Below are 57,671 nucleotides of genomic sequence, written 5' to 3'. Positions count from 1 at the left end.
TGTTCATAACAAGGATTAACAGTTTCAAAAGCAGTTCTGGTTGGTTTAAAAACCAACGGAAAAGTTACAATTGTTGCGGCAATCACAGCCCCTTGCCAGGTAAAGATTAAATTAATATCGAAATATTTCTGTAAAACCTGTCCAACCCAACCATGTCGGCCTAATAGAACCAACAAATAATATCCCAAAACAGTTGGAGGCATCACCATAGGCAACGTCAAAATCGTATCTAGGAATTCTCTACCAATAAATTTTTTACGTGCAAGCAAAAAGCCAATCGGGACAGCAATGAATAGATTAAGAAAAACCGAACACCCTGCAACTTTTAAAGATAAAAATAAAGCATCCCAAGAAAAATTCATCATCTGCGTTTCTAATGCTTAATGAGAAACACTAATAAAGCCATATTTTTCTAAAATATTTTGCCCTGTAGGAGATAAAACAAAATCAATAAACTCTTGGGCATTTTTATTGTCTATTTTTTGTTTAACCAATGCTATGGGATAACAAATCGAATGATTCAAAGAGAAATCTTGTAAAATTTTCACTTTATCAGACAAAATAGCAGCGTCACTATGATAAACAAATCCAACATTTACTTCATCACGAGCAACATAGTCCAGCACTTGCCGAACATTTTGTCCAATAATTAACTTGGCTTGAAGTTTATTCCAAAGTTGATTTTGCTCTAAAAGCTTTTGCGTATACCGACCAGCTGGAACAATTTTAGGCTGTCCTACCGCAATCTTTTGAATATCAGACTGTAATAAATCATTTAAATTTTGTACGTGTAAAACGCTCTGAACAGGTGCGATTAACACGAGACTATTATACGTAAAATCTTTTCTAGATTGCTCTACAATCAAACCTTTTTTAACAGCCTGATCCATTGTCTCTTCGTCAGCAGAAGCAAAAATATCAGCAGGTGCACCTTGATCTATTTGTTGTAATAAACTGCCAGATGCACCAAAATTGAATAAAATTTTATCCGTAGGATGTTTCGCTTCATAAATTTTGGCCATTTCTTTAAAAGCATTGCTTAAGCTCACTGCTGCCGAAACAACAATGTCATTCGCTTTTGCATATTGTAATCCACTAAAGAGAATTACGACTGCAACTAAGAAACGTAAAACATTTTTACGAATAAAATAATATTCTTTCATCACTTCAATCTTTGTCTTATGAACGAGGTCTAACCAACTGCCATTTACGCGTTACATAAGTTACCATTCCAAAACCGCTGAAAATATGTACTAAACGCGTAAATGGGAAGATAGCAAATAAACTCATGCCCATAAACAAATGAATTTTGAAAATAATCGAAGCATTCTCGACATAGCTTGCAGCATCGCCACGAACGGTTACCACATGTTGTGCCCATGTCATTAAACGAACCATTTCATGACCATCTAAGTGCTGTGCGGAAACCCCAATAGTAGACAATCCAAGACATAATGTAACAAACAACCACAAAAGTAATAATTTATCACGCCATGTGCTGTTCTTCGTTAAACGATCTACTGAAAAGCGTCTGTGAATTAAGATAACAAGTCCAATAAAACACATGCTCCCCATAACACCACCAGCACTCATAGCCACCATTTGTTTTAAAGAATGGCTGACCCCTAATGTATCCCATACGATCACAGGTGTTAACAGTCCAACAAGGTGACCAAAGAATAGTCCCAATATACCAACATGGAACAAAATGCTACCAACGCGTAATTGGCCACGATATAAAAGCTGACTAGAATCGCTTTTCCAAGAATATTGTTCACGTTCAAATCGGATTAGACATCCTACAATAAAAATGACCAGAACAATATATGGATAAATTCCAAAAATAAATTGATCAAGATACAACATGATTTGCCTCTTTATTTTGCGTTGAACACAGTTTACATGCATTGGGTTGTAACAAAGGTTCAACACCTTCCATATTAGGGCCGAACTTTTCCATAGCCTCATCCATATCTCGTATAGGAGGAGTCACAAGAGGCTGTGGTTTTACAGGTGAGTATGTTTCTAAAAGATCAAAAATACCTGTATAAACAGAATTCGCGTCCCTTAGTTTCTTCCCAATATGACCAATCACATCAATGGCTGCACCCAATAACTCTTTGGCTTGATCTGGCTGACAAACTGATAAAAATTCTAAAAATAATGGCAAGTAATCTGGCAATTCATCCATTACCGTAATTTCATAACCATTATCTTGATATTCATGCATCAAATCAACCAATGCTTGACCACGCACACGATCTTCACCGTGAATATGTTCAAACATATGCAATGAATAATTTCTACCTCTATCAAACGTATTTACATAGTCTTCTTGTAAGGTAATCAAATCCTTTTGTGCAAACTCCTGCAATAAAGGAGATACACAAGCAGCATCAACACCCAAACCTGTTAACCGATCTGTAATCTCTGGAACAGCATCAAGAATTTCTTGATCCGGATAGCAAAGAAGAATGGAGAGTATTTTGTAGATTTCCATTAGCTATTACTTTCCTTATCTTTATTTCGCTCTCTATCAAGAATATTATCATGGAAAACGATAGGTGCAGATTTCTTACCAAACAAGCTCGCTTTGCTGACACCGTCAGAACAACCATTCCCAAAAGAGAAACCACAAGACGCTTTATCTTCAAAAGCATTCTCAACCATTTCTTTATGAGAAGATGGAATAACAAAACGATCTTCGTAATTGGCAATCGCCATGACTTGATACATTTCGTTAACTTGTTCTTCTGTCAAATGCATTTTTTCAATAATGCTTAGATCTGGTTGTTGATCCACAGATTTGCTGCGCATATAACGACGCATTGCAATCATGGTTTCTAATGCTTCAACGATTGGCTCTTCTTTACCAGCGGTTAAAAGGTTCGCAAGATAACGCACAGGAATACGCAAATCTTTAATTCCAGGAATAATACCTTCTTCACCAATCATCCCTTGTTCAACAGCAGATTGAATCGGAGACAAAGGAGGAATATACCAAACCATCGGTAATGTACGATATTCAGGATGAAGTGGGAATGCCACTTTCCAATCCACTGCCATTTTATAAACAGGTGATTTCTTCGCTGCATCTAACCAACTTTGAGGAATCCCTTGCTTAATTGCTTCTGCAATCACTTCTGGATCATTTGGATCTAAGAACATGTCCAATTGAGATTGATATAAATCCTGAGGATTTTCAGTAGAAGCAGCTTGTTCAATCTTATCGGCATCATATAACAAGACGCCTAAATAACGAATACGTCCAACGCATGTTTCTGAACAAACTGTTGGCTGTCCGCCCTCAATTCTTGGGTAACAGAAAATACATTTTTCAGATTTTCCAGAAACCCAGTTATAATAAATCTTCTTATAAGGACATCCAGACACACACATACGCCAACCACGACATTTATCTTGGTCAATCAAGACAATCCCGTCATCTTCACGTTTATAAATCGATCCAGAAGGACAACTTGCAATACAAGCTGGATTTAAACAATGTTCACATAATCTTGGTAAATACATCATGAATGTATTTTCAAAAGTAGACATCATTTCCTTTTGGATACCATCGAACAACGCGTCCTTGGCTCTTTTAGCAAACTCACCACCAAGATCATCTTCCCAGTTTGGACCCCATTCAATCTTGTCCATTTTTTTACCCGTTAATACGGAAACTGGGCGTGCAGTTGGCGGAGTTTTCATATCAGGAGCATTTTGTAAATGCTCATAATCATACGTAAAAGGTTCGTAATAATCATCTATTTGTGGCAAATCAGGATTGGCAAAAATATTTGCCATAATCTTTAATTTACCACCTTGGCGAGGTTGTAACTTACCATTTTTAACAATCCATCCGCCTTTATACTTATCTTGGTTTTCCCATTCTTTTGGAAAACCAACACCAGGTTTGGTTTCTACGTTGTTAAACCAAGCATATTCAACACCATCACGACTGGTCCAAACATTTTTACAAGTCACTGAACATGTATGACATCCAATACATTTGTCCAGATTCAATACCATGCCAATTTGTGCTCTAATTTTCATTCTTCTAACCCTCGCCTATGCTTTCACATTTGATTGAGCTAAATTGTCGGTTTCTTGTAACCAATCAACTTTTTTCATTTTACGAACCACAACAAACTCATCACGATTAGAGCCCACTGTTCCATAGTAGTTAAACCCATAAGAAAGTTGAGCATAGCCACCAATCATATGCGTTGGTTTTAAAACAGCACGCGTCACAGAGTTATGAATACCACCGCGTTTTTTAGAAACTTCGGCACCCGGTACATTGATAATTTTTTCTTGAGCGTGATACATCAAAGTCATTCCTTCTGGAATACGCTGACTGACCACTGCTCTTGCGGTTAACGTACCATTTAAGTTAAAGACTTCGATCCAATCATTATCAACAATGCCAGCTTTCTGCGCATCAATCTCAGAAACCCAAACATGTGGACCACCACGAGAAAGCGTTAACATTCTAAGGTTATCGGAATACGTACTATGAATTCCCCATTTTTGGTGAGGTGTTAAGAAATTCAGAACTATTTCTGGATTTCCATTACCATGCTGCCCCAAAACCTTTTTCGTTGTTTTTAAATCAACAAAAGGTTTGTAAACACACAGACTTTCACCAAATGCACGCATCCATTGATGATCTTGATAGAATTGTTGTCTTCCTGTGATTGTTCTCCAAGGAATTAACTCATGAACGTTGGTATAACCTGCGTTATAACTAACAGTTTCACTTTCCAAACCAGACCAAGTTGGTGAAGAAATAATCTTACGAGGTTGTGCTTGAACGTCTCTAAAACGAATAGTGTCATGTTCACGAGGCAATGCCAAAGGTGTGTGATCTAACCCTGTTATTTTAGATAATGCGCCCCAAGCTTTAACCGCAATATGACCATTGGTTTCTGGTGCTAATGTCAAAATCATTTCAGCAGCATCAACCGCAGTATCCAGTTTAGGTTGACCTTTTGCGACACCATCTTGAACCACTTTGTTCAAACCACGAAGGACATCAACTTCATGTTTAGTATCCCAGCTGATCCCTTTACCGCCATTCCCTACTTTTTCAAGTAATGGGCCTACAGAAGTATATTTCTGATAGGTTTCACCGTAGTTTCTTTCAACCACAGTCATTGCAGGCATTGTTTTACCAGGAATAGGATCACATTCGCCTTTTTTCCAATCTTTCACATCGAAAGGTTGACCAAGCTCTTGTGGCGTATCATGCATTAATGGCGTTAAGACTAAATCTTTTTGAACACCCAAATAATCCCCAGCAAGATCACTAAATTTATGTGCAATCCCTTTAAAGATTTCCCAATCACTCTTACTTTGCCATAGAGGCTGAATCGCTTCACTTAAAGGATGAATGAAAGGATGCATATCTGAAGTATTCAGATCGTCTTTTTCATACCATGTTGCCGTTGGTAGAATAACATCTGCATATAAACAAGTTGTAGACATACGGAAATCAAGTACCACCATCAAATCTAACTTGCCTTCTGCAGCAGGTCTTACCGTAATTTCTTGTGGTTTAATACAATCTTCTTCCTCACTTAACAGTGCATTTTGAGTTCCCAATAAATATTTAAGGAAATATTCATGCCCTTTACCGGAAGATCCTAAAATATTAGAACGCCAGACAAACATATTTCTTGGGAAATTCTTTGGATTGTCAGGATCATTACAAGACATATCCAAAGACCCATCTTTTAAGCCTTCAACAGCAAAAGCAACAGGATCTTTAGACGCTGCAGCAGCTTGTTTTGTGATATCCAATGGGTTGGTTGTTAATTGTGGGGCGGAAGGTAACCATCCTAGACGTTCAGCTTTAGCATTACAATCAATTAACGACATATCTGCAAACTGGTTTAGCGCCGTAGATGATGTAATTTCATTAAGACCTAATTTTTCGTGACGCCACTGACTAGTGTGATTATAGAAGAATGACGTTCCATTCATTTGACGTACTGGGCGATACCAATCCAATCCAAAAGCAAGCGGTGCCCAACCAGTCTGAGGTCTTAATTTTTCTTGTCCAACATAATGGCACCAACCGCCACCACTTTGCCCAATACACCCACACATCATCAGCATATTGATAATCCCACGATAGGTCATATCCATATGATACCAATGATTCAATGCAGCACCGACAATAACCATACTCTTACCATTGGTTTTGTCAGCATTTTGAGCAAATTCACGCGCAACTTGTATCACTAATTCAGGTTTTACACCTGTATGAGCTTGCTGCCAGCCTGGAGTATAAGGAACGTCATCAAAATAATCTTTTGCTCCATCCCCTAATCCGCGATCAATACTGTAATTCGCAGCCATTAAATCAAAGACTGTCGTTACATATTTTTCTGATCCATCAGCAAGTGTAATTTTCTTCACAGGCACTTTACGGGTAAATTGTTCATTCTCCCCTTCACCTGCAAAATAATCAAATCCAACATCTAGCACTTGGTCATGAGAATCTAAGATAGATAACTGAGCTTTAATCGCTTGCCCTTGGCTATCTTGCTCTTGAAGATTCCAACGCCCATTATCGCCCCATCTAAACCCGATAGAACCTTTAGGTGTAACAATTTTTCCTGTGGTTTCATCAAGAACTAATGTTTTCCACTCTGGATTGGTTTCTTCATTAAGATTATCAGCTAAATGACTAGCTCTTAGGAAATAATTTGGTAAATAATGATCGCCTTGTGGTTCAAGCATAACCAACATTGGCATATCTGTATATTGACGGCAGTAACTGGTAAAATAATCAGAAGGATTATCTAAATGGAACTCTTTAAAAATTACATGCCCCATTGCCATCGCAAGCGCAGCATCTGTTCCTTGTTTAGGAGCAAGCCAAATATCACCAAATTTAACCATTTCACCATAATCAGATGAAACAGCAACCGTTTTGGTTCCTTTATATCTTACTTCTGTATAGAAATGAGCATCTGGCGTTCTGGTCATCGGAACGTTTGAGCCCCAAACCATTAAGTAAGTCGAATTATACCAATCTGCAGATTCTGGAACGTCTGTTTGCTCACCCCATACTTGAGGGCTGGCAGGAGGTAAATCGCAATACCAATCATAGAAAGATAAAGGCACCCCACCGATCAAAGATAAATATCTTGAACCAGAAGCATAACTAACCATAGACATCGCAGGAATTGGAGAGAAGCCAATCACACGGTCTGGGCCAAAATTCTTAACCGTATAGTTATTTGCTGCAGCAATAACCTCATTCACTTCATCCCAAGTAGAGCGAACAAATCCACCCAACCCACGACGAGATTTATAAGATTTAGCTATTTCTGGAGTTTGGCTAATATATTCCCAAGCAGAAATAGGATCTTTACTCTTACGCGCTTCACGCCATAATTGCGCGAGCTTTCCTCTCAACATTGGATATTTCACCCGTTGAGCAGAATAAACATACCAACTATAAGAAGCTCCACGAGGACAGCCTCTTGGTTCATGATTAGGCAAATCTGGACGTGTACGAGGATAGTTAACCTGTTGTGTTTCCCACGTAATCAACCCACTTTTGACATAAATCTGCCAACTACAAGACCCAGTACAGTTCACCCCATGAGTAGAACGTACAATTTTATCATGCTGCCAACGTTGACGATAAGCGTTTTCCCACTTTCTATCTTCTTGAACAACAGCGCCATGGCCATTTGCAAAAGTGCTTTTAGTTCTTTTAAAGAATGATAAACGATCTAATAAGTGACTCATAATTTCCACCAACTCTTAAGATATAATACGAATTTAACATGCACTTTTTGCGCTTTTACGAAGATAGAACCACCAGTTCACCAACAAGCAAGAACAGTAATAAGCAACAAAACAACAGAACGCTAAATAGAATGATCCTGTATAGGCCACTGCTGTTCCGCAAAGTTTTGGAATAATAAATCCACCATAAGCACCAATCGCACCCATAAACCCAAGAACAGCACCTGTTTCTTTAATAGAATTCTTTGCAGAATCTTCAGGTTTGATATTTGTTAATGCAGCAAGTCTGCGATGGAAGATACCAAACACAACAGGGGTTTGTGCAAAAACGGATCCATTTCCTAATCCCACGAAAACGAAAACAAGCATAAAGCTAATAAAGAAACCCATAAAGTTTCCAGCATGTCCTGCTTCAGGTAAGAAGTATAATACCGCTAGTGTAAAAATAACAACGCCAATAAAAGCAATTTGAGTAACAATTGTAGGACGGATTTTATCAGAAATCATTCCGCCAACCACTCGGAAAATAGAGCCTAATAATGGGCCTAAAAATGCAAATTTTAATGGATCAATATCTGCGAATTCATGTTTCACAAGCATAGGAAATACAGCTGAGTAACCAATAAAAGACCCAAACATCCCTAAATATAACCAACATAAAATCCAGTTATCTTTACGTCCAAAAATTACAGATTGATCCGAAAAAGATGCCTTTGCAGAAGCAATATCATTCATTCCAAAGAAAATGAAAAATAAAACAATCACAATCAAGGGAACCCACACAAAACCCACATTTTGAATCCAAACAGAAACATCATGACCATTTTGCACAACGGTTTTAGCATCACCACCAAAAGCACCAAAAATACCCATACCAATGACTAAAGGAGCGGCAAATTGAAGAACTGAAACGCCGATATTACCTAAACCAGCATTCACGCCAGTTGCATATCCTTTTTCAGATTTAGGAAAAAAGTAACCAATATTCGCCATAGAAGAACTAAAGTTACCACCACCAAAACCACATAATAAAGCAATAATTGCCATTGTTGTAAAACTGGTTTCTGGGTTTTGAACACTTATTCCAAACCATACCAAAGGAATTAATAAAGCAGCTGTTGAAACAAACGTCCATTTACGGCCACCAAAAATTGGTACCATGAAAGCATAAAATATACGTAACGTAGCACCTGATAATGCTGGTAAAGCAGTCAATAGCATTAATTGGTTAGGGGTATAATTAAAACCTAATTTAGGTAAATAAATAACCACCACGCTCCATAAAGACCAAACAACAAAAGCCAGTAAAAGAGCTGGAACAGAAATCCATAGATTCCGTGTTGCTACTCTTTTTCCTTCCTTTTGCCAAAACTCTTTATTTTCTGGCTCCCAGTTTGTTAATAAATTGGACATGCATAGGTTCCTATTACAAGATAATTACTTCTGTAATTTACTAGGCAAAAGATCAAATGACTCTTCAGTAAACGACGTATTTTGCCTCTAAAATTGTATATCACTCTAATGCATTTAAATAAGTTAACCTATTCCTCTTAAGGAGCAACAAGCACTATATACTCGACTAGGTATTATATAATACTTTTGGATTAGTTTTCTTTGTTACGTTTTATGATACAAATACAATATCTATATATATTTCAAGTGATTAATCGATATTGCTTTTTTACCTATAATCTCTTTTTTTCTTTACCCTTAATTACCATAGATCTGAAGGGCTGATCTATTTTATATGTTTTATTTGACAAATAATAAATATAATCCAACAGAACTTAAAACTAAATAAATATTATCTGTAACTAGGGAATACCGTGTAAACGGGTCAGCTACCATCTTTATTGATCTCGTAACAACATTAAAATATGTTGACTATCTCTTCCATCAAACTAAATATGATGATCTCTAATCACGAATGTTAACCGTCTAATCAAATATTTTAAATAACGAAATGAAAAAAATATCACGCCGACATAGTCTTTCCCTTAAACTACTCATTTCAGTTATTGTATGGGTTACAGGTGCAATTGTCTTTACAGGATATGCACTTGCATTGCTCTGGCAGCTAGAGAACGCTGGAAAAGATATCAATTATGCAGGTAGCTTACGTATGACCATTTATCATATGGTTACCTTAACTACGCAACCTAATCATCAAAAGCCATTACAAGAACAACAAGATAAATTTGTTTTAACACTAAACAATCTATTAAAATCAGATAGAAATAATTTTATTTTTCCTAATAACGTTAAAATTGATGATCAAATACAGATTATTAAACAATATTATCAACATAAACTCATCCCCATTATCAGCCCATCCAACCCATCCAACCCATCCAGCCGGATTCTGACCCAAACACAACTAAATACAATCGATGAATTTGTGGAAAATATTAATTGTCTGGTTAAATTAATAGAAAACCAAAATACACAAAACATCGTTTGGCTTCGATTTATACAAACCATTCTGATTATTATGGTTATATTTACAGCCTTTTCCGCAATTTATCTTTTATATCGTTTTATCATTAGCCCATTAACTCGCTTACAAGCCGCGATTCAACAATTAAGCTTAGGAAATTTATCCGAACGTATTACCATTATCAACAAAGATGAATTTAGCGTTGTATCAGAAGGCTTTAATAAAATGGCCGACAATTTACAAGACCTATATAACAATCTTGAACAAAAAGTTTCTTTAAAAACCATTGCACTTGAAGAAAAAAATCATGAACTTGCCATCCTCTATGATATGACGACATTTTTACATGAGTGTCATATGCAAGATACGGTGTTAGAAAGCTTCTTAGATAAAGTTATTAAGCTAGGAGACGCAGATGGTGGCTTTATCGGGCTATTAAATAAAGAGAAAACAGCTTTAGATTTTTTATATAGTCAAGGCTTACCAAAACAATCAGAAATCGTAAAAAAATGCTATTTCTCTGCACATTGTTTCTTTGACGTTTCTGTTTTACCAAAAAATCCAAACCCTATTTATATTCAAACAAAACAAAATAACAACTTACAGCTTTCTATTCCGAACTGTATTAAAGTTGCTTACGACCATTTTGTTATTTTTCCTATTTGGCATAATAATAATGAAATCGGGATGGTTGTTTTATATTTTACTAACCCAAGAACCTCTTCAGAGCACGAAAAGCAAACCCATTATTTAATCAAAACATTAGTTCAACAACTGGCTATTTCTGTCGAAAACCAACATCTAACCTTAAAAGAAAAACAGCTTGCTATCCTTGAAGAAAGGAATATGATCGCACAAGGATTACATGACAGTATTGCTCAATCCCTTTCTTTCTTAAATCTGCAAGCTCAGATGCTAGAAAAAGCAATCGATCATAAAGATTATAATCGCATTAAACAAAATCTCAGTTTCATCCAAAAAGGTATTCAAGAATCCTATGAAGATGTTCGAGAACTTCTTTTAAACTTTAGAACTAAAATTAATCATACAGAAAATTTTGAAGAGGTTATCCAAAAAGTCTTAAAGCGCTTCAAATCGCAAACAAAAATTGCTATTGAAGCAGAAAATTTCAATCAACAATTTTTCTTAACTCAACAGCAACAATTACAAGTTGTCTTTATTTTACAAGAAACCTTATCCAATATTCGTAAACACTCATTATGCACCCATGCCAAAGTCACCTTTACAAGTGATAAAAACTTTACGATGCGTATTGAAGATAATGGTGTAGGTTTCGATATTAACATTATTAAAGAAAAAAAATTAAGCCATGTTGGTTTGTCTATTATGAAAGAAAGAACTGACAAAATTTCTGGAATCATTAATATTCAATCTGTTTTACAACATGGCACCACTATTGAGTTAATTATTCCTCAATCATAACTGGATTATTTATGACAAATTCTACTATTAAGATTTTATTAATTGATGATCATGCCTTATTTCGTTCTGGACTCAAATTTTTATTAGAAACTGAAAAGGATTTTGAAATCATTGGGGAAGCACAAGACGGTTTGCAAGGGGTAAAGCTAGCGAATGCATTACATCCAGATGTTATTTTGTTAGATTTAGACATGCCTGTAATGGCAGGCAAAGAAACATTACAGCAACTACTTAATGCTGACCCTAAATTAAATGTTCTGATCTTAACCGTTTCCGAAGATGACGATGATTTATTAGAGTGTATGAAAATTGGAGCAAAAGGGTATCTATTAAAAAATATTGATACAGACTTTCTGCTTAATAGTATTCGCAAAACCCTCGAGGGAGATAATGTTTTATCACCAGAAATGACAACAAAGCTCATTGGTCAGTTTAAATCCGCGAAGCATCAGGATGATGAACCTTATAAACTTTATGAAACACTGACGCCTAGAGAAAAAGAAATTCTAGCATGGTTGACTAAAGGGGTAAGTAATAAGGAAATCGCACGTTTCTTTAATTTATCCGAAAGCACTATTAAATTACATGTACAAAATATTTTAAGAAAATTAAATATTCATAGCCGTGTCCAAGCTGCTGTTTTTGCTCTTGAGCATGGATTTAATAAAATATAACTAATGCTGTCCACATATCTTACAATGAGGGTTACGGTCGAATTCAACAGTGTAAAACTGTGTATTCAAGGCATTATAATGTAATAATTTTCCTTTGAGTAAAGCCCCAATATTCAAAATGATTTTTAGTGCCTCTGCTGCCTGCATGGAGCCAATAATACTAACTAAAGGTGCAAAGACACCTAAAAAAGAACAACTATCCTGCCCATTATCATCGCCATCAAACAAACAAGCATAGCATGGTGCAATAGGATCTCGTGCGTCAAAAACACTTAGCTGCCCTTCAAAACGAAGTGCAGAACCAAAAACCAATGGTGTTTTACTTATAAAAGCCGCCTGATTAACTTGTTGTCGAGTCAATAAATTATCACTGCAATCTATCACCACATCATGCTCTTTGCATAATAAAATCAGTGCTTGCAATCCTAAACGCTCTGTAATCGCACGAACTTGCACTTCTGGATTTTGTTTGTGTATAAAATCTTGCATTGCTTGAGCTTTAAATAAGCCAATATCACTATGCACATAATGTGTTTGCCTTTGTAGATTAGATAAATCAACCTTATCATCATCAACGCAAGTCAACTGTCCAACACCAGCGGCAGCTAATAAAGGCGCGACTGCACACCCTAGCCCTCCACAACCAATAATGAGCATTTTACTCTTCAAAATTTTCTCTTGCCCCAGCAAATCAATCTGAGGCAGCAATATATGTCGACTATATCGTATTAACTGAGAATCATCCATATCTATTCTATAGAATTAAAGAGTAAACGATAACTATAATCTCTTTCTACTCTATAATCTACTATCAAAATGGGTAGTAAGTATTATTCAAAAGTATACTTCTTCTCTATCCACCAGAACCAGCATTTCTGCACTTCTTACCAATAGAAATATAAATAAAGAAATATATGATAGGACGCGTTAAATATATTTTAAAAAGCGATGTTATATCATGAATCATCACCAAATATTTCTTTCAAAGACATTAAAAACAACCAATTTATTACTATCTTTTACATTTATTAGCTTTTTGCCTACCCTTACTTATGCTGCAACCTCTACAAGTGTATCAGAAACGACTACTTCTGATGATAGCAAAACTATTAATGATAGCTGTAAAAATATTGTTACAGCAAATGGGAAATATGGACGCAGTCGCTCTACAAATTATGGAGTTTTTAATACCAACAATGGTTTTGGCCCTGTAGGTAATTATTCATGGTTCGCTTTTGGTCAGGGAGCTCCATATGCACAAGCACGTTGGGTAGAAGATTGGAGTGGATTATGTAATGATCCTGATAAAAATAAAGATTGGTTTAACAAGCTTAAATATATAAAACTCAATGACTCTGGCTCTATCTGGCTCAGCCTAAATGGTAACGAACGCTTACGCTATGTCTTTGATAGTCGTCCCTATATGGGATTCGCGAATAAAAAAGATTCTAGCCGTTTCTTACTACGTAGCCAATATGGTGCAGATTTACATGCTGGCAGCCATGTCAGAGCTTATGTAGAGCTTATCAATGGTGCCGCTGGCGGTGTTCGACAGTTTGGATATCAAACAGGTTACCAACGCAGCAGAATAAACCTACAACAAGGTTTCTTAGAACTTAAAGCCAATATGCTTGGTGCTAAGATGGGTGTTATGGGAGGGCGTCAATTCTTTATCGATGGCCCACCATCCATGATATCCCCGCGTGAATTAACCAACGTTCGTCAAAGCTGGGATGGGTTCAGAGGATATGCATTTTGGAAACGCTTCCGTGTAGATCTGTTTGATCTTTGGCAAACAGATCTACATAATGATAGAACTGCTTTTACCTATGGTCCTAATTATAACGCACGTCTTTATGGTGCATATTCTAGCTTAGCCCTTCCAAGTTTCTATGCCCTTGGTAAAAAAAGCCAAATCTTTGTTGATGCTTTCTTTCTTGGATATTTATATAACAGCCGTGGTGGCCCATCCGCTATTCCAACAGCCAAAATTGGTGGCTGGGAAAAAGGCTCTACCAGAAGAGATAATATTGGTGGACGTGTCAGCGGGAATCTTGGAGTTATCAATTTTGACCTAACAGGAATTTATCAAGGCGGTCAGTTCCGTCCTGCCAATAATGGTGATTCTCGTCCAGTCAGAGCCTATGCATTTAATAGTATAATCTCTTATGCTGTTCCAAATGTTCCCGGGAAACTCGTGGTCGGCCTACAAAGTGATTATGCATCAGGTGGAAATTATAACAAAACTAAAGGCGCCGTCAGAAATTTTGCTGTACCTTACTTCCCTCAAGCAAATTATTTAGATATGACTTTATATCTCACCACTTCCAACAGTGTCAGTACTGGCCCTTTAATTACCTATAATCCTACAAAAAAATCACTTCTTAAACTACATGCTCCATTTTTATGGCGTGCCAGCACAAATGATACCATTTATGGAACTGGGTTTACTTATCCTTTAAGAGACAACTATTCTGGTGGCTTTATCGGAAGTGTTCCACAATTTACATTTGCTTATGAAATCGCACCGCATCTTGTTCTAACCAATGATATCGCTGGGTTCATTGCCTCGAACTCCTTAAAAAGAGCTGGCGCACAAAATAGTGCATTTGTCATGGAAAGTCTGGATTTCAGATTTTAAAATATTATTAGTTTCATTCTAACCTCATCGGGTCAGTATTTTAGAAAATACTGACCTTTTTTATATCCAACATGAATAATCTAAATCATCACTCATAAAACTGTGACTTTATTATCCAATCCATTAATAATGTCTAAAAAGAAACGTTTTTTGATATTTAACCATACAAAAGGCAGATAAAATACCTTTATTGGGTCACCCTATTGTGAATTAAAGGTAATCATCTGCTATGCATAAAACGAAACAAAATTCTTATAAAAAATTATGCCAATTAAGTTCTTTTTCTTTTGTTTTTTTAGCTCTTTCATCAACAATTTCATATGCAGATACACAACAGAAATTATCAACCTCTGATACAACGACACCAACACAAATAGCACTTGATAAGAAATGTAAAGGCATTGTCACAGCTGCTGGAAAATATGGACGAAGCCGTCAAACAAACTATGGCGTTTTTACAAATAATAGTGGCTTTGGACCCGTAGGAAATTATTCATGGTTTGCTTTTGGTCCAAATGCTCCTTATGCTCAAGCACGTTGGGCAGAAGACTGGAGTGGGCTATGCAATGACCCAGACAAAAATAAAGATTGGTTTAATCGCCTCAAATACATCCCTTTAAATGATTCTGGAAATATTTGGCTTAGCCTTAATGGAGCTGAACGCTTTCAATATATCTTTGATAGCCATGCCTATATGGGTTATCAAAACAAAAAAAATAGTCACCGTTTTCTTCTGCGTAGTATCTATGGGGCAGATCTTCATGTTGGAAGCCATGTTCGTGCCTATGTTGAATTAATTAATGCTGTTGCTGGTGGCATTCGTCAATTTGGATATCAGACAGGGACTCAAAGAAGTCGATTAAATCTACAACAAGGATTTTTAGAGCTTAAAAACGAAATGCTTGGTGCGAAAATGGGGGTTATTGGCGGCAGACAATTCTTTGTTGATGCACCTGCAGCAATGCAATCGCCTCGTGAACTGGCCAACATACGTCAAAGCTGGGATGGCTTTAGAGGATATTCAATCTGGAAACGCTTTAGGATAGATCTATTTGATCTTTGGCAAACAGATGAACACAATGACCAAAAAGTCTTTACTTATGGCCCCAATTATAATGCGCGTCTTTACGGGGCCTATTCCAGTTTAGCTCTACCAAGTTTTTATGCCTTAGGTAAAAAAAGCCAACTCTTTCTAGATGCTTTTTTCATTGGCTATTTATTTAACGGCACAACCGCTTCTATTCCAACCAGACAAATTGCTGCCATGCAAAAAGGATCTACTAGAAGGGATAATATTGGTGGGCGTATCAGTGGGAATGTCGGCACCATTAATATTGACTTTACTGGGGTCTATCAAGGTGGTGTGTTTAGACCTGCAAATAACGGAAATACACGCCCAGTCAGAGCTTTCCTTTTTAGCTCTCTCATCTCTCATACCTTCAAAAATGTCGGTGGAAGCCTTACTGTTGGTTTAAAAAGTGATTACTCTTCTGGAGGCAATTATAAAAAAACAACAGGTGCGGTCAGAAACTTTGCTGTCCCGTATTTCCCAACTACTGATCTAGATATGACCTTGTACTTAACGACTTCCAATAGTGTTAGCACAGGTCCTTTAATTACTTATATTCCCAGACCAGATATATTGATGGTTTTACATGCGCCTTTTATTTGGCGCGCAAATACAAATGATACCGTTTATGGTGTAGGACTAACATATCCTCTAAGAGACAATTATTCAGGTGGTTATATCGGATCACTTCCTCAATTCTCTCTGGGCTATGAAATCATCCCTCACCTTGTAATATCTACCAGCGTTGCAGGATTTATTGGATCCAGCTCTATCAAAAACGCTGGAGCAAAAGATAGTGCGTTTGTTTTGGAAAGACTCACTTTTAGATTTTAAATATCTAATGCAACTTTAATAAAAAAGTCAGTATATAAAACGATACTGACTTTTTTTGGTGCTATTTTTTAAGAACCCCTAAAATCTCATCAAATTGCTCTAAAGATTTATAAAAAATTCGAACAGATCCACCTTTTCCATCAAATTGAATTTGAACATTCAACCCTAATTTCCCACGCAAATCTTTTTCTAATAATTTAATTTCTGCCTCTAAGGGTTCAGCCTCAGCTGGCTGCTTTGGCTTTTTTTCTTGATCTCTTTTTACTAACTCTTCGGTTTGACGAACTGTTAACCCCTTTTGAATCACTTCTTTTGCCCCAGCAACTGGATCTGGATGCATTAACAATGCCCGTGCATGACCTGCCGTTATCTTCCCCTCTTTCAAGTAAAGACGCACCTCTTCGGGCAATTGTAATAAACGAATAGTATTCGCAATATGAGGACGAGACTTTCCTACTGCTGAAGCAAGTTCATCTTGTGTTAATTCAAACTCTTCTAATAGACGAGAAAAACCCTCTGCCTCTTCAACAATATTTAAATCTGCACGTTGTAAGTTCTCAACCAACGCCGCAGCCATTGCGTCACTATCACTAAGCTGACAAACACGAACAGGCACTTCATGAACAGTTGCTAATTGCGCAGCACGCCAACGACGTTCACCAGCAATAATTTGATAGTAACCTTGATGCCCAGGCTTCTCACGAACCAATAATGGCTGCAAAATACCATGATGCTTAATAGAATCTGCTAACTCTTGCAAAGCTTCTGGCATCATGACTTGACGTGGCTGGAAAGGACCTGGCTCTACAAACTCTATCGGCAAGTTCAGTAAAGACATTGATGAATTCGTCTGATTAGAATGATTAGAAGGCTTCACATCATCTTCAACAGCATTCCCCAATAAAGCAGCCAAGCCTCTTCCTAAACGTGCTTTTTCTTGTCCTTTTTTGATAGCCATAATGACGATTACCTTTACCCTACTACTGGAAACGACGTGTTAATTCTTTTGCAAGATTCATATAAGCCACTGCCCCTGCAGACTTACGATCATATAGCATAATAGGCTTACCATAACTCTGAGCCTCTGAAATACGAATATTTCTAGGAATAACCGTTTTACAAACTTTATCACCAAAAAATGCTTTGGTATCTTCAGCAACCAACTCAGAAAGTTTATTTCGTTTATCATACATGGTTAAAACAATCGCTCTAATATCCAACGCTGGATTTAAAGATTTCTGTATTCTGGTTACTGTTTTTACCAAATGACTGATCCCTTCCAATGCTAAAAATTCACATTGTAAAGGAACAATCACGCCTGTTGCTGCTACTAATGCATTCAACGTTAACATGCCTAAACTAGGTGGACAATCAATTAAGATATAATCATAGTGTTGAGGCAGCGTTCCCAACGCATTCTTTAAGCGAAATTCACGCTCCTCAACATCAATCAACTCTAGCTCTGCACCAGCCAGATTACCATCAGCGGTAATTAAAGAAAGATTTGGAACAATCCCATCTTTGATCATCCCTTCACTCACTGCACCATCAATTAACAGATTATACGTCCCCACAGCACGGTCATTATAATCCACACCTAATGCTGTTGAACTATTCCCTTGAGAGTCTAAATCAATCAACAAGACCTTTTTCTTTTCTGCCAATGCTGTGGCTAGATTAATCGCCGTTGTAGTTTTACCAACCCCACCTTTTTGATTGGCAATCGCCAAGATACGAGGTGTCTTTTGTTTTACATTTTTCTCGGTCATGCTCTTATACAATATGTCTAAATTGATTGATTTTTATAATCACCCCATCAGGGCTCGTCTTGCTAGGAATTTTCTGATAGTCAAATTCCCAATTTTGCTGTGCTTCTGCAATCTCATCATCGACCTGTCGTCCTTTTAAGAACAAACAATATCCTGTCTCTTTTAACCTATTTTCAGAAAAAGAAAATAATATTTCTAAAGAAGCCAAAGCTCTTGCTGTAATCAAATCCACAGGAGGAATATCTACCTGTTCAATACGTTTACATAAAATATTAACGTTCGATTGCGTTTGTCGTGCAACTTCTCGCAAAAATACAGTTTTACGCAAATCAGATTCAATAAGCGTTATTGGTAATCCCGTAACAATAGCCAATACCAAACCAGGAAATCCTCCACCAGACCCAAAGTCTGCAATAGAGTTGACAGATGGATTAATCAGACTTGCAAGCTGTAAGCTATCCAGAATATGACGTTCCCAAATTTGATCTATCGTTTGCTTTGAAACAAGATTAATCTTTGCATTCCATTGCTGTAACAGAGAAACATAGATATCTAACTTCTCTTTTGTTTCACGTGAAACATTCTCTAACAAATTAGTTTCTTCACTCTTTAACGGCATGCTTTGACACCCCATCCAAGCTGCGAATATGTGCTAAAATCGCCATTAATGCAGAAGGCGTTACTCCAGGAATACGCTGTGCAGCGCTAAAACTAACAGGTCTTACTGCTTCCAAACGTTCTTGCATTTCACGACTTAACCCACCAATTTGTTTATAATCCAAATCAGCAGGAAATGTAATTTTTGCCTCCTGATCTAACTGACGAATTTCTCTGGCCTGTCTAACCAAATACCCATCATAACGCGCTTCGGTACGCACATACTCTTGAATATTTTTAGGAAGCTCTACAAACCAAGGTGCTAATTGAGATACAGATTCTTGTGATGGCATCAAGGAAAGGACTTCAAAGAAAGAACGCCAACGTCCATCAGATGAGATATTCAACCCTTGTTGTAATAAAGTTTTAGGTAAGAACTTCTCTTCTTTCGCACGTTCAACAGCATTTTGAATATATGCTTGATCTTGACGGTAGAGTGCCAAACGTTCCTTACCCACACAACCCAATTTTTCACCTAAAGGTGTCAAACGTACATCGGCATTATCCGCACGCAACGTTAAACGATACTCTGCACGAGACGTAAACATACGATAAGGCTCTGTCACCCCTTGAGTGGTCAAATCATCAATCATTACCCCAATATATCCTTGGCTACGATCAATAGTAATCTTATCTGATCCACCTACATGCAACGCTGCATTTAATCCAGCCAGCAACCCTTGTGCGGCTGCTTCCTCATATCCTGTAGTTCCATTAATCTGTCCCGCCAGAAACAACCCTGGAAAGACTGGAAGTTCTAATGTAGGATTTAAAGAACGTGGATCAATAAAATCATACTCAACCGCATATCCAGGACGAACGATCACTGCTTTTTCTAATCCAGGAATAGAATGAACCATTCTTTCTTGAATCTCTTCAGCTAAACTTGTAGAGATTCCATTTGGATAAATGAGATCTCCACCCTCATGGTTCGGAAGCGCTTCGGGTTCCAAGAATAGTTGATGACGATCACGTCCAGCAAAACGCACAATTTTATCTTCAATGGATGGACAATAACGCGGGCCTTTGCCTGTAATTGACCCACCATACATTGCTGAGCGATGAATATTATCTTGGATAATTTGATGTGTTTCTGGCGTTGTCGCTGTAATACGACAAGAGACCATTGGATTATATGCTTTGGAAGTAAACCGACTAAAAAATTCAGGTTCTTCATCCCCTTTATCTTCAGCAAGACTTTCCATATCAATACTGGTTCTTAATAAACGAGGCGGCGTCCCTGTTTTTAAGCGCCCCATTCTCAGTCCTAACGCTTCTAAACGAGCACCCAGTAACGTTGCTGGTGCCTCACCCACACGCCCTGCTGGACTACTCTTCTCACCAATATGAATAACACCGCGCAAAAAGGTTCCTGTTGTTAAGACAACGGCACCAGAGGCGAATTCACGACCGTCTTCACAGACAACTCCTTCGATACAATTTCCAGGCCCAACGCGAAGATCAGCAACAGCCCCCTCAATAATTGTTAAATTAGGAGTAGCTGCCAATAGATCCTGTATTGCTTGACGATACAAAATACGATCCGCTTGCGCACGAGGTCCATGTACAGCCGGCCCTTTAGAGCGATTTAATAATTTAAAATGAATTCCTGCCCGATCAGCTGCTTGCGCCATGATGCCATCCATTGCATCAATTTCACGCACCAAATGCCCTTTACCAATACCACCAATTGCTGGATTGCAAGACATTGTACCAACCGTATGCTGATAATGCGTTAACAATAATGTTTTTGCCCCCATACGTGCAGAAGCCGCAGCAGCTTCACTGCCTGCATGCCCTCCACCAACAACAATGACATCATATTTTTCATTAACCATTATCTTTTTCTCATTCTTATCATTTTATTAATCAACCCTTATTTCCCAATACAGAATTGACTAAAAATTGTATCCAACAAATCCTCTACACCAATCGTGCCAGTTAATCTACCCAAACTTTGCATCGCAAGACGCAACTCTTCACCTCTTAACTCTGGCCAGTCCAATCGCTGTGCCTCTTCCAAATGTTGAACACATTCTTCTATCCCCAAACGATGACGTACCCGAGTTAACGGAGGCGGGCCTTGTCGAGTTGTTAAAAAACTTGCTTTCTCAGCCAACACTTGTTTTAAATGGTCAATCCCATCACCGGTTTTAACACTAACAAACAGTGTTTCGTTACTTTTTCGATCCAATGTTTCACGTGAAACATTTAAATCTTTTTTCGTTCTAATCCAAAAATCACATTCAACTTCTGGTTCCCAAACATCAACAGAAGCATCCGTTAAACATAATACACAATCTGCCTCGCGCCCTATTTTTTGAGCACGACGAATACCTTCAGCTTCAATCAAATCTTCTGTTTCACGCAACCCTGCCGTATCAACCAAAGTTACAGGAACGTCCCCTAATACCACTCTGACTTCAATTGCATCACGTGTTGTTCCTGCTTGCTCTGTTACAATCGCAGCGTCACGATCCGCCAATAAATTTAAGAGACTAGACTTCCCTGCATTTGGAGCTCCTAAAATGGCAAAGACTAACCCTCGACGCAAACGCTCACCACGACCAGCATCATTCAAATGCTCTTTCATTTCTTGATGTAACGTTTGAATTGTATTTTTTAAATTCTCCTCAACCTCTTCAGGCAAATCTTCATCTGGAAAATCAATTAATGCTTCTTGAAAGGCTAATACTTCGCGTAATTTTTGTGCCCATCCTTGATAAACAACACTTAAACCACCCTCTGTCTGTTCAAGCGCCTGCCGTCTTTGAGCCTGTGTTTCAGCTTCAACAAGGTCAGAAATTCCTTCTGCTTGCAACAAATCAACCTGACCATTTACAAAAGCACGTTTGGTAAACTCACCAGCCTGAGCAGGACGAGCCCCATAAAAAGCCAATACATCTGCAACAGCATCAATAACCGCTGGGCCAGCATGCAAATGTAATTCTGCACTATCTTCACCTGTATAACTCTTAGGTCCAGGAAACCAAATAACAAGCGCTTGATCTAACAACTCATCTTGCTCACCTCTTCTCCATAATTGTCGAACAGAGGCCTGCCTTGCCTTAGGCACCGTATTACAAAGCTGCTCTAAAATCTGCAACGTCAATGGACCACTGATGCGCATAATAGCAACAGCTCCACGACCTGCCGCCGTAGCCAATGCAAAAATTGTTGAGGTAGAAGAAGATAATATATTCATGGAAGATCGCTTAACGATAAACTAGTTTAACAACTGTAATTCTTTATTACATCATAGATCTTTCTTTAACCAAAAAGAAAGTGCTTATCCAGAGTATTTATGTATTTTTATTCATTTAACAAGAATTTATTTAAATTTAGAGAAAAAACGATATACGATTTTATCTTTACAACATAATTTCTAATTCACACAGCACTTAATTTAATTATCGAACTATCCCCCTTGTATCATTTTGCTTACAACAAACAAACATTCTTGATATATTAAAATAACAATCTATGAACAACAAAACAATTTTAAGAAATAAATATATTCAATAACTTAATATTAAAATCACAAAACAATCCAAATTATTAGTCTATTTTCCACTTACTATACATATCTAAAGGATAGAGATAGTCTAAATAATTGTAGCATAGACTCTTTTAGAAAAACCTACACGGAAGAAAAAACAAAATTTATTAACAACTGCAAATTATTTGTTAAACAAAACGTGTACTGGCAATATAAGGTTTGACTCATTGCAATATCGAGCTTAGGTTGTATCTAGCTTCTAGAAAATAGAATGCCTAATATTAAGATTTAATACAAATCAAAACATATAAAATCAAAATATACATTAGATTTAATTAAAATTAGAACAAGATATTTAATTTAATAAAAAAACAAAAATAATTAAATTAAATCATTATAAGGAAAAATAATATGCGTAACTTATTACAAAATGAAGTAGAAGAAATATCTGGCGGTTCAGCAGCAACAGTTTTTGGGAACTTAGGGGCTACAATTGGTAACGTAGTTAACCAATCTTTTCAAAGAACTTATGGCTATGCTCCTGCACAATCAGCTGTTGGACCTGCAACAGAGTTAGGTACAGGAATCGGTACTATTATTGATTCTATCACCAACCCTAAACTTATCCCAACGGCTGTTAACGATATGATCCAAGGTATTTCTGATATTGTTGGTGTATCTAAAGCTAACAGTGCACTTGTTGCTTCAAAATAATTAGTAGTTCTCACTACTAATTACGCATAATTTCAATAAAGACTATATCTAAACTATAGATATAGTCTTTATTTTTATCTAAAATTCATTTTATCAACATAAAAACATTCTTTATTTTCATTATTTATATATTATAAGGACTCTAACCTTTTTATCCTAAACAAAGTTATTCTTATGTCACAAATATCTTTCCACTCCCCCGTTGGTGAGCTCAGTATCGCCGAAGATGAAGGCTTTATCGTTTCTGTAGATTGGGGTTGGGGCAGTATCCAAGAAGAAACACCTCTATTACAAGAAGCAAAAAAACAATTTGATGCTTATTTTGATGGCCAATTAAAACAATTTAACCTCCCTATTCGTCCCTTTGGCACTGCATACCAATTAAAGGTCTGGAAAGCATTGCAAACTATTCCTTTTGGAGAAACACGATCCTATCAAGAGCTTGCACAAATTGTGGGAGGAAGCCCCAGATCTATTGGTGGAGCGAATGGAGCAAACCCAATTCCACTTATTATTCCTTGCCATCGAGTGATTGGAAAAAGTGATTTAGGAGGCTACTCTGGTGGAGAAGGTATTGAAACAAAAGAATATCTACTAAATATGGAAAAATTATTTAGATAAACAATAATAACATAACGTATGCTTGAGTATTAAATAAATCTTCTAATAAGCCTCGCCATCAAAAAATTTCTTTAATATATTAATATACTCAAGCAATCTCTTTTAATTTCAAAAAACACACTTAAAATATGAATAACTGTTACTTACCATCAACAGTATTTGTAATAACATCTTCCATATTCATACCTATATGCCTCATTATAAAAAACAAAGAATAAGAAATACCATCACAGGTTAATCTTATAAGAACACAAGATATTCGTTAATAATATACCTTATGTTCTTATATTAATATTTAAAATCAATATCTAATGATTAAATATTGATTTATTTAGAAAGAAAAGATCCTACGAGTTTAATGTAATGACTACGTTCATAAGCTTGGTTATTTTTTAATTTTTGCCAGCTCATTTGGCCACGCATTAATTTTAGATCTTTTTGTTGGCGTGCTTTCAACCAATCACAAACACCTTCACGTAATGTTTCTACATATCCTGGACCATTTCGTAATAAAGCACTAGTTGTCATCACTGTATCAGCCCCTGCAAGTAAGTATTTAATCACTTGCTGATAATCATCCACCCCAGTTGATGCTGCTAGAGAGGCATTCACACGACGTGCGAGTAATCCAATCCATTGTAGTGCAATTAACCCTTCGCTTGCCGTACTCAGACTATAACGAGAGGTAATATCAAGATTATGAATATCAATATCTGGTGACATTATTCGATTAAATAAAACCAATCCATTTGCACCAGCGTCAATGAAACGTTGTGCAAGAGATCCAATGGCTGAAAAATATGGACATAACTTTACAGCTAAAGGAATATCTACATATTTTCGAATATTTGTTACGATATTAATATAATTATCTTCAACTTGTTGGCCAGAAATATTAATATCTGTAGGCACAGAAAAAATATTTAGTTCTAACGCATCAGCACCAGCTTCTTGCATAAGTTTTGCATACTCTATCCAAGCTGTATTCGTATATCCATTTAAACTTGCAATAACAGGTACAGAAACAGTTTTTTTTGCTTGTGATATCAGTTCAAGATAAGCATCCGGTCCCACTCCATAAGGACCAGAAACCATATTATTAACTGGAAGATATTGGCTTGCTTCTGGAGAGTTATACTGTTGAAGTGAATCTATTTCTTCAAAAGCATGATCTATCTGCTCTTGAAAAAGCGAAGGTAACACTATAGCTCCTATACCAGCTTTATCAAGCGCTTTTAAATAATCCAAATCTGTATTCATAGGAGATGCTGAAGCAATGATAGGACTTCTTAAGGTCAACCCCAAATATTGACTGGTTAAGTCTATTTTATGACTCATTATCTATCCTCCAATACTTTCTTTATTCGCAATACCAGACTCAAATGGATCTGGTTGAAAACGACTACCATCTCTTGCTGCTAGATCTTCATAAGCTCTATAACGTTCATTGACCCAATTTTGAGCCATATGCATTAAATGTTCTGCTTCTTTTGGATTACTTTTTAATAATGCTTTATATCGAATTTCGTTATACGCATATTTTGAAAGAGGCATACTTGGTTTATTTGAATCTAGACGGAAAGGATTTTTTCCATAAGTCCGCATTCTTGGATCAAATCTAAAAAGAGGCCAATATCCTGTTTCTGTAGCAAAGTGCTGTTGTTGCATTCCTTTGGTCATATCAATACCATGAGCAATACAATGACTATAAGCTAGGATAATCGAAGGACCATCATAGTTTTCTGCTTCTCTAAAAGCTTGCAACGTTTGTTGTGGGTTTGCACCCATTGCAACTTGTGCAACATAAACATTACCGTAAGCAATGGCTTGTAATGCCAAATCTTTACGAGGTGTATGTTTACCACCCGTCGCAAATTTAGCAATTGCTGCCATTGGTGTTGCTTTGGAAGCTTGTCCACCTGTGTTTGAATAAACCTCTGTATCCAAGACTAAAATATTAACATTTTTGCCAGTTGCTAATACATGGTCTAAACCACCATAACCAATATCATAAGCCCAACCATCACCGCCAATAATCCAAATACTACGACGAACCAGATGATCAATCAAAGATAACATATTTTGAACACGGATATCTTTATCTTTTAAAGGAAGCAGTTTGACTTTTAGTGCAGCAATACGTTCTCTTTGCTCACGAATTTCTGATTCTTGCTCTTGAGGTGCATGAATGATTTCATCAATTAATGCAGCATCTGCAACATCTTTTAAGGCATCAAGTTGTTTAACAGCTAATTCTAATTGATTATCTGCAGCCAATCGATAACCCAAACCAAATTCAGCATTATCTTCGAATAATGAGTTAGACCATGCAGGTCCGCGTCCTTCATGATTTTTTGCCCATGGAGTAACCGGTAAATTACCACCATAAATGGATGAACACCCTGTGGCATTCGCAACCTGCATACGATCACCAAATAGTTGACTTAATAGTCTTAAATAAGGTGTTTCACCACACCCTGCACAAGCGCCTGGGAATTCGAATAAAGGTTGTAAAAATTGCACGCCACGAACGTTAGAAAAGTCAATATAAGCACGATTATTGACAGGAAGTGTTTCAAAGAATTTAATATTCTCTTTTTCCCGTTCAAAAATATCGGCTTTATCGATCATATTCAGTGCTTTTGTTTCTGATTCAATTGGACTATATGCTGGGCAAGCCTCAACACAAAGATTACATCCTGTGCAATCTTCGATATAAATCTGTAGAGTAAATTTACTTTCAGGATAGCCTCTAGCATTTACAGGAACGGATTGGAAACCTTCAGGCGCATTTTCAGCGTCTTTTTCATTGTAGTAACGAGAGCGAATAACAGCATGAGGGCAAACAAAGCTACATTGTCCACATTGAATACAAAGGTCAGAACGCCATTCAGGAATAACATCAGACACATTACGTTTTTCTAAAGCACAAGTACCACTCGGGAATGTTCCATCCGCAGGGACTTCACTGACTGGAATACTATCACCTTCAGCAGCAAACATTTTTGCCGTTACTTTTTGGATAAATTCAGGAGAATTTGCTGGCACTAATGGCATTTTTTCAATGACACTGGTTGCTTTTGCAGGAACTGCAACTTGTTGTAAATATTTCAACGCACCATCAACAGCGGCATAGTTTTGTTGAACAACATGTTCACCTTTACGGCCATAACTTTTTTGAATATGTGCTTTAATACTTTTAATTGCTTGGTCTTTATCCAATACACCAGAAATAGAGAAAAAACAGGTTTGTAAAATGGTATTAACCCTAAATCCTAAACCAAGTTCTTTTGCTACTGCCGTTGCATTGATAACATAAAACTTAATTCGTTTTTCAATGATCTGTTCTTGTGCTTCTTTGGATAATTTATCCCATACTTCGCTGGCATCATAAGGTGCATTTAGCAAAAAGACAGAATCATGAGAAGCAAGTTTTAAAATATCTTGCCGTTCTAAGAATTCGAATTTATGACAAGCAACAAAATCTGCATGTTCAATTAAATACGGAGCATCAATAGGATCTGGCCCAAAGCGTAGATGAGAGATCGTTTGAGCACCTGATTTATGTGAATCATAAACGAAGAAGCCTTGAGCATATAGCCCTGCATCTTCACCAATGATTTTCACACTATTTTTGTTCGCACCAACTGTTCCATCAGCACCCAATCCAAAGAAAACTGCTTTTGTAACTTTGCTGGATTCAGGATTTAATGTGCGATCAAATGTTAAACTTGTATGGCTAACATCGTCATTAATCCCTACAGTAAAGCTATTACGAGGATGTTCTTTATCAAGTTCAGCATAGACAGCCATTGCCATTGCTGGTGTAAAATCTTTATTGGATAGACCATATCGACCACCAATAATCACTGGCATTTCTGATATTTTTTTACTCGTAATCGCTTGCGCCATTGCCACAATAATATCTTGATAAAGAGGCTCACCACTAGAACCAACTTCTTTATGTTGTTCTAGAACAGCAATTTTTTTAACAGTTTTTGGTAAAATATCTAATAAATAGTCGACAGAAAAAGGACGGAACAATCGAACTTGAATAACCCCTACTTTCTCGCCTTTTGCTTCTAATAATTTAGCAGCTTGAATAGCGGTTTTTGCACCCGCACCCATTAGAATTAGAACTTTTTCAGGGTCTTTTGCACCATAATAGTCAAAAATTTTATACTGACGGCCTGTTAAACGTGCGAACTCATTCATTGCCTCTTGTAAAATATCAGGCACTTTTTCATAGTAAGGATTAACCGCTTCACGAGCTTGGAAGAATGTATCGGGGTTATGTGCAGTTCCACGAATAAATGGATTTTCAGGATTTAAAGCACGAGCACGATGCGCATAAACAAGATCATCATCAATCATTGTTCTTAATACAGAGTCATCCAAAATCTCAAGGGTATTTAACTCATGAGACGTTCTAAACCCATCAAAGAAATGTAAAAAAGGTACACGTGATTTTAAGGTTGCAACTTGTGAAAGTAATGCAGCATCGTGAGCCTCTTGTACATTACCAGAACTGAACAATGCAAAGCCTGTTGTTCTGGCTGCCATCACGTCAGAATGGTCACCAAAAATAGATAAAGCAGAGGTTGCCAACGCACGTGCAGCAACATGGAAAACGGTTGATGTTAACTCACCTGCGATTTTATACATATTTGGTAACATCAACATTAACCCTTGAGAAGCGGTAAATGTCGTTGTTAATGATCCAGATTGTAAAGCACCGTGCACTGCCCCAGCAGCACCACCTTCACTTTGCATTTCTTGAACGTGAGGAATATTTCCCCAAATATTTGTTTTAGCTTGTGCTGCCCATTCGTCAACCAATTCTGCCATCGTTGAGGAAGGCGTAATAGGAAAGATCGCACAGACTTCATTTAAACGATAGGCAACGTCCGCTGCTGCTGTATTTCCATCGATTATTGTTCTTTTACTCATCACTAAACCTCACCTTGCATATCAATGGCATGACATGGACATTGCTCATAACAAGCGGCACAACCAGTACATTTATTTAAATCGACATCATAACCCAAACCAATGCCTACTTTTGAAATGGCACCTTCAGGACACGCTGCATAACAGTTATCGCACTCATAACAGTTACCACAAGATAAACAGCGTTTTGCTTCATATTGAGCTTTTTGCTCGGTTAGGCCTTCAATAATCTCATTAAAATCTTCTCTGGCAGACAGCGGAAGGCCTGCTTGCTTAGATTTGATAGCATCAGAATAAATCGGTAAATTCATATCTCCATAATTAACAACTCTATGTTTTTCAGGAGCTTGATATAACGTATTTCTTAGCCATGCATTAATATAATGTGCAGCTTTCTTACCATGTCCCACCGCAGTGGTGACGGTTCTATCTGCAGGCACCATATCACCACCTGCGAAAATGCCAGCACATCCTGTTTGCATATGCGCATCTACAATAACAGTACCATCTTTTTTAAACTCAATACCGTCTATGCCATGTAAAAAATCTGTTTCTGTTGTTTGTCCAACTGCAAGAACAAGAGAATCAGCAGATAACGTTTCAAATTCACCTGTTGGAACAGGTCTGCCTTCATCATTTAAAGTGACTTTTTCAATCGTGATATTCGTACCATCCATATTTTTAATGGTAGATAACCACTTAATTTTAACACCTTCTTCTAAAGCTTCTTCAACTTCAAATTGGTGTGCAGGCATATGGCTTTGATCACGGCGATACACAATAATTGCATCATCAGCACCTAATCTTTTTGCTGTTCTAGCAGAGTCCATTGCCGTATTACCACCACCATAAATCACGACTTTACGGCCTAATAATGGTTTTTCACCAACACCTGTTTTCTTTAATAAATCAACAGCATTTAATATCTTAGCAGAATCACGTGCAGGAATATCTACGTGACTACCTGCTTGAGCGCCAATTGCTAAATAAACAGCATCAAATTTGCCATTTTTTTTCTCTGTTAAGACATCACTTACTTTATGATTAAGATGTATCTTCACACCAATGTTAATTAATCGATCAACTTCTTTTTGTAAAATATCACGAGGCAAACGATAAGCAGGAATACCAAAATGAAGCATTCCTCCAGACACTGGACCAGCCTCAAAAATTTCGACTTCGTGCCCTGCCATAGCTAAATGATAAGCTGCTGAAAGTCCACTAGGCCCAGCACCAATAATCATGATGCGTTTACCTGATGCTTCAACTGTTTTTTTAAACTGCCAGTTTTCATCTAATGCTTTATCACCAAGAAAGCGTTCAACAGCATGTATACTAACTGAACTATTGAGTTCTGCTCTGTTACAAGCGGTTTCACAAGGGTGATAACAAACCCGTCCATGAATAGCAGGAAAAGGATTATTTTTAGTTAATTCAAGCCAAGCCTCATAGTAATCACCAGATTGTGCATAGGCTAACCAAGCCTGTATATTTTCACCGGCTGGACAAGCCTCATTGCATGGGGGCAATAAATCTACATAAATCGGATGGCTTTTACGTTCAGAACCAGTTGTTTGTGGACGCATTAAATCCACAACTCCACTCATATCATGCGGACGTTTAATCATATTCAACTCCATTATAGATATGTGGTGAATAAACATTTCATCACGTAAATTATTATCCGTTCATTACCTTTAAATTTCAATTCATTTTATTAGAAATATTGTTATTTATTTTATATTCAAATGATCGGTAAACGCTGATAAGAAACAACTTTATAGTCTTAATATCAATATTAAGACTAATTTTATGAAGTTGTTTAGTTAATATTATTTATTTTGAATTTAGATAAATAAAAACGAATAAAAGTTATGTTGTAAGCTATGGCCATCTAACTCATTTAAAAGAAATTGAGTATGAATAATTGTTTTGATTTACTGTTATTATAAAAAGTTATTTTTTTACTTAATAAGCTAAACAACTATTGAATAGAGCTATTGTAAAATTTATGAAGCTCTTCTTTCCAATCTTTTTTTATTCCTACATTATTAGCATCTGTTACATCATCAATTAACCAATGATGATGTAAGTTAATTAAATTGAAATAAATATGTTGTTGCCCAGGATGATCGGTTGAAAAAGGATCATCTTTTTGAAAACTATCACTGCCATTGATAATAAAATCAAAAGAGACTTCGACCTTTGCAGTGTGTTGCGTTTGTTGTAGGACTTGAATATTTCGAACAATAATCCCATCCATTGTATCTTGGCAATTACAAAGAAAGTCATAATCTATGATACTAGCATCACCTTGAGCAGATGTAAGTTTATCATCTTCTTTAATAACTCTTAAAAAATCTGGAGAGAAAAACTGACTACTTTGAGAACTGGTTCGATCAAAACCGATATCATTTGCATCGTTATCTGATTGAGGCTGATAAAACGAATAAATCTTTTGGATTGTTTCTGTTGGTGTTGCTTGTGCGTAGGCAGGATGATGAAAGGTAAACGCTAACCCTACAAACGGAATGATCCATCCATATTTTTTAATAAACTGAAGATGATTTATTCGCATTTTAAACAATCCCTAAGATGGATGATATAACCTAAAAAGAAGAGATTTAAAAATACTCCTCTTTTTAGAATACTCAATTTGTCCATTTAATCTATAAGTTTTATTAAAAATAATGGCGTTTTTTTGAATAATTTTATTTCGTTTTTAGAGTGTTCATTGTGTGAATGGTATCTTCAAAAGAAACAAGTTTGCCATCAGATCCAAGTCCCATTGCGACTTTTGCGGCAACAGCAGAAGCAAAGCGTGCAGATTGATATAAATCCCATCCCTTGATTAATCCAACAATAATGCCTGCACTAAAACTGTCTCCACATCCTGTCGTATCGATAACTTCGATATCATAAGCTGGTAAAGTAAAGTCTTCACCTGTTTCTGGAGAAACATAAACACCATCTCCACCCATTGTGAGTACAGCATTCTTAACGCCACGATCTTTATAAAATTGTGCAATCGCTTTTGGATCTGTTAAGCCAGACATTTCGCCAGCTTCTTCTATACTAGGAATAAAATAGTCAATATAAGGTAGGCAAGGCTCAACAAGTGCAAATGTTTTTGCACTTGCACCAATTAAATCAAATGTTGTGGTTCTTCCTAATTCTTTGGCTTTTTTCAGCAGGCGAACGGTTGGTTCTCCATCAAAAGATTGTAAAAGACCAGTTCCACCGACGTGAATAATTTTAGCATCCAAAACAGCATCATATTCAGATTCATCAACATTAAAGATTGCCGAAGCCCCAGTGACATGTAAAGCAGGACGTCCACCACTTTTTGGGATAGGTAAAATAGATGCAGATGTTTGTGCTTTATCTGTTCTTTTAATAAGGGAGCAATCCACGCCAAATCCTGTGAGTTTAGAACAAATATAATCGCCAAGATCATCTTTACCGACGGTAAAAACACCTTGTACAGAAACACCTAAAATACCGCAATCCATCGCTGTTGCACCCGCAGTGCCAGAAACGGTCATTCGGATCTGATTAATGAGTTCTAATTTGCCTTCGGGAGGAATATGCGTAATGGGGCGACCTAATAAATCAACATCACATAATCCAATTGAGCTTACATCAAAACGAGGCATATTCTATTCCTTTCTTTATAAGTGATATTGGGTAATTTAGTTAGTCGACATGGCCATAATTACTGATTTTTTCAATGATGCCAGCCATTTGATCGTGAGATAAAATTCTAGGTTTTCCAAGTTGCAAAACACCATGATATTGCTTGGCAAGGGTCTCAACTTCTACTGCTAACCATAATGCTTTGGATAAGTTTGCTCCAACGGCAATAATTCCATGATGCTCCAGTAAACAGGCTTTGCGTCCCTCGAGTGCCTTTAACGCATGCTGAGAGAGTTCTTCTGTGCCAAAAGTAGCATAAGGGGCACAACGGATATTCTCTCCTCCAGCAACAGCAATCATATAATGAATGGCTGGGATTTCCATACCCATAATAGAGATAATGGTTGAGTATGTAGGGTGTGCATGCACAACTGCATTAATCTCTGGTCGTGCATTCAAAATATCTAAATGAAAACGCCATTCGCTCGATGGTTTTAATGGACCATGAACAGAACCATCCATTTCCATTCTTACAATGCTCTCTGGTTTTAATTGTTTATAAGGAATACTGGTGGGGGTAATTAATAAATAATTTTCATGACGAACGCTGATATTGCCAGAAGTCCCTTGATTAATCCCAAGATGGTTCATTTCAAGACATGCTTCGATAATAGCACAACGTTTTTCGAGTTCAGCGGGAGAAAAATTATGAGACATTAAATCACTCTTGATCTTAATTTGTTTCAAATACCAGCAGTCCATTAAAAATATTATTTTATAATGGATTGTGCCTTAAGATGCAGAGTATCTGGTCTTAGACAAATTCAGAAATAACGATTACTTTAATAACGTTAAGTTTACTTAAATTTTGTATCAAAGAATAATCTTGGATGATTATTAAATTATAAACAATCTACTTCAAACTATCCGATTACTATCAATCGCATATTCGTTACTTTATCATTACTTTTGTTATGTTACACTCATTAAATGAATACTTTTATAGATTATCCAAAATAATAAATAGATTCTTTCTATGAGACAACAATGTTCATTTTGGACATTTTTATAAAAAGATTAGCAATATCAGTTGTTATTTTAAGGATTAATTTAAGATGAAAAGTCAATATATTACCCCTGTTGTTACTATTTTTGATCCTCAAAAACGGATTGATAATGAAGAGAATTTAAAAGTTTATAATTTTTTAAAAAATAAAACTTCTGGATTTGTTGTTATGGGGAGTACTGGAGAATTTTTTTCTCTAAATGTAGAAAAATCAAAACAACTTATTAAATTAGCGGCATCTTTTCCAAAAGAAAATATGAAAGTGTATGCAGGCACTAGTCGTATGGATTTTCAAGAATCAATAGAATTGGCTAATTATGCACATGAAGTTGGTTTAGATGGAGTGATGATTATTAGCCCTTATTATTTTTCATTAACTGAAAATGAAATATATGACTATTACAGCGCTATTTCCAGTCAAACCAGTGCTAATATTTTTCTTTACAATTTTCCTGATCGCACAGGATATTCTATTTCTCCACAAACATGTTTAAAGCTTGCTGATAAACATCAAAATATTGTGGGAATGAAAGATACAATTAGCGATATGAATCATACTTGCGAAGTTATTAAAATTGTAAAAAAAGAAATACCTCATTTTAAAGTATTTTCTGGTTTTGATAATAACTTTGCTCATAATATTTTATCTGGTGGTGATGGATGTATTGGTGGATTATCCAATATGTTCCCAGAATTTGTTCAATCTTGGATGAAAGCTTTTGCAGATGAAGATTTAATAGCCATTGCTAATCATCAAAAGATTGTTGATCAATTAATAGCACTTAATAATATTAATAATCCTTTTATCTCTGTGTTTAAGAAAATATTGCAATTAAAAAATATTATTAAATATGATGATTCATATCCTCCTTTTAATTGTATTAATGATGATCAAGTTAAAGAAATTAAGAAAATTTTGAGTAAGGTTAATTTTCCAATTTAAAATTATTATGTAGTTTATTACATCTATAAAGGGGAATGATGATGATTAAACGTGCATCATACACAAACCCAACCTTAAATGTTGCCATTGATAAAATTTGGAAACGTTTAGTTCCTTTGATGTTTGTATTGTATTTTTTTGCTTTTATTAACCGTGTTAATATTGGTTTTGCTCAAGATGTAATGCAAGCAAATATCGGATTATCTGATGGTGCGTATGCATTTGGAGCAAGTATCTTTTTTGTAGCTTATGCTATCTTTGGTGTGCCTTCTAATTTATTATTAAATAAATTTGGTGCACGCAAATGGTTAGGAATTACAAGTATCTTATGGGGTGGCGTGGCTGTTGCAACAGCTTTTGTACAGAATAATATTGAGTTTATTATTTTGCGCTTTCTCTTAGGGATGACTGAAGCAGGATTTTACCCAGGCATTTTATTACTGGCCTCAATCTATTTTCCCAACAAAGTGAAAGGATCTGTGATTGCTACCTTTATACTATGTGTTCCGTTAGCGCTTAGTATTGGTTCACCTTTATCTGGTGCATTGATACAAATGCATCTTTTAGGTCTTCAAGGATGGAGTTGGATGTTTATTGTTGAAGGCGGTATAGGGGCTATTTTAGGAGCATTTGCATTATATTATTTGGATGATTCTCCGTCTTCAGCTCGTTTTTTAACGCAAAAAGAAAAAGATATTTTAAATAAAAAATTACAACAAGAAGAACAAGTTACACAAACTTCATCGATATTTCTTGCTTTTAAAAATTTAAACATTTGGTGTCTTGCAATTATTTATGGATTTATACAAGTAGCTGTTTATGGATTAATGTTTTTTCTTCCTTCTCAAGTTGCATCTTTAATCGGTTCTCAAACGGGATTTGAAGCCTCTTTAATTGCCGCTATTCCGTGGATTTGTTCAGGTTTCGGTGTTTATTATATTCCACGTATAGCTGATCATTATACAAATCATCGTATTACTATTGCTGCTTTATGTATGGTGTTAGCTGGTTTTGGATTGTTCTTTTCTACGATATCTAATCCTCTGATTGCAATCATTGCATTAAGTTGCAGTGCAATAGGCTTTTTATCTGTTCAACCTATTTTTTGGATATTACCCTCACAAATTCTATCTGGTCCTGCTTTGGCTGCTGGTATTGGCTTTTGCACAACAATTGGAGGTGTTGGATCTTTTATAGCACCTAATTTGCGTGTTCAAATAGATTTACTCATGCATAATAATTACGCAGGGTTATATACACTATCAATAATTGCGTTTTTCTGCACTTTTTTAATTCTAATGTTATCTTATGCTTCAAAGCATAATTATAAAACGATTGAAGCATGAAAAATATTTTAAGGAGTAATTGATCAATGCAAAAAATTTTGCAAATTGAGGACACTGATAATTTAATTGTTGCTTTAAAAGATTTAAAAAAAGGTGAATCTTTTATCATTGATAACAAAGAAGTTGTTCTAACAACAGATGTTAAAGCAAAACATAAATTTACAACAGAAGCAATTGCTGTTGATGGTGTGGTAAGCTTATATGGAACAGCTGTTGGTAAAGCAACAAAACCTATTGCTAAAGGTGAAGCGGTTACAACAGAAAATTTGCGTCATTATGCGGCTCCTGTGTCTCTTGAAAATGAAACGCCTTATCAATGGAATAAACCTGATGTTACTGCACACAAAAATGATCATTTTTTAGGTTATAAGCGGGAAGATGGTCGCATTGGAACCGCAAATTATTGGTTAGTTTTTCCACTTGTTTTTTGTCAAAATCGTAATGTGACAAAGCTAACAGATACATTAAATGAGGTTTTGGGATATTCAAAACAAAATACGTTAAAAGAGTTTGCATTAGAGCTGACGAATAATAAGATTCCATCTACTCCTAAAATTAAAAAACCTTTTCCTCATATTGAAGGCGTAAGATGTATTACCGTCACCAGTGGTTGTGGTGGGACAGCATCAGATAGTTTAGCGATGTGCGATATTTTGGCTGCTTATGCGGATCATCCCAATGTTGTAGGGATTACAGTCTTTATTTTAGGATGTGAAAAAGCACAACGCGAATTTTTTCAGGAAGCTTTAGATAAACGAAATCCAAACTTTAATAAACCGACATTATATTATAGGCAACAAGAGTGGGAGAGTGAAGAATCTATGATGCAAGCCGCATTAAAAGAAACATTTAATGCTATGAAAAAAGTTCCCCATACAACACGTGTTAATGTACCATTATCTCATTTGAAAATTGGCGTAAAATGTGGTGGATCTGATGGTTTTTCAGGAATTTCTGCTAACCCTGCGATGGGTCTGGTCTCAGATTGGGTTGTTGCATTGGGTGGATCATCTGCTTTATCAGAATTTCCAGAGTTATGTGGTGCCGAAGGTGATATTGTTCATAGGTGTATAACAGTTCAAAATAAACAAAAATTTCTTGATTTAATGAAAACTTATGAAAAATCAGCAAATTTTTTTGGCACCAGCATTTCCGATAATCCAAGCCCTGGCAATATTGCGAATGGCTTAATAACGGATGCGATTAAATCAACTGGTGCGGCTAGAAAAGGTGGTAGATCTCCTGTTGTAGAAGTTTGTGATTATAGTGAACCTATGGCTAACCAAGGGTTATCATTAGTATGTACACCAGGGAATGATGTTGAGGCGGTGACTGGTCTCGTTGCTGCTGGATGTAATGTTGTTATATTTTCTACAGGTTTAGGAACACCAACGGGAAATCCAATTGTACCTGTAATTAAAATTGCAACAAATAGCGAAATTTCCAATCGTTTAAATGATATGATTGATTTTGATTGTGGGGAAATTATTGAGGGAAAACCTTTGCCTGAAGTTAGTAAAGGTCTATTAAAACGCGTTGTTGAAACAGCTAGTGGTTCTTATCAAGTCAAAGCAGATCGTTTAGAACAATTTGATTTTATTTTCTGGAAACGTTCTGTCGATTTATAAGAATGTTCCATTGATATTAATGCCCAAAAAGAAAGATAGAGTCATTAATTAACTCTATCTTTTTTTTATATTGAGTATTTCTATCTTGAGAAAGAGCGTAAGAAATCTGCACAAATTGCACAGATCCCTTTAAAGGCACCTAAGATATTGATTTGATGGCTACGATATAAGAATACATGTGCCAAATGAGCCAGCACACCTTTGATATGTGCATTTGCACCAAAGCTACCAAAAGATCCATATCGTCCAACACTAACTAAAGAACCATAATCTTTATAAACAAATGGAGGGATATGAGGCACTTTGTTAATGAGATTCATAAAGTTAGCACTGAGGTAGATTGCTTGTTGACGAGCAACTTGTGCGGTAGGTGCTAAAGGCGCATTTTGCCTAGAAGAACAATCACCAATAACGAAAATATCTTCATGATTCAGTAATCTAAATTGTTCATTTGTGATAAATTGTGCATTTTTAGAGCGCTCAGTCTTTGCAATATCCCCTGTCACGTCTGTTGCTTTAATTCCTGTTGTCCATACAACTTGATCTGCAGGTAAAGTTTTACCAGAATCTAACACAACATGATCTTTTGTAACTTCTACAACACGGGTAGAAAGCAACGTATTAACCCCAATATTATCCATTGTCTGTTGAACAGATTTGCTTATTTTTCTTTTAAATCCAGGAAGCACTCTATCTCCAGATTGAATAATCGTTAAATCAATATGTTTATCAAAGTCATGATCTGTATATTGTGAGGCTTGCTGTAAGGTTTGGGCAATCTCTCCTGCAAGTTCAACACCCGTAGCCCCTGCCCCAACAATCACAACGTGATGTTTAGTATGCAAAATCGTGGATTGCATAATATATTTCTTTAAATCTTCGTAAAATTCAAGCGCATAGCCAACATCATCAATTGTATAGGCAAATTCATCGACACCTTTAGTATTAAAATCATTGGCTTTGCTGCCTAAAGCCATCACGAGATAATCATATTTTACAGATCTTTGTGGTAAAATTTCATCGTCATGTTGATCAATATAAGGAGCCAGAATAATTTCTTTTTTCTCTGTATTAATTTCAGAAACTTCACCAGGTTGAAAAGTAAAATTATGCCGTTTTGCTTGAATTAAAAAAGACATACCTTGTTCTTGCAAAGATGCGCTTCCCGCTGCAAATGTATGGAGCATTGGTTTCCAAGTATGGAACTCATTTTTATCAACCAGGCATAATTCATACTTAGAATGATCAATCCTCTTGGTAATTCTGACTAGGAATTCAATTCCTGCAATCCCTCCTCCTAAAACAACGATTTGTTTTTTTTTCATTATATCAATCTCTCCATATTCTTTTTACAATTGTAATTGCTTTTGTAGCTCTGGATAGTTAATTTTCCCTGTTGCAAACAAAGGAAGATCTTTCATAATTTTTAAATTTTTAGGAAGCATGATTTTTGCGATATCATGTTCTTTGCTATAAGATAATAATGGATCAAGCGTGGCATCTGCTTGTGTTGTGACAAGTAAGAGTTGCTCCCCTTTTTTGTCATCTGTTAAATTAATCACAGCATTGATTGCTTCTGGCCATATTTTATCAGCAATGGTTTCAACCGCAGTCATGGAAACCATTTCACCTGCAATTTTAGCAAAACGTTTGACACGACCTGAAATTGTCACGAAGCCATCTTTATCAATATTGACAATATCCCCTGTATCATACCATTGCTCTGGAACAGGTTGGATTACACCAGGATTAGTATGTAACATATAACCCATCATAATATTATGGCCTTTTATGAACAATTTGCCGCCACTATTTATTCCAGGCACAGGAGTAATTTGATGTTGAATACCAGGTAAGAATTGCCCCACCGTCCCTGAACGGTTATTTTTAGGTGTATTCAGCGCAATGACAGGAGAACTTTCTGTTGCACCATATCCTTCAAAAATACGCACGCCAAATTTATTTGCATAAAGTCTATGGGTCTCTTCTTTAACTTTTTCACCACCTGTTACGATGTAACGCATTGCGTAGAAGTCATAAGGATCTGCATATTTTGCCCAACCATTTAGGAATGTATCTGTGCCAAAGCAAATGGTCGCGTCAACATCATAAATTAAAGACGGCACATTTTTATAATGTAAAGGATTAGGGTAATGAAACGTTCTTACCCCAAAAAATAAAGGAAGTAATGTTGCCCCCGTTAATCCAAGAGAGTGGAAAATAGGCATCGCGTTAAAAACATGATCGGCACAGCTAAAATCAATAACAGAAGCAACTTGTTGACAGTTGGTTAAAATATTATGATGACTTAGGACAACTGCTTTTGGATGTCCTTCTGATCCTGAGGTTGATAAAACAACTGCTGGAGATTGATAAGAAGCATTCATGCCAGGCAAACGATCAGGAGATAGTAAGTCTAATTTTGCTTTGACTTTATCTGCTAAAGTCAGACTACTGACGATATCTTCTAAATAAATAATTTTAACAGTTTCTTGCAGTGCCTTTTCAAGATCTTGTAAATTGGCTTTATTAATAAAAAGACGGCTAGAAATAACGGTTTTAACTTGAATAGTCTGACAAATATTTAAAATATTTGAGGTGCCTGTTGAAACATTCATAGGATGTGGCACACGACCAACAGCAGAGATCGCCATCAAAGAAACAATCGCGCCACAAGATGTTGGTAATAATAACCCAACATAGTCACCAAGGCTTGTTTCTTTTTCTATTTTTCTACCAAATAAGATCGCTCCTAAGCATATACGTTCGTAAGAAAATGGCTCACGATTAATATCTTCAATAATCTCGCTTTGTTTACCATAGGTATCCTTTGCATGAAGTAATGCTTGAAAAAGTGTTTTCTCAGTGTTTTTTGCAGCAAAGGAAGTCTCAATCATAATTTTCTCTAAGATTTGACCAATCTGTTTTTTATTGTCTTGATGGGAGCGTGTTGGATCAAGATAATCATTTAAATCAATGGGTTGTTTAATCGTAATTGATAAGCGTGGGAATAAACGAAGTGGCAATTTTCCTTTCATGCGTCCAAAAATACTGAATTGTAACCCATTTATGTAAATAGGCAATATCTTTGCGTTGGCGTTATAAGCAACAACCCCAGCGCCCTCGTAAACTTTCATAATATTTCCCGTTTTTGTTAAACGTCCTTCGGGGAAAATTACTAATTTTTGATTTTTATCACGAACAGCACTAACCATATCTTTGATAGAGTAAGGGGAATGAATATCAACTTCAAAAGTTTTTACAAATGCTAGAAAAGGACGAGCCCACCATTTTTTAGCTGTTTTTGTATAAATTGCAAAAGCAGGTTGTTCAGGAAGGTAGCAAGATAGTAAGCTAGCATCTGCAAAAGAGGTGTGGTTAGAAATGATGACTACTTTATCACCAGCTTTAGCAAAATTTTCTAAACCTTCGACGGTGACTTTATGAAAAATTTTAAAATAGATTTTAAAAATAATTTGAATAATTTTAGCTGTAAAAAAACGCATAATAAATACTGCCACAAATAAATTAATGATAGAGAGAGAGATAAAAAGAGAAGCAGAAGAAACACCATAAGCATTTACTTTTGCCCAAATGATTGAACCGATAACCATCATCATCGCATTGATAATGTTATTACCAGCAATAATTCTAGCTTTACTGCTTTTAGGAGATTTTTCCTGAATAATTGCATAAAGTGGTACAGAGTAAAATCCACAACATATTGCCATTAAAGTCAGATCAATAAGGATACGAGCTCCTGTAAAAGAAGTTATAAAGTGAGATAGAGTTTGTGTTGTATGAATAGACGCCACTGCCAGACCAAAATCAAGACAAAATAAAGAAATACCAATGGCTGCAATCGGTACAAAACGTGCGGTAATTTTTCCTTTTAACAATTTAGAACAAAGAATAGATCCCAGTGCAACGCCAATAGAGAAACATGAAATAAAGATATTGGTTAAATATTGGCCATTTTGATTGATAATTTGTGTGGAGATATCAAAGATACCAGCACCTACGACTGAGCCAATCGTCCAAAACCATGAGATTCCAAGCACACATAACCAAATAGAACGGTTTTTACGTGTTAGGATAATGGTAGAATATGTTTCTTTGAAAATATTGATATTGAGTTTGATATTCGGATCAGCAGGTGGCACATCAGCAATTTTAAATACAGATGCAAGCCCCATTATTGCTAGAATAAAAGCACCACCACAAATCCAATACAGACCATTAGGAAATAGAATAATAGATCCGCCAGCCAACATTCCAATGAGAACAGCAATAAAGGTAGATGTTTCGATAAGGCCGTTTCCAAAGAGGAGTTTGCGTGGTTCGACAATTTCAGGAATGATGCTGTATTTTAGAGGACAATAAAATGCTTCGGCAGTACCGAATAAGAATAAACATCCCAACAAAAAAGTGATGTGTTGATAGAGAAACCCAACAAAAGCGATTGGAATTAACAGGATTTGAATGGTTTTCACGGCAATCATGACGTGTTTTTTAGAAAATTTATCTGCTATTTGTCCAGCGGTGGCTGAAAAACAAGCATAGGGTAACATAAATAATCCACCAGCAATGGCTGTTAATCCAGTATTTTGATATCCCATGACGAATAATGCCATAACGAGCATTGCATTTTTAATCATGTTTTCATTCATGACTCCACAAGATTGTGCCAAGCATAAGAACCATAAAGAGCGTTGAGATGTATGTTGTGTATTTGGCATAGTCATTGCCTCTATTGATAAAATTTATTCGGTTAGATCTGATTGAGTTTCTGCTTGGTCACGCAGCGTTTTGGATAAGGAGATAGAAGATTGAATAAGAAATAAACTAGATAATGCAAGATATCCTTTAAGCCATCGATCCATAGGCATATAGATGACTGCCAATGTCATTGCAATAATAGCGATGATGAAACTAACCCATGTAAAGAGAACCCAGCTATTCGTTGTTGTTGTATTTGATTGTTTAGACATGTGAGAATCCTTATTTATATTGAACAATGTTCATTAAATACATTTTAAAAGAAAATGCAAGAACTTTTTGAACGTCGTTCAATATAAAAATTATTTCTTTTGTTTTTGATCCATACAGTGCATAAAGGAGAAAATTAATTACGGAGGGATTAATGGGACGTAAGGGTAAAGATCCAGAAGAGTTGCGTAAAAAAATAGTGGATGTTGCACAATCGATCATTGTAACAGAAGGTATTCGAAAATGTACTGTTCGTGCCATTACCCAAAAAGCCGGTTGTGCCTTGGGGGCTTTAGGCTATTTATTTACAGGATTGGAAGATGTCGTACTTGCTGTAAATACCAGAACCTTGGTTGAAATGGGCGATTATATGTTTGCTCAATCTCAAGCAGAACAAAAAGAAAAGGTGCTTGATCGTTTAACCTCTTTGGCGTTGGCCTATTTTACCTATGCTCGGGATTATTTTAATCAATGGGAAGCTTTATTTGCATTACGTCCTTCTCAGAGAGACTTACCTGCTGAATATTTAGAAATACGTAGTAATTTAATTTTAAAAATCACAACCTTATTTTCGAAAGATATGACCAATCAAGAACAAAATATTATGCTAGCCAGAACCATGTATGAATCTGTACATGGAATTGTTGTTTTGGGATTAGATCAACGCCTCGGTGGCACTAATCAAGATGTTGAAAATAGGATTTGTTTATTAGTTTCTTTGATGATGAAAGAGTAAAACCATTGCTAATAAAATAGATATACACAACTTTTAATAATAAAGATTATGCATATCTTAACGTTGTTTATTTTGAACTAAGGTGACTCGTGTTTATTTTATTTTGAAAAACTTGAAACTCTTGCTGAGCTTCATTTAACTCACTTTTAGCATGGGTTAGTTTTGCCTCTTTATTATTAATTTTACGTTTACTACCGTCTTGTTGAGCCTCTTGTAACTCTTGAGTCCTTTGATCTACTTTTTGTTGTTTTTCATTGATCTTTTTTTGATATTTTTTTTGTAGATCTGTATTGTTACAGTGTGTTTGAAGATCATTTAACCTTGATTGTAATTCCGTTACTTTAATCTGATCTTTATTTTGTTGAGCATAAGAGACTTGTATTTCAAGCGCTGCAGCTTTTTCTTTACAAGTTTCAAAATGATAATGTGTATCCGCAAAAGCCGGAACTGAGATTATAAATAAGGTTGAAAATACGCTGACTTTTAGTATTGATCTTAACATAAAGGTTACCTCCTAATGAAAATATAGAAATAAAAATAAGAGTGTTTATAGATTTTCTATTAATTGTTGAACCGCTTGTGCCAGTTTAATATGTTGATCTTGATCATAATGAATGCCATCAATATTACTAACCGTAATAATTGGGGCAAGATCTAAAAAAACAGCATTATGTTTTTTAGCGATTTGTTGACAATAATGGCTAAGTTGTTTTGATTTTTCTGCACCACCGGCAAAAAATGTTTTAAATATACCTACTTCTTGAATAGGTGGTGGACATAATAGTACAAGCTCTGGACAATTTCCATTAGGGCCCACATTACAAGCAATAATTTCTAAAATTAGCTTTTCAATCGAATGAGCAATATGCTCTGCTGATACTGGAAATAAAGATTTTAAGTCATTTGTACCTAACATTAATACAATAATATCAATAGGCAAGTGGCTTTTTAAGCAAGGCCGTAAATAGGTAAGCCCGTTTCTATGCGGACCTTCGATTGGATCATCATGGACAGTTGTGCGCCCAGGCAACCCTTCTTCGATAATATTAAACTGTTCTTTTAGATTATGACGTAATATCCCACCCCATCGTTCATTTTCATGAAAACGTTCATCATTACCAAAACTAGACATCGGTTTGGTGCCATGTGTATTACTATCACCATAAAGTAAAATCGTTTTTTTATTCATTTGATTTTCCTATTTTTTATTAACTTAAGTTAATGATAAAAAAAAGGCAAAATCAAGGGAAAGATTTCAAATAAAAATATGATTTATATCTGAATTATATTAATACTGATTAATTAATAAAAATAAAATCCGAGGAGTATATCGTCATGCCAGGACTAGTTAGTGGTAGGACTAATTAGTGGTCAATATAAAATTGCTTCAGAAGAAAACCCTCTAGTAGAAAATTATAATGTAGGGGCTGGTGGTGTTATTTATGTTCAAGACAAAGCATATGCAGAACGTAATCATGTTTTCATGAGTGGTGCCATTTCTGCTTATGGAACGGGAGAGGTTAACTCGAATAATGTATATTCTGGCGGAACGATTACAATCGATTCAGGAAAGGCCATTTCTAATAATATTTCAGGGGCTCCGTTCTTCGATAACTCTGCTTTTCTTATCGTAAAAGGTAAAGGTCAACTGATCGGAAATACAATTCAAGACTGTGCTGTGGTTAGTTTAGGAAATAATGGAACTGCTACATCAAATATATTAGCTGATTCAGATAAAAAATATAGTTACTTTACAAACCCAGGTGCAATGTTATATGCAGGCTCCTCTTCTCTTGTTGAATATAATTCATTGGGGCGGCGTACTCACGTTTATACTACAGGTAAAGCAAATTATAACTCTATAACTTCAGCTGCATACGATTATTATATAGCAACAAGTACCCTAAGTGGCATATTGGTTTTAGGAAGTGGTGCCTCAGGCTCTTATAATACAATTTATGCCAATGGCAGTTTTTTTGTCAGTCGTGGTGGTGTAGCCACATCAAATACAATTAGTGGTAATACTTCTGTTTTCGGACAATTTAATAATAATATTTCTCGTGGCGGCACAGTGGACATATTATCTGGAGGTATTGCTCAAAGTAATAATATTGATCGCGGTAATTTAACTGTAAATTCAGGTGGGTCTGCTAGTTATAATATGATTAATAGTGGTGGATCGTTAAATATATTGACGCCTGATATCGGCCAATATGCCTTTGCAAGTTATAATACTGTTAATGCTGATGGTGATTTATATGTAGGACAAGGAGGTGTCAGCCAATTTAATTATATTCAATCGGGTGGCAGTCTTACAATTGGAAGGTCTGGACAATCTAGAAATGATATTATTTTTTCTGGTGGTTATGCTTACGTTTTAAAATATGGCAGCGTAGATAAAATGACCATTAAGAAAGGTGGTGCCATTTCTGTTAATTCTAATGATGTCGGTACAACAAACCTCATTGTTGAACAAGGAGGGTCAGCAATTATTAGTGCCACAACTCCTGGATATATTCAATTAACAGATAATACAGATATTTATTTAGAAGATCCTAGTAGTAATCAAGCAAACAATTCAAATGCTGTCATTGTTATTAAAGGGGTCGATCCATATCAAAGCATTATTAATGGGGCGGGCTATACAAGTGTTTTTACAGAAATTAAAAACTTTTCTGATAACGCTCAGATTAATATTTATAATTTACAAACAAGTAGAGTCACCAGTGTTATATATCCAGATGATGACCATGTTACTTTTTTAATGAAAGATAATGCTCGTATTGTTTTACATATCGATGGGGTTAAAAATTTAGGTTATACGTTATCTTCTGATGCTAATGGTAATGTAATTTATGAAGTTTGCTTTTTAACAGGTACATTAATTTCTGTTAAAAATGGGACTTGCCCTGTTGAACAACTAAAAATTGGAGACACTGTTACAACCTATAATTGGCAAAAGAAAAGACGTGCTCAACGTAAAATCAAGTGGATTGGTAAAAAAAGTATTGTCGTTAAACAAAATGAACAGGAAAAAGATAAAGCAGGATATCCTGTTCGTATTTTAAAAGATGCGCTGGCAAAAAATATACCAAATAAAGATTTATTAATTATCTCAGAACATTGTTTATTTTTTAAAGACAAATTTATTCCTGTTCGAATGTTAATCAATGGGACGACTATTTTTTATGATACATCAATAACTGCTTATGATTATTATCATATAGAGACTGAAGAACACTCTGTGATTATTGCTGATGGTGTACTAACAGAAAGTTATTTAGATACCGGTAATCGTCATAGTTTTAATCAAGAGAAGAAAGTTATTTATACCTCTTTTGGAAAATATAAAAATTGGCAACAGGATGGCGTTGCTCCACTAATCACTGAACGTCAAATTGTGGAACCAATTTATCATAAAATAGAAAAACGTGCCAAAACCCTTGGTATTTTCAAATCAGAGCAATCTTCCTCTCTAACTACAGATAATGATTTTCATTTGGTTACCAATACAGGGGTAGTCATTCGTGAGAAAAAAATCATAACAATGGTCATGTTATGTTTATGATTCCACCTGATGTAAAATCTGTTTGGATTGTTTCAAGAACTAGTCGACCTTGTGATGTGATAGGGTCTTTTGTTGATGATCGCCGTAATTTGGGGTTATTAATTGGTGACATTATTTTATACGATGAATCAAAAATTTTTCCATTAAAATCTCATTTGGAAATAGAAGATTTAGAGGGATGGGACATACAAGAAAAAACACCTTGTCGTTGGACAAATGGCCGAGCATATTTACCCTTGAAGCATAAAAAAGATACAAATAGTTCTATGATTTTACTTTTTAAAGTTCTTTCAAAACAATCTTATATTCTTGATCAAGAGAGTGATAATATACAAAAAATAATTTAAATAAAATAAGAATATATAGTTTAATAAAGGATAATATTTTAAATATTATCCTTTATTTTTATCTATTTAAGCAAAGCCGCCTGGAAGACCCTCTAAGTTTGTATGTCTATTTTTCATTTTATCAAGAGAGATATCGCATTGATCCATTAACATCATGGTAACGATATCAGTGAATAAAAATAAAGATTGCTCTAATAAAGTAGACATCGGTTGAATAGAATGAATCTCGGTATCTGTTCCAAAAATTTGTCCAGGAACACGCACACAAAAATCGGCATACTTACCATGTTCGTTTTCAGGATGAGCGGTTAATAACACAATTCTTGCACCAGCTTGTTTGGCTAGTTGAATGACATTTAACTCTGCATTAGTCACGGCACAATGTACAATCAATAAATCCCCTTTGCCAATGCAGGGTGTTGTGGTGTCATAAACAACGTAGCTATCAAACCCCATATGTTTTAAGCGCATTGCAAATCCACGTACAGAGAGTTGCATTCTGCCCATTCCATACAGTTGAATGGTTTTTGCTTTTTTAATTTCACTAATGAGTTCTTGAATTTGTTCAGGGTTTACGGCCAGTAAGGTTTTTAAGTTTTCTTGAATAACTGTTTCTACTAAATTTTTATAAGTGTTCATGATTCATTCCATTATGATGATTGTTTTATTTCGATATCATTTATAAAGTAATTTATTGGATTATATGATTTTTTAAAACCCCCAAATTATAGAGCATGATATGCCATTATTCATTGTTTTTCTTGGTATTATTTTATTATTAATTTTAGTGGCCAAGCTAAAGTTAAATGGTTTTATTTCATTGATTTTGGTCTCTCTTTTCGTTGGTGTATTAGAAGGAATGCCTGTCATGCAGGTGATTACTTCGATTAAAACTGGTGTTGGAAATACATTGGGAGAATTGGCACTGATTATTGGGTTTGGTGCGATGTTGGGTAAGTTATTGGCAGATTGTGGAGGTGCTCAACGGATAGCCACAACTCTGATTAATGTTTTTGGATATAAATATATTCAATGGGCAGTGGTCTTAACAGGGTTTATTCTGGGGTTTGCTCTATTTTACGAAGTTGGTTTTGTTTTACTTCTTCCGTTGGTGTGTTCAATCGCGGTGGCTGCACGCTTACCTATTTTGTATGTTGGCGCACCGATGGCAGCCTCTTTATCCGTGACGCATGGCTTTTTACCACCGCATCCTGGTCCCACAGCAATAGCGGCTATTTTCCATGCTGATATGGGTAAAACACTTTTATATGGCATATGTATTGCTATTCCAGCTATGATTTTAGCAGGGCCTGTATATGCACATTTTTTAAAAAATATTAATAAACCTGTTCCACAAGGATTATATAACCAAAAAAAATTTAGTGATGATGAAATGCCTGGATTTACCATTAGTATTTTAACCGCATTAATTCCTGTTTTTTTGATGGGATTACGTGCAGTTGCTGAAATGATATTACCCAATAATCATGTTTTATTGTCTTATGCAGATTTTTTTGGCAATCCTATTATTGCGACGCTATTTGCTGTATTAGTTGCGATCTTTACATTTGGGGTTAATCGTGGACGGTCTATGACAGAGATTTCTGATACGATAACGGCATCTATTAAAGTCATTGCTATGATTTTACTCATTATTGCTGGGGGTGGCGCTTTTAAACAAATCCTAGTTAATAGTCATATTGATCATTATATTACCAATATGATGCATGATAGTCATTTATCTCCATTACTGATGGCATGGTTGATTGCAGCGTTATTAAGGATTGCTTTGGGATCAGCCACCGTTGCAGCAATGACGGCTGGAGGGATTGTAGCACCTTTAATCATGACAACAGGAGTCAGCCCAGAATTAATGGTGTTATCAGTTGGTTCTGGGAGTTTAATTTTCTCCCATGTTAATGATCCTGGTTTTTGGTTATTTAAAGAATATTTTAACCTAACCATAGGGGAAACACTTCGTTCTTGGTCAGTTCTAGAAACGATTATTTCCGCCTGTGGATTAGCCGGCTGTTTGATGTTAGCTCAAGTGATTTAATATAAAATAGGTTTATTGATTTTTACTTAATTCCAAAGCACGTTGATAAACGATTTTTTTTGGTAAATGAATAGCAGTGGCAACCAAGGCCGCTGCATCTTTGACAGACATCGTTTGCAGAGCGGTTTGTAATTGTTGATCTAAATCATCTTCAGTTATTTCATCTTGCACTGGTGGAGGGCCAAGCAATACGGTAATTTCCCCTCTAGGTGGGGTATTAGTAAAATGCTCGATTAATTCTTGGAGTGTATTGCGTTGCACTTCTTCAAATTTTTTAGTTAACTCTCTGGCAACAGCTGCTTGACGATCCTCTCCAAAAATAAGTACTAAATCAGCCAGCATATCGACCAATCGATGAGGGGCTTCATGCCAAATAAGAGTTGCATTCAATCCGGCACGTTCAGCCGCTTTTAAAACAGAGAAACCATTCTGCCTGGCTTTAGATTTAGGTGGGGGAAATCCAACAAACATATAAGGATGCGGTGGCAGTCCTGATAATGTTAATGCGGTTAGTGCGGCATTAGCTCCAGGAATAGCAGTTATTGGAATATCGGCTTCAATAATAGCTTTGGTTAGACGATATCCAGGATCCGATAGTAATGGAGTACCTGCATCAGAAACGAGCGCAATTATTTTCCCTTGTTGTAACCAAGAAATAATTTGTTCTGTGCGTTGACTTTCATTATGTTCATGAACACTTTCCATACGAATGGAAATACCGTAAGCAGATAGGAGTTTTGCAGTAACACGCGTATCTTCGCATAATAAGATATCAGCTTCTTGTAAAGTTTGTTTTGCTCTGAGGCTAAAATCGCTTAAATTACCAATAGGTGTTGAAATAAGAACAAACTCGCCAGATGTTTTAAGGGGATTTTTAGAAAAATGTTGATCTGGAATAGGTAAGGAAGTATCTGATAGTATAGGTTTTTCTTGTTTCATAATAAAAGCAATCTTAAAGTAGTAGTTCGGTTATATAAAGGAGCAAAGATATTGAGTAAAACCCCTAACCCTTTACAGCAAGGGATTGTTCGTCAGACGGGTATTGTTAAGAGACTATTAAAGGCAAGTGTTTGTGTTCCAGTGTTAATCATAGCAGCTTGTTCTTCTAATGGGAATAATGGTAGTAATAATCCTGTTGTTTCTGCCAATGATAATCCCCAAAAACAAGTCGGATTATTATTACCTCTCAGTGGCCGTAATGGCGCTTTAGGAAATAATATGATGCAAGCTGCTAAGTTAGCACTAAGTGATCCTTCTGCTCCAAAGTTAGATGTTTTTGATACTGAACAAGCTGGCGGTGCTTCTGAAGCTGCACGTAAAGCAATTGCTGCTGGGGATGGTATTATCTTAGGACCATTAACTGCCACTAATACAACAGAAGTTGCTTCTGTGACCAGTGCTAGTAATGTTCCAGTCATTGCTTATACCAGTGATGTTTCTGTTGCAGGGCCGAATGTATGGGCTTTTGGGGTAACGCCAGAGCAACAAGTTCTAACAATGGTTCGTGCGGCAAAAAATGAAGGCAAAACTAAATTTGCCGCTTTATTGCCTGAAAACCCAATGGGAAAAGCCATGGGCAGTGCATTGACGAGAGCATGTGCAGATTTAGGGTTGGCACAGCCAATGATCGCTTATCATACAGCGTCTAAAGATGATATTACTCAGCAATTAAAAACATTATCTAATTATGATGCACGTGTTCAAGATGCACAAAACCACCCAGAGGCACAAAATACTGCAAAACCATCAACGGATAATAGTAACAACAATAATGATGGTAATTTATTAGATGAGTTGGCACCTTCAGGATCGACTGCTTCTACTTCTAAAGATGATACGAAAAATCTAGCATTAGGAAATCCTCCATTTGATGCATTGTTATTATCAGATACAGGATTACAATTGCAGTCGGTAATTGATGCATTAGATGAAACGCAAGTCTCCTCAACCAAAGTCAGAATAATGGGACCTGGGTTATGGTCAGCTTTTGCTTCTAAATTAGGTAAATTACAAGGGGCTTGGTATGCATCTCCAAATCCTCAAAAAAGACATTTCTTCGCACAACAATATAGAGCTAAATATGGGGTTGCTCCTAAACCTTTGGCTGATTTAACGTATGATACGGCTGCGTTGGCAAACTCATTAAGCAAAATTGGTGGATATACATCACAAAACTTGATGCGTACAGATGGATTTGATGGTGTTGATGGATTGTTTATTTTACAAGCTGATGGTCACGTTAAACGAGATCTACAAATTTTCCAAATTCAACCTTCTGGAGGCGCAAAAATGATTACAACGCCTTCTGTGGTTAAACCAACAACGACGGCCACAAATACAACAACACATAGTTAATTATATTTGTATTTTATGTGTCTCAACGTTCGTAGGGAGAAGTAACTTTCCTCCTATGAACTTTAAAATATTTATAATCTATTGTAACAAATACTTTTTTAATTTTTATTATATATATAAATAATAGTTATGAATATTTTTCATCTCTATAAAGTTTAATAATTTGCTATACTGTCTACTAACCACTTATTTTTATTATTAGTGAAGGTATATAATGGCACTTCAAAATTTTGAATTTTGTAATCCTACACGGATTGTTTTTGGTAAAGAAACCATTCAAAAACTCAATGATTTAATTCCTGCAACAGCGAAAGTATTAATCATTATCGGCGGTGGTAGTGTTCGTAAAAATGGAACATTGTCAGAAGTTGAAACAGCATTAGGAAAACGTCAGTTTGCGGTGTTTGAAGGGATTGAACCGAACCCAACATTTGAAACATCAATGAAAGCTGTAGAAAAAATACGCAAAGAGAATTTTGATTTTCTTCTCGGGGTTGGTGGTGGCTCTGTAATGGATGCCACTAAATTTATTACAGGCGCTGTGCATTACAAAGGCGATACTTGGGAGATCGTTACCCATGGCGGTAAGAATATAACCCAAGTGCTTCCATTTGGATTTGTTCCAACACTCCCAGCAACAGGTTCTGAAATGAATTGTGGAGGGGTGATTTCACGTAGAGCAACAAACGATAAATTGCCTATCATGAATAGCCTTTTATATCCATTATTCTCTGTTATTGATCCAACAAAGACATATAGTTTGCCAGAAAAGCAAGTTGCTAATGGGATTGCAGATGCATTCGTGCATGTAATGGAACAATATTTAACTTATCCAATTAATGCTGCTGTGCAAGATCGTTTTTCTGAAGGGCTATTATTAACGTTAATTGAAGAGGGTCATAAAACGTTAAAGAATCCTACAGACTATGAATCCCGTGCCAATTTTATTTGGGCAGCAACCATGGCTCTCAATGGCTTGATTGGAGCAGGAGTTCCTCAAGATTGGGCAACGCATATGATTGGTCATGAATTGACTATTTTATATGGGATTGATCATGGTCGAACCTTATCTATTTTATTGCCATCTTTGATGAATGAAATGCGCAAAGATAAGCATGGGAAGCTGGTGCAATATGGTCGCAGAGTATGGGGCTTACAGGGCAATGATGAAGAGAAAATTATTGATGAAGCTATTGATAAAACACGTGCATTCTTTGAAAGTCTAGGGATTAAAACCTACTTAAAAGAGTATGACGTTGATAGCTCTGCTGTTGAAAAAGTAGTTGAACAACTCCGTCGTCATCATTTGACAGCATTAGGGGAAAAAGGAAATATTACCCTTGAAGTTAGCCGTCGTATTGTGGAGGCTAGCCTTTAATTAAAAAAACCTCTATATAAAAAATATTATAGAGAAAAAGGAACCTGTTTATGAAGTCTATACGTGTTATTTCTGGTTGTATTGGTTTATTGGGAATGCTTTGTGTGGGCATAACAGGTTCTAGCTATCAGGCTTTTGGAGATGTTGTTGTATCTTCATCTCCTAGCCCCGTGAATACAGGAAGTGCCGTTCAGCTTTCTGCTCAAGATCAAGCACAATCTTGGATTAATAATCTTTCCACGTTACAAGCAAAATTCCAGCAAATTGCACCTGATGGTCAACGTAGCACAGGAACGGTATGGATTAAGCGTCCTGGACGTATTCGTTTTGAATATAATAAACCCAGTGAGCTTTTATTGGTGGCTAATGATGGAAAAATGGTTTTCCATGACAGTGAAGTGGGACAAACCACGACTATTCCATTGGATCAAAGTCCTCTTGGGTTATTATTAAAGCCTAAGCTGAGTTTCTCTGGTGATGTTAGTGTTACCAATTTTATGCCTCCTAATAATGGATTATTCCAAATTACAATGGTACGCACAGCGTCTCCTTCCGATGGAAGCTTGACATTGATCTTTAATCAAAATCCAATGATGCTAAAAGCATGGCGTGTTGTAGATGCACAAGGTAAGGTGACGATGGTTGACTTATATGATTTACAACCAGGCGTATCTGTTTCAAATAAATTATTTAAAATGGATTTTGGGGATAACGAATAGATCTTTTTGTTAAGTTTTTTGTTCTGAAACAAAAGATATTCAAAAACTAGTTTTATGATAAAATCACAGGCATATATTCACAATATAGGCCTGTTTTTATGAGTTTACCCTATACTATTCCACAAGATTTTGACCCTACAACTTTACAAATTGGTGATGTTGTTTGTATTCGTATTGATAATTTTATCTTTAATAGAGTTGCCAAGGCGACATTATCATGGACAAATCATGTTGGGATTATTGTTGGATTTAAAGATCACCAATATTGGGTAGCGGAAAGCACTATTCCATTTTCAAAGGTTATTCCATTATCTAAATTTATAGCCCGATCCAAAGAGGGATCTTTTACGATTTCGAGATTAAAAAAGTCGATAAGTAATGATCAAAAAATTAAAATTATGCATGCAGCTCGAAAGAAAATGAATATTCTATACGATACAGGGTTTAATCTATATTCTAAAGGTCAGTTTTGTTCTCGGTTTGTGTATGAGATTATCAAAGAGGTTACAGGAATAGAAGTCGGTGAAGTTGAAAATTTTAGAGCTTTGCTTCGTAAAAATCCTGAATATGGTTTAAATTTTTGGCGCATATGGTTTCTTGGCTTTATTCCTTGGAAGCGCTTAACGGTTACGCCAGCCAGCCTATTTAATAGTGATCAACTTGATCTTATCTATGATTATCGCTATCAAGAGACTATATAAAGTAACTATGTCGAATATTGATTATAATTGTCTGAAGATGATATTAAAAATATTCTAAAATTATAAAGATATTGAGATGCTTGTTCTTTATATTGTAGGCGTAGATTTTTTATTTATATATTCTTCTGGAAAACAGACGCATGAGTTATGCAGTTAAAGAAATTTTCTTAACCCTTCAAGGTGAAGGCGGACAAATAGGACGTACAGCAGTATTTTGTCGCTTTACGGGATGTAACCTATGGTCTGGTAAAGAAGAAGATCGTCATCAAGCCGTTTGTCAATTTTGTGATACCGATTTTGTTGGGATGGATGGTGAAGGTGGTGGGCGTTTTACCGATGCAGCGGCATTGGCAAATGCAATTGAAACAACGTGGGGGGCACGTGATGCTCAACAACGATTTGTAGTCTTTACAGGTGGTGAGCCTTTATTGCAGTTAGATAGTGAACTTGTTCATCTATTGAAGCAAAAAGGCTTTTATATCGCTGTTGAGACCAATGGAACATTACCAGTGCCAGATGCTGTTGATTGGATTTGTGTTAGCCCAAAGGCAGGCGCAGAGTTGGTGCAAACTTGTGGAGATGAGTTGAAGTTGATTTATCCTCAAGAAGGGTTAAACCCTCAAGATTTTATAGGGTTAAAATTCACAACTTTCCGTTTACAACCTAAAGATGATGCACATAAACAAGAACATTTACAAAAAGCGATTGAATTTTGTCAAAATCATCCAATCTGGCATCTTTCACTACAAACGCATAAACTCATAGGAATTCCATAAATGACGGATCATCCTTCAGATTCTTTCTCAAATAGTGCCCTCGTTTTATTTTCAGGCGGACAAGATTCTACAACATGTCTTGCTTGGGCATTACAGCGCTTTCAAAAAGTTGAAACGCTGGGGTTTCACTATGGGCAACGTCATCATATTGAAATGAAATGTCGTCATGGTATTCGTGAAAAGATCAAAGACATTCATCCTTTATGGTCTGATCGTTTAGGAGAAGATCACGTCCTTAATCTTTCTGATTTAGGAGCAATTTCTGATACCGCTTTAACCCGTAAGACAGCGATTGAATGGGATAAACAAGGATTACCATCAACCTTTGTGCCTGGGCGTAATTTATTGTTTTTAACGTATGCTGCGATTATTGCTGATCGTCGTCATTTGCGTCATATTATTGGTGGAATGTGTGAAACAGATTATTCTGGTTATCCTGATTGTCGAGATGATACGATCAAAGCGTTACAGGTTGCAATTAATCTTGGAATAAGTAATCGTTTTGTATTGCATACGCCGTTAATGTGGTTGGATAAAGCCCAAGAATGGCAAATGGCAGAGCAGTTAGGTGGCAATTCTTTGGTTAATTTGATTAATGAAGAAACGCATAGTTGTTATTTAGGGGATCGTTCTCATCATCATGAATGGGGCTATGGTTGTGGCACATGCCCAGCTTGTGAGTTGCGTCGTTCAGGATGGGAAAGCTATATTCAGCAAAAGGAACAATAAGTGCTAGAGCTCATTTTTACGCGCCGTTTTGCAATGGCGCATCGATTAATTCATGGTTCCAGTGAAATTTGTGCGACACCACATGGGCATAATGAAGAAGTAAGAGTTTATTTGAAGCCATTAGAGGTTAAACCTCTCGATGGAAAACAAAATGTGATTGTTCCTTTTGAGAAAGCGAAATCAACATGGCATCGTTTCATTGATGGCTCTGTGGATCATGCGTTTCAATTAGCAGAAAATGACCCATTGGTATCTTGGTTTATAGAACATGAACCACAACGCATTCCAAAGTTACTCATCACGCCTGGTGATCCTACGACAGAGTTGCTGGCATGTTTGTTTATGAGTAAATTAAACTGCTTTTTATCTGCTGAACAATCAGGACTATATTGTGATCAAATAGAAATCTTGGAAACACCAACAAACACAGTACGTTTCACAGGAAATCCATTAGATTTTATTCCGAATATCCGCCCACCAGAACAATGCTGGTGGCGCCGTGCGGATATAAGTATTTCTGATTTAGAGAGTTAATATTTAATTCTGAATAAATGTAAAAATTTTCGGATCAACTCTTTATGAACGTTTATTTTGATTTTTCCAAACCGGAAAGCAACTTCGTTTGGTAGGATTTCATACTGGAATTGTCCTGAGAAAAATCTTACAAACTGCTCATGTAGGGAAAGTTTATTATAGTTCCCTTTGAGTCTATATTTCCAGTATAATGAACGAAATGGATGGTTGCAGGTAATCTTCCAAGGTTTTCTCTTGTCTGTATAATGAATAATACCGATATTTTGTAAAGCAGCCTCTGCGTCTTTCAGAGTATATTTGTAATCTAGTTCATTATACCCTAACATTCTGGTATTCACATTCCAACGCAACGGAACAATTTTAGTTTTTTCTGCAAAAGTAATATTCAAAATATCTTGATCTTGAAGCGTAATAATATCTCGATTTTTATAGAAATTTTCAAAATATGTTTTGAATATATCTTTAAATTCCCCTTTAATTTTTTCGATATCAAAGATCATAATTCCTGCATTGAAGTAATTATTATCTTCGAGAGAGAGACGTCTTGATTGTAAAGTGCCACCTTCATCTAAAACGGCTCCGACACACATATCTTGTAAAGGTTCTTGCCATAACTCTGCAATATTTCCATATACGATGACATCGGAATCGATATAAATAATCTTTTTAACAGTCTTTGGTAATATATCTTGAATAACAAGTCGGTAATATGTGTTTAAAGAAATATATTCTCTGTTAAGAGGTAGGTAGTTAAATAGCTTCTTATCGATGAGAATATAATGAATACGAACATTTTGATTTTCAGATCTTGTAAGTATTGACTGATTTGTTCTTGATAATTTTTCATCATGTAAAATATAAATATTAATCTGTTGCTTAGGATGTGCATTTTTAATTAATGATGTAATGACAGCATCACCATGGGCACTATAATTATCATCAAAAGACATACAAATATTAATGGGTTCATTAACAAGCACTTTAGATTGATTATTTGTATTTTTTAATATTGCTTTTGTATTATAGGTCGGTTTATCAAAAACACCAAAAGTAATGCCAAGTGTTGTTAGTTTTAATTTTGGATTT

The 57,671-nt window shown here is 36.0% G+C and carries 47 protein-coding genes (2 of these 47 cut by a window edge); 20 read left to right on the top strand and 27 right to left on the bottom strand.

The genetic code is table 11. The annotated features are described in order from the left end of the window. The 7 genes in view from modB to CIN_RS08410 are tightly spaced (at most 33 nt apart) and all read right to left on the bottom strand, a layout consistent with a single transcriptional unit that may run on beyond the window. Positions 1-365, bottom strand: partial view of a molybdate ABC transporter permease subunit gene (gene modB, locus CIN_RS08440; protein WP_008854662.1) — the 5' portion only. Its footprint begins 307 nt before the window's first position; only the first 365 of its 672 coding nucleotides appear in the window; the start codon lies at positions 363-365; the stop codon falls past the left edge of the window. A gap of 15 nt (positions 366-380) precedes the next feature. Next, positions 381-1,163 (bottom strand): molybdate ABC transporter substrate-binding protein, encoded by a 783-nt coding sequence (gene modA / locus CIN_RS08435; protein ID WP_008854661.1) that lies wholly within the window; start codon positions 1,161-1,163, stop codon positions 381-383. A 16-nt stretch (positions 1,164-1,179) separates the two neighbouring features. Next, on the bottom strand, positions 1,180-1,866 hold the full coding sequence (gene narI / locus CIN_RS08430) for a respiratory nitrate reductase subunit gamma (RefSeq protein WP_008854660.1): 687 nt from the start codon (positions 1,864-1,866) through the stop codon (positions 1,180-1,182). Further along, positions 1,853-2,500: a nitrate reductase molybdenum cofactor assembly chaperone gene (gene narJ, locus CIN_RS08425; protein WP_008854659.1), complete on the bottom strand. Its 648-nt coding sequence runs from the start codon at positions 2,498-2,500 to the stop codon at positions 1,853-1,855. Before narJ ends, narI begins: the two co-directional genes overlap by 14 nt. Next, positions 2,500-4,056, bottom strand: coding sequence for a nitrate reductase subunit beta (gene narH, locus CIN_RS08420; RefSeq protein ID WP_040364222.1), 1,557 nt, complete (start codon positions 4,054-4,056; stop codon positions 2,500-2,502). Before narH ends, narJ begins: the two co-directional genes overlap by 1 nt. A 15-nt stretch (positions 4,057-4,071) precedes the next feature. Beyond that, positions 4,072-7,770, bottom strand: a complete 3,699-nt coding sequence (locus CIN_RS08415; protein ID WP_040364221.1) for a nitrate reductase subunit alpha — start codon at positions 7,768-7,770, stop codon at positions 4,072-4,074. Positions 7,771-7,803: 33 nt separating this feature from the next. After that, a complete protein-coding gene (locus tag CIN_RS08410) occupies positions 7,804-9,183 on the bottom strand; it encodes a NarK family nitrate/nitrite MFS transporter (RefSeq protein ID WP_008854656.1) in 1,380 nt (459 codons plus the stop codon). A gap of 550 nt (positions 9,184-9,733) precedes the next feature. On the opposite strand from CIN_RS08410, the gene CIN_RS08405 reads away from it, so the two are divergent. Together CIN_RS08405 and CIN_RS08400 are read left to right on the top strand one after the other, a co-directional pair. Then, positions 9,734-11,650, top strand: coding sequence for a histidine kinase (locus tag CIN_RS08405; protein WP_008854655.1), 1,917 nt, complete (start codon positions 9,734-9,736; stop codon positions 11,648-11,650). An 11-nt stretch (positions 11,651-11,661) separates the two neighbouring features. Next, complete coding sequence (locus CIN_RS08400) at positions 11,662-12,324, top strand: response regulator (RefSeq protein ID WP_008854654.1); 663 nt, start codon at positions 11,662-11,664, stop codon at positions 12,322-12,324. Here CIN_RS08400 and CIN_RS08395 read toward each other — a convergent pair whose 3' ends face one another. Further along, entirely contained in the window at positions 12,325-13,071 is a 747-nt protein-coding gene (locus CIN_RS08395; RefSeq protein WP_040364220.1) for a HesA/MoeB/ThiF family protein, read from the bottom strand. Between the two features lie 211 nt (positions 13,072-13,282). On the opposite strand from CIN_RS08395, the gene CIN_RS08390 reads away from it, so the two are divergent. Together CIN_RS08390 and CIN_RS08385 are read left to right on the top strand one after the other, a co-directional pair. Then, the gene (locus CIN_RS08390; protein WP_008854652.1) at positions 13,283-14,965 is read left to right on the top strand and encodes an alginate export family protein; all 1,683 of its coding nucleotides are present in this window, start codon (positions 13,283-13,285) and stop codon (positions 14,963-14,965) included. A gap of 229 nt (positions 14,966-15,194) precedes the next feature. Then, positions 15,195-16,868 (top strand): alginate export family protein, encoded by a 1,674-nt coding sequence (locus CIN_RS08385; RefSeq protein WP_008854651.1) that lies wholly within the window; start codon positions 15,195-15,197, stop codon positions 16,866-16,868. 61 nt (positions 16,869-16,929) lie between these two features. On the opposite strand, the gene CIN_RS08380 is transcribed toward CIN_RS08385, so the two are convergent. Genes CIN_RS08380 through mnmE form a run of 5 tightly spaced genes read right to left on the bottom strand, consistent with a single transcriptional unit; the run spans position 16,930 to position 22,499 of the window. Beyond that, positions 16,930-17,826, bottom strand: a complete 897-nt coding sequence (locus tag CIN_RS08380; RefSeq protein WP_008854650.1) for a ParB/RepB/Spo0J family partition protein — start codon at positions 17,824-17,826, stop codon at positions 16,930-16,932. 22 nt (positions 17,827-17,848) lie between these two features. After that, positions 17,849-18,637 carry a ParA family protein gene (locus CIN_RS08375; RefSeq protein ID WP_008854649.1) on the bottom strand — a complete coding sequence of 263 codons (789 nt, stop codon included), beginning with the start codon at positions 18,635-18,637 and terminating at the stop codon, positions 17,849-17,851. A gap of 4 nt (positions 18,638-18,641) precedes the next feature. Continuing rightward, positions 18,642-19,256, bottom strand: a complete 615-nt coding sequence (rsmG, locus tag CIN_RS08370; protein WP_050798403.1) for a 16S rRNA (guanine(527)-N(7))-methyltransferase RsmG — start codon at positions 19,254-19,256, stop codon at positions 18,642-18,644. Further along, a complete protein-coding gene (gene mnmG, locus CIN_RS08365; RefSeq protein ID WP_008854647.1) occupies positions 19,240-21,132 on the bottom strand; it encodes a tRNA uridine-5-carboxymethylaminomethyl(34) synthesis enzyme MnmG in 1,893 nt (630 codons plus the stop codon). Before mnmG ends, rsmG begins: the two co-directional genes overlap by 17 nt. Before the next feature lie 38 nt (positions 21,133-21,170). Beyond that, positions 21,171-22,499 carry a tRNA uridine-5-carboxymethylaminomethyl(34) synthesis GTPase MnmE gene (gene mnmE, locus CIN_RS08360; RefSeq protein ID WP_008854646.1) on the bottom strand — a complete coding sequence of 443 codons (1,329 nt, stop codon included), beginning with the start codon at positions 22,497-22,499 and terminating at the stop codon, positions 21,171-21,173. A 705-nt stretch (positions 22,500-23,204) separates the two neighbouring features. On the opposite strand from mnmE, the gene CIN_RS08355 reads away from it, so the two are divergent. Next, positions 23,205-23,507: a hypothetical protein gene (locus CIN_RS08355; protein ID WP_008854645.1), complete on the top strand. Its 303-nt coding sequence runs from the start codon at positions 23,205-23,207 to the stop codon at positions 23,505-23,507. A 174-nt stretch (positions 23,508-23,681) separates the two neighbouring features. Then, positions 23,682-24,128, top strand: coding sequence for a methylated-DNA--[protein]-cysteine S-methyltransferase (locus CIN_RS08350; protein ID WP_008854644.1), 447 nt, complete (start codon positions 23,682-23,684; stop codon positions 24,126-24,128). Positions 24,129-24,455: 327 nt separating this feature from the next. Here CIN_RS08350 and CIN_RS08345 read toward each other — a convergent pair whose 3' ends face one another. From CIN_RS08345 to CIN_RS08320, 6 genes are all read right to left on the bottom strand, one after another. Then, complete coding sequence (locus CIN_RS08345) at positions 24,456-25,466, bottom strand: dihydroorotate dehydrogenase-like protein (protein ID WP_008854643.1); 1,011 nt, start codon at positions 25,464-25,466, stop codon at positions 24,456-24,458. 3 nt (positions 25,467-25,469) lie between these two features. Beyond that, entirely contained in the window at positions 25,470-29,078 is a 3,609-nt protein-coding gene (gene nifJ / locus CIN_RS08340; protein WP_008854642.1) for a pyruvate:ferredoxin (flavodoxin) oxidoreductase, read from the bottom strand. A gap of 2 nt (positions 29,079-29,080) precedes the next feature. Then, the gene (locus tag CIN_RS08335) at positions 29,081-30,718 is read right to left on the bottom strand and encodes an NAD(P)-binding protein (protein ID WP_008854641.1); all 1,638 of its coding nucleotides are present in this window, start codon (positions 30,716-30,718) and stop codon (positions 29,081-29,083) included. 344 nt (positions 30,719-31,062) lie between these two features. Further along, complete coding sequence (locus tag CIN_RS08330) at positions 31,063-31,656, bottom strand: DUF3828 domain-containing protein (RefSeq protein ID WP_008854640.1); 594 nt, start codon at positions 31,654-31,656, stop codon at positions 31,063-31,065. Between the two features lie 133 nt (positions 31,657-31,789). Further along, entirely contained in the window at positions 31,790-32,734 is a 945-nt protein-coding gene (locus CIN_RS08325; protein ID WP_008854639.1) for a carbohydrate kinase family protein, read from the bottom strand. Between the two features lie 40 nt (positions 32,735-32,774). Continuing rightward, the gene (locus CIN_RS08320; protein ID WP_008854638.1) at positions 32,775-33,431 is read right to left on the bottom strand and encodes a class II aldolase/adducin family protein; all 657 of its coding nucleotides are present in this window, start codon (positions 33,429-33,431) and stop codon (positions 32,775-32,777) included. A gap of 398 nt (positions 33,432-33,829) precedes the next feature. Between CIN_RS08320 and CIN_RS08315 the strand changes: the two genes are divergently transcribed. Genes CIN_RS08315 through CIN_RS08305 form a run of 3 tightly spaced genes read left to right on the top strand, consistent with a single transcriptional unit; the run spans position 33,830 to position 37,697 of the window. After that, positions 33,830-34,723: a dihydrodipicolinate synthase family protein gene (locus CIN_RS08315; RefSeq protein ID WP_008854637.1), complete on the top strand. Its 894-nt coding sequence runs from the start codon at positions 33,830-33,832 to the stop codon at positions 34,721-34,723. Between the two features lie 35 nt (positions 34,724-34,758). Continuing rightward, complete coding sequence (locus CIN_RS08310; RefSeq protein ID WP_008854636.1) at positions 34,759-36,069, top strand: MFS transporter; 1,311 nt, start codon at positions 34,759-34,761, stop codon at positions 36,067-36,069. 26 nt (positions 36,070-36,095) lie between these two features. Then, positions 36,096-37,697 (top strand): UxaA family hydrolase, encoded by a 1,602-nt coding sequence (locus tag CIN_RS08305; protein ID WP_008854635.1) that lies wholly within the window; start codon positions 36,096-36,098, stop codon positions 37,695-37,697. Between the two features lie 80 nt (positions 37,698-37,777). Here the strand turns inward: CIN_RS08305 and CIN_RS08300 are convergent, their stop codons facing one another. The 3 genes from CIN_RS08300 to CIN_RS08290 are packed head-to-tail and all read right to left on the bottom strand — an operon-like array spanning position 37,778 to position 42,688. Continuing rightward, positions 37,778-39,022, bottom strand: coding sequence for an NAD(P)/FAD-dependent oxidoreductase (locus CIN_RS08300; protein ID WP_008854634.1), 1,245 nt, complete (start codon positions 39,020-39,022; stop codon positions 37,778-37,780). 24 nt (positions 39,023-39,046) lie between these two features. Next, positions 39,047-42,436, bottom strand: coding sequence for an MFS transporter (locus CIN_RS08295; protein ID WP_008854633.1), 3,390 nt, complete (start codon positions 42,434-42,436; stop codon positions 39,047-39,049). A 24-nt stretch (positions 42,437-42,460) separates the two neighbouring features. Then, positions 42,461-42,688: a YiaA/YiaB family inner membrane protein gene (locus CIN_RS08290; protein ID WP_008854632.1), complete on the bottom strand. Its 228-nt coding sequence runs from the start codon at positions 42,686-42,688 to the stop codon at positions 42,461-42,463. Positions 42,689-42,840: 152 nt separating this feature from the next. Between CIN_RS08290 and CIN_RS08285 the strand changes: the two genes are divergently transcribed. After that, on the top strand, positions 42,841-43,422 hold the full coding sequence (locus CIN_RS08285; RefSeq protein ID WP_008854631.1) for a TetR/AcrR family transcriptional regulator: 582 nt from the start codon (positions 42,841-42,843) through the stop codon (positions 43,420-43,422). Positions 43,423-43,489: 67 nt separating this feature from the next. On the opposite strand, the gene CIN_RS08280 is transcribed toward CIN_RS08285, so the two are convergent. Next, complete coding sequence (locus tag CIN_RS08280; RefSeq protein ID WP_008854630.1) at positions 43,490-43,924, bottom strand: DUF1090 domain-containing protein; 435 nt, start codon at positions 43,922-43,924, stop codon at positions 43,490-43,492. Positions 43,925-43,969: 45 nt separating this feature from the next. Continuing rightward, on the bottom strand, positions 43,970-44,611 hold the full coding sequence (locus tag CIN_RS08275; protein ID WP_008854629.1) for an SGNH/GDSL hydrolase family protein: 642 nt from the start codon (positions 44,609-44,611) through the stop codon (positions 43,970-43,972). A 162-nt stretch (positions 44,612-44,773) separates the two neighbouring features. Here CIN_RS08275 and CIN_RS11545 point away from each other — a divergent pair, with 162 nt between their 5' ends. Both CIN_RS11545 and CIN_RS11540 read left to right on the top strand, forming a co-directional pair. Beyond that, on the top strand, positions 44,774-46,990 hold the full coding sequence (locus tag CIN_RS11545; RefSeq protein WP_008854628.1) for a Hint domain-containing protein: 2,217 nt from the start codon (positions 44,774-44,776) through the stop codon (positions 46,988-46,990). Next, a complete protein-coding gene (locus tag CIN_RS11540; RefSeq protein WP_008854627.1) occupies positions 46,981-47,337 on the top strand; it encodes a hypothetical protein in 357 nt (118 codons plus the stop codon). The genes CIN_RS11545 and CIN_RS11540 overlap by 10 nt, the downstream gene beginning before the upstream one ends. Positions 47,338-47,403: 66 nt before the next feature. On the opposite strand, the gene CIN_RS08265 is transcribed toward CIN_RS11540, so the two are convergent. Beyond that, complete coding sequence (locus tag CIN_RS08265; protein ID WP_008854626.1) at positions 47,404-47,976, bottom strand: SIS domain-containing protein; 573 nt, start codon at positions 47,974-47,976, stop codon at positions 47,404-47,406. Between the two features lie 100 nt (positions 47,977-48,076). On the opposite strand from CIN_RS08265, the gene gntT reads away from it, so the two are divergent. Then, entirely contained in the window at positions 48,077-49,393 is a 1,317-nt protein-coding gene (gene gntT / locus CIN_RS08260) for a gluconate transporter (protein ID WP_008854625.1), read from the top strand. 12 nt (positions 49,394-49,405) lie between these two features. On the opposite strand, the gene rsmI is transcribed toward gntT, so the two are convergent. Then, positions 49,406-50,332 (bottom strand): 16S rRNA (cytidine(1402)-2'-O)-methyltransferase, encoded by a 927-nt coding sequence (rsmI, locus tag CIN_RS08255; RefSeq protein ID WP_008854624.1) that lies wholly within the window; start codon positions 50,330-50,332, stop codon positions 49,406-49,408. 51 nt (positions 50,333-50,383) lie between these two features. Between rsmI and CIN_RS08250 the strand changes: the two genes are divergently transcribed. The 7 genes from CIN_RS08250 to CIN_RS08220 all read left to right on the top strand — a co-directional run bounded on the left by CIN_RS08250 (position 50,384) and on the right by CIN_RS08220 (position 56,585). Then, positions 50,384-51,748, top strand: a complete 1,365-nt coding sequence (locus CIN_RS08250) for a penicillin-binding protein activator (protein ID WP_008854623.1) — start codon at positions 50,384-50,386, stop codon at positions 51,746-51,748. A gap of 214 nt (positions 51,749-51,962) precedes the next feature. Beyond that, positions 51,963-53,126: an iron-containing alcohol dehydrogenase gene (locus tag CIN_RS08245; RefSeq protein ID WP_008854622.1), complete on the top strand. Its 1,164-nt coding sequence runs from the start codon at positions 51,963-51,965 to the stop codon at positions 53,124-53,126. 50 nt (positions 53,127-53,176) lie between these two features. Next, entirely contained in the window at positions 53,177-53,845 is a 669-nt protein-coding gene (locus CIN_RS08240; protein WP_008854621.1) for a LolA family protein, read from the top strand. Between the two features lie 98 nt (positions 53,846-53,943). Then, a complete protein-coding gene (locus tag CIN_RS08235) occupies positions 53,944-54,546 on the top strand; it encodes a YebB family permuted papain-like enzyme (RefSeq protein ID WP_008854620.1) in 603 nt (200 codons plus the stop codon). 140 nt (positions 54,547-54,686) lie between these two features. Next, positions 54,687-55,322 carry a 7-carboxy-7-deazaguanine synthase gene (gene queE / locus CIN_RS08230; protein WP_008854619.1) on the top strand — a complete coding sequence of 212 codons (636 nt, stop codon included), beginning with the start codon at positions 54,687-54,689 and terminating at the stop codon, positions 55,320-55,322. Next, on the top strand, positions 55,323-56,051 hold the full coding sequence (queC, locus tag CIN_RS08225; RefSeq protein WP_008854618.1) for a 7-cyano-7-deazaguanine synthase QueC: 729 nt from the start codon (positions 55,323-55,325) through the stop codon (positions 56,049-56,051). It begins immediately after the preceding gene. Next, complete coding sequence (locus tag CIN_RS08220) at positions 56,052-56,585, top strand: 6-pyruvoyl trahydropterin synthase family protein (protein WP_008854617.1); 534 nt, start codon at positions 56,052-56,054, stop codon at positions 56,583-56,585. Here CIN_RS08220 and CIN_RS08215 read toward each other — a convergent pair. After that, a protein-coding gene (locus tag CIN_RS08215) for a DUF4422 domain-containing protein (RefSeq protein WP_008854616.1) crosses the window boundary here: on the bottom strand, positions 56,582-57,671 show its 3' portion. It continues 737 nt past the right edge of the window; 1,090 of the gene's 1,827 nt are visible here — the last part of the coding sequence; its start codon lies off the right edge, out of view — the gene reads right to left on this strand; it ends in the stop codon at positions 56,582-56,584. The two genes, CIN_RS08220 and CIN_RS08215, sit on opposite strands and share 4 nt — an antisense overlap.

Source organism: Commensalibacter intestini A911, assembly GCF_000231445.1.
Classification (GTDB): domain Bacteria; phylum Pseudomonadota; class Alphaproteobacteria; order Acetobacterales; family Acetobacteraceae; genus Commensalibacter; species Commensalibacter intestini.
The sequence above is the reverse complement of the archived record's forward strand: the minus strand, read 5'-3'. Positions and strand labels throughout refer to the sequence as shown.

Bases quoted from the DNA above. Each gene is read 5' to 3' on its own strand.
- modA (WP_008854661.1), bottom strand. From the start codon at position 1,163: ATGAAAGAATATTATTTTATTCGTAAAAATGTTTTACGTTTCTTAGTT.
- narI (WP_008854660.1), bottom strand. From the start codon at position 1,866: ATGTTGTATCTTGATCAATTTATTTTTGGAATTTATCCATATATTGTT.
- narJ (WP_008854659.1), bottom strand. From the start codon at position 2,500: ATGGAAATCTACAAAATACTCTCCATTCTTCTTTGCTATCCGGATCAA.
- narH (WP_040364222.1), bottom strand. From the start codon at position 4,056: ATGAAAATTAGAGCACAAATTGGCATGGTATTGAATCTGGACAAATGT.
- CIN_RS08415 (WP_040364221.1), bottom strand. From the start codon at position 7,770: ATGAGTCACTTATTAGATCGTTTATCATTCTTTAAAAGAACTAAAAGC.
- CIN_RS08410 (WP_008854656.1), bottom strand. From the start codon at position 9,183: ATGTCCAATTTATTAACAAACTGGGAGCCAGAAAATAAAGAGTTTTGG.
- CIN_RS08405 (WP_008854655.1), top strand. From the start codon at position 9,734: ATGAAAAAAATATCACGCCGACATAGTCTTTCCCTTAAACTACTCATT.
- CIN_RS08400 (WP_008854654.1), top strand. From the start codon at position 11,662: ATGACAAATTCTACTATTAAGATTTTATTAATTGATGATCATGCCTTA.
- CIN_RS08395 (WP_040364220.1), bottom strand. From the start codon at position 13,071: ATGGATGATTCTCAGTTAATACGATATAGTCGACATATATTGCTGCCT.
- CIN_RS08390 (WP_008854652.1), top strand. From the start codon at position 13,283: ATGAATCATCACCAAATATTTCTTTCAAAGACATTAAAAACAACCAAT.
- CIN_RS08385 (WP_008854651.1), top strand. From the start codon at position 15,195: ATGCATAAAACGAAACAAAATTCTTATAAAAAATTATGCCAATTAAGT.
- CIN_RS08380 (WP_008854650.1), bottom strand. From the start codon at position 17,826: ATGGCTATCAAAAAAGGACAAGAAAAAGCACGTTTAGGAAGAGGCTTG.
- CIN_RS08375 (WP_008854649.1), bottom strand. From the start codon at position 18,637: ATGACCGAGAAAAATGTAAAACAAAAGACACCTCGTATCTTGGCGATT.
- rsmG (WP_050798403.1), bottom strand. From the start codon at position 19,256: ATGCCGTTAAAGAGTGAAGAAACTAATTTGTTAGAGAATGTTTCACGT.
- mnmG (WP_008854647.1), bottom strand. From the start codon at position 21,132: ATGGTTAATGAAAAATATGATGTCATTGTTGTTGGTGGAGGGCATGCA.
- mnmE (WP_008854646.1), bottom strand. From the start codon at position 22,499: ATGAATATATTATCTTCTTCTACCTCAACAATTTTTGCATTGGCTACG.
- CIN_RS08355 (WP_008854645.1), top strand. From the start codon at position 23,205: ATGCGTAACTTATTACAAAATGAAGTAGAAGAAATATCTGGCGGTTCA.
- CIN_RS08350 (WP_008854644.1), top strand. From the start codon at position 23,682: ATGTCACAAATATCTTTCCACTCCCCCGTTGGTGAGCTCAGTATCGCC.
- CIN_RS08345 (WP_008854643.1), bottom strand. From the start codon at position 25,466: ATGAGTCATAAAATAGACTTAACCAGTCAATATTTGGGGTTGACCTTA.
- nifJ (WP_008854642.1), bottom strand. From the start codon at position 29,078: ATGAGTAAAAGAACAATAATCGATGGAAATACAGCAGCAGCGGACGTT.
- CIN_RS08335 (WP_008854641.1), bottom strand. From the start codon at position 30,718: ATGGAGTTGAATATGATTAAACGTCCGCATGATATGAGTGGAGTTGTG.
- CIN_RS08330 (WP_008854640.1), bottom strand. From the start codon at position 31,656: ATGCGAATAAATCATCTTCAGTTTATTAAAAAATATGGATGGATCATT.
- CIN_RS08325 (WP_008854639.1), bottom strand. From the start codon at position 32,734: ATGCCTCGTTTTGATGTAAGCTCAATTGGATTATGTGATGTTGATTTA.
- CIN_RS08320 (WP_008854638.1), bottom strand. From the start codon at position 33,431: ATGTCTCATAATTTTTCTCCCGCTGAACTCGAAAAACGTTGTGCTATT.
- CIN_RS08315 (WP_008854637.1), top strand. From the start codon at position 33,830: ATGAAAAGTCAATATATTACCCCTGTTGTTACTATTTTTGATCCTCAA.
- CIN_RS08310 (WP_008854636.1), top strand. From the start codon at position 34,759: ATGATGATGATTAAACGTGCATCATACACAAACCCAACCTTAAATGTT.
- CIN_RS08305 (WP_008854635.1), top strand. From the start codon at position 36,096: ATGCAAAAAATTTTGCAAATTGAGGACACTGATAATTTAATTGTTGCT.
- CIN_RS08300 (WP_008854634.1), bottom strand. From the start codon at position 39,022: ATGAAAAAAAAACAAATCGTTGTTTTAGGAGGAGGGATTGCAGGAATT.
- CIN_RS08295 (WP_008854633.1), bottom strand. From the start codon at position 42,436: ATGCCAAATACACAACATACATCTCAACGCTCTTTATGGTTCTTATGC.
- CIN_RS08290 (WP_008854632.1), bottom strand. From the start codon at position 42,688: ATGTCTAAACAATCAAATACAACAACAACGAATAGCTGGGTTCTCTTT.
- CIN_RS08285 (WP_008854631.1), top strand. From the start codon at position 42,841: ATGGGACGTAAGGGTAAAGATCCAGAAGAGTTGCGTAAAAAAATAGTG.
- CIN_RS08280 (WP_008854630.1), bottom strand. From the start codon at position 43,924: ATGTTAAGATCAATACTAAAAGTCAGCGTATTTTCAACCTTATTTATA.
- CIN_RS08275 (WP_008854629.1), bottom strand. From the start codon at position 44,611: ATGAATAAAAAAACGATTTTACTTTATGGTGATAGTAATACACATGGC.
- CIN_RS11540 (WP_008854627.1), top strand. From the start codon at position 46,981: ATGTTTATGATTCCACCTGATGTAAAATCTGTTTGGATTGTTTCAAGA.
- CIN_RS08265 (WP_008854626.1), bottom strand. From the start codon at position 47,976: ATGAACACTTATAAAAATTTAGTAGAAACAGTTATTCAAGAAAACTTA.
- gntT (WP_008854625.1), top strand. From the start codon at position 48,077: ATGCCATTATTCATTGTTTTTCTTGGTATTATTTTATTATTAATTTTA.
- rsmI (WP_008854624.1), bottom strand. From the start codon at position 50,332: ATGAAACAAGAAAAACCTATACTATCAGATACTTCCTTACCTATTCCA.
- CIN_RS08245 (WP_008854622.1), top strand. From the start codon at position 51,963: ATGGCACTTCAAAATTTTGAATTTTGTAATCCTACACGGATTGTTTTT.
- CIN_RS08240 (WP_008854621.1), top strand. From the start codon at position 53,177: ATGAAGTCTATACGTGTTATTTCTGGTTGTATTGGTTTATTGGGAATG.
- CIN_RS08235 (WP_008854620.1), top strand. From the start codon at position 53,944: ATGAGTTTACCCTATACTATTCCACAAGATTTTGACCCTACAACTTTA.
- queE (WP_008854619.1), top strand. From the start codon at position 54,687: ATGAGTTATGCAGTTAAAGAAATTTTCTTAACCCTTCAAGGTGAAGGC.
- queC (WP_008854618.1), top strand. From the start codon at position 55,323: ATGACGGATCATCCTTCAGATTCTTTCTCAAATAGTGCCCTCGTTTTA.